Source organism: Halomonas sp. NO4, assembly GCF_010994375.1.
Taxonomy (GTDB): domain Bacteria; phylum Pseudomonadota; class Gammaproteobacteria; order Pseudomonadales; family Halomonadaceae; genus Halomonas.
On sequence record NZ_WHMA01000002.1, the window covers coordinates 1 to 54,787 of the forward strand.

Annotated in this window: 53 protein-coding genes (1 of these 53 cut by a window edge); 24 read left to right on the forward strand and 29 right to left on the reverse strand. The window is 68.1% G+C overall.

Annotated features, from left to right (window positions below; translation table 11 throughout):
• The 3 genes from FEF15_RS01515 to FEF15_RS01525 form a co-directional block, all read left to right on the forward strand.
• On the forward strand, window positions 1–481 hold a 481-nt coding region (locus FEF15_RS01515; RefSeq protein WP_205598453.1), incomplete at its 5' end, for a transposase.
• Between the two features lie 67 nt (window positions 482–548).
• Entirely contained in the window at window positions 549–737 is a 189-nt protein-coding gene (locus FEF15_RS01520; protein ID WP_163557333.1) for a hypothetical protein, read from the forward strand.
• Window positions 738–1,061: 324 nt separating this feature from the next.
• The gene (locus FEF15_RS01525; protein ID WP_163557334.1) at window positions 1,062–1,439 is read left to right on the forward strand and encodes a cupin domain-containing protein; all 378 of its coding nucleotides are present in this window, start codon (window positions 1,062–1,064) and stop codon (window positions 1,437–1,439) included.
• Window positions 1,440–1,528: 89 nt separating this feature from the next.
• Here the strand turns inward: FEF15_RS01525 and FEF15_RS01530 are convergent, their stop codons facing one another.
• The 6 genes from FEF15_RS01530 to FEF15_RS01555 all read right to left on the reverse strand — a co-directional run bounded on the left by FEF15_RS01530 (window position 1,529) and on the right by FEF15_RS01555 (window position 9,552).
• The gene (locus FEF15_RS01530; RefSeq protein ID WP_163557335.1) at window positions 1,529–2,428 is read right to left on the reverse strand and encodes a hydroxymethylglutaryl-CoA lyase; all 900 of its coding nucleotides are present in this window, start codon (window positions 2,426–2,428) and stop codon (window positions 1,529–1,531) included.
• A gap of 10 nt (window positions 2,429–2,438) precedes the next feature.
• Window positions 2,439–4,493, reverse strand: a complete 2,055-nt coding sequence (locus FEF15_RS01535) for an acetyl/propionyl/methylcrotonyl-CoA carboxylase subunit alpha (RefSeq protein ID WP_163557336.1) — start codon at window positions 4,491–4,493, stop codon at window positions 2,439–2,441.
• Complete coding sequence (locus FEF15_RS01540; protein ID WP_163557337.1) at window positions 4,490–5,335, reverse strand: enoyl-CoA hydratase-related protein; 846 nt, start codon at window positions 5,333–5,335, stop codon at window positions 4,490–4,492. The genes FEF15_RS01535 and FEF15_RS01540 overlap by 4 nt, the downstream gene beginning before the upstream one ends.
• A gap of 165 nt (window positions 5,336–5,500) precedes the next feature.
• Window positions 5,501–7,108 carry a carboxyl transferase domain-containing protein gene (locus tag FEF15_RS01545; protein WP_163557338.1) on the reverse strand — a complete coding sequence of 536 codons (1,608 nt, stop codon included), beginning with the start codon at window positions 7,106–7,108 and terminating at the stop codon, window positions 5,501–5,503.
• Between the two features lie 164 nt (window positions 7,109–7,272).
• Window positions 7,273–8,442 (reverse strand): isovaleryl-CoA dehydrogenase, encoded by a 1,170-nt coding sequence (locus FEF15_RS01550; protein ID WP_163557339.1) that lies wholly within the window; start codon window positions 8,440–8,442, stop codon window positions 7,273–7,275.
• 168 nt (window positions 8,443–8,610) lie between these two features.
• Window positions 8,611–9,552 (reverse strand): sodium-dependent bicarbonate transport family permease, encoded by a 942-nt coding sequence (locus FEF15_RS01555; protein ID WP_163557340.1) that lies wholly within the window; start codon window positions 9,550–9,552, stop codon window positions 8,611–8,613.
• Between the two features lie 119 nt (window positions 9,553–9,671).
• On the opposite strand from FEF15_RS01555, the gene FEF15_RS01560 reads away from it, so the two are divergent.
• Entirely contained in the window at window positions 9,672–10,634 is a 963-nt protein-coding gene (locus FEF15_RS01560; protein ID WP_163557341.1) for a LysR family transcriptional regulator, read from the forward strand.
• Window positions 10,635–10,652: 18 nt separating this feature from the next.
• Here FEF15_RS01560 and FEF15_RS01565 read toward each other — a convergent pair whose 3' ends face one another.
• The 3 genes from FEF15_RS01565 to FEF15_RS01575 form a co-directional block, all read right to left on the reverse strand.
• Entirely contained in the window at window positions 10,653–11,456 is an 804-nt protein-coding gene (locus tag FEF15_RS01565) for a substrate-binding domain-containing protein (protein WP_240454050.1), read from the reverse strand.
• Between the two features lie 106 nt (window positions 11,457–11,562).
• Window positions 11,563–12,282 carry an ATP-binding cassette domain-containing protein gene (locus FEF15_RS01570; protein WP_240454042.1) on the reverse strand — a complete coding sequence of 240 codons (720 nt, stop codon included), beginning with the start codon at window positions 12,280–12,282 and terminating at the stop codon, window positions 11,563–11,565.
• A 5-nt stretch (window positions 12,283–12,287) separates the two neighbouring features.
• Window positions 12,288–12,992 (reverse strand): ABC transporter permease, encoded by a 705-nt coding sequence (locus FEF15_RS01575; protein WP_163557344.1) that lies wholly within the window; start codon window positions 12,990–12,992, stop codon window positions 12,288–12,290.
• A 259-nt stretch (window positions 12,993–13,251) separates the two neighbouring features.
• Here FEF15_RS01575 and FEF15_RS01580 point away from each other — a divergent pair, with 259 nt between their 5' ends.
• Both FEF15_RS01580 and FEF15_RS01585 read left to right on the forward strand, forming a co-directional pair.
• Complete coding sequence (locus tag FEF15_RS01580; protein WP_163557345.1) at window positions 13,252–14,145, forward strand: helix-turn-helix transcriptional regulator; 894 nt, start codon at window positions 13,252–13,254, stop codon at window positions 14,143–14,145.
• Between the two features lie 154 nt (window positions 14,146–14,299).
• Window positions 14,300–15,169, forward strand: coding sequence for a class I SAM-dependent methyltransferase (locus FEF15_RS01585; RefSeq protein ID WP_163557346.1), 870 nt, complete (start codon window positions 14,300–14,302; stop codon window positions 15,167–15,169).
• An 87-nt stretch (window positions 15,170–15,256) separates the two neighbouring features.
• Here FEF15_RS01585 and FEF15_RS01590 read toward each other — a convergent pair whose 3' ends face one another.
• Window positions 15,257–16,810, reverse strand: coding sequence for an alpha/beta fold hydrolase (locus tag FEF15_RS01590; protein ID WP_240454043.1), 1,554 nt, complete (start codon window positions 16,808–16,810; stop codon window positions 15,257–15,259).
• Between the two features lie 151 nt (window positions 16,811–16,961).
• Window positions 16,962–17,930 (reverse strand): permease, encoded by a 969-nt coding sequence (locus FEF15_RS01595; RefSeq protein WP_163557347.1) that lies wholly within the window; start codon window positions 17,928–17,930, stop codon window positions 16,962–16,964.
• A gap of 99 nt (window positions 17,931–18,029) precedes the next feature.
• Between FEF15_RS01595 and FEF15_RS01600 the strand changes: the two genes are divergently transcribed.
• Entirely contained in the window at window positions 18,030–18,890 is an 861-nt protein-coding gene (locus FEF15_RS01600; RefSeq protein ID WP_163557348.1) for a LysR family transcriptional regulator, read from the forward strand.
• A 25-nt stretch (window positions 18,891–18,915) separates the two neighbouring features.
• Here the strand turns inward: FEF15_RS01600 and FEF15_RS01605 are convergent, their stop codons facing one another.
• From FEF15_RS01605 to FEF15_RS01620, 4 genes are all read right to left on the reverse strand, one after another.
• The gene (locus FEF15_RS01605) at window positions 18,916–19,476 is read right to left on the reverse strand and encodes a flavin reductase family protein (RefSeq protein ID WP_163557349.1); all 561 of its coding nucleotides are present in this window, start codon (window positions 19,474–19,476) and stop codon (window positions 18,916–18,918) included.
• A gap of 19 nt (window positions 19,477–19,495) precedes the next feature.
• Complete coding sequence (locus FEF15_RS01610) at window positions 19,496–19,777, reverse strand: DUF503 domain-containing protein (RefSeq protein ID WP_163557350.1); 282 nt, start codon at window positions 19,775–19,777, stop codon at window positions 19,496–19,498.
• A gap of 92 nt (window positions 19,778–19,869) precedes the next feature.
• Window positions 19,870–20,481: a DNA-3-methyladenine glycosylase I gene (locus FEF15_RS01615; RefSeq protein ID WP_163557351.1), complete on the reverse strand. Its 612-nt coding sequence runs from the start codon at window positions 20,479–20,481 to the stop codon at window positions 19,870–19,872.
• Between the two features lie 144 nt (window positions 20,482–20,625).
• Window positions 20,626–21,918 carry a glycerophosphodiester phosphodiesterase family protein gene (locus FEF15_RS01620; RefSeq protein WP_163557352.1) on the reverse strand — a complete coding sequence of 431 codons (1,293 nt, stop codon included), beginning with the start codon at window positions 21,916–21,918 and terminating at the stop codon, window positions 20,626–20,628.
• Between the two features lie 240 nt (window positions 21,919–22,158).
• On the opposite strand from FEF15_RS01620, the gene FEF15_RS19575 reads away from it, so the two are divergent.
• Window positions 22,159–23,217, forward strand: coding sequence for an alpha/beta fold hydrolase (locus tag FEF15_RS19575; RefSeq protein WP_163557353.1), 1,059 nt, complete (start codon window positions 22,159–22,161; stop codon window positions 23,215–23,217).
• A 155-nt stretch (window positions 23,218–23,372) separates the two neighbouring features.
• On the forward strand, window positions 23,373–24,206 hold the full coding sequence (locus FEF15_RS01630; protein WP_163557354.1) for an alpha/beta hydrolase: 834 nt from the start codon (window positions 23,373–23,375) through the stop codon (window positions 24,204–24,206).
• A 132-nt stretch (window positions 24,207–24,338) separates the two neighbouring features.
• Here the strand turns inward: FEF15_RS01630 and FEF15_RS01635 are convergent, their stop codons facing one another.
• The gene (locus FEF15_RS01635) at window positions 24,339–25,442 is read right to left on the reverse strand and encodes a class I SAM-dependent methyltransferase (RefSeq protein ID WP_240454044.1); all 1,104 of its coding nucleotides are present in this window, start codon (window positions 25,440–25,442) and stop codon (window positions 24,339–24,341) included.
• A gap of 224 nt (window positions 25,443–25,666) precedes the next feature.
• Here FEF15_RS01635 and FEF15_RS01640 point away from each other — a divergent pair, with 224 nt between their 5' ends.
• The gene (locus tag FEF15_RS01640; protein WP_205598454.1) at window positions 25,667–26,299 is read left to right on the forward strand and encodes a TetR/AcrR family transcriptional regulator; all 633 of its coding nucleotides are present in this window, start codon (window positions 25,667–25,669) and stop codon (window positions 26,297–26,299) included.
• Between the two features lie 343 nt (window positions 26,300–26,642).
• Here the strand turns inward: FEF15_RS01640 and FEF15_RS01645 are convergent, their stop codons facing one another.
• From FEF15_RS01645 to FEF15_RS01670, 6 genes are all read right to left on the reverse strand, one after another.
• The gene (locus FEF15_RS01645; protein WP_163557355.1) at window positions 26,643–28,040 is read right to left on the reverse strand and encodes an FAD-binding oxidoreductase; all 1,398 of its coding nucleotides are present in this window, start codon (window positions 28,038–28,040) and stop codon (window positions 26,643–26,645) included.
• A 96-nt stretch (window positions 28,041–28,136) separates the two neighbouring features.
• The gene (locus tag FEF15_RS01650) at window positions 28,137–31,271 is read right to left on the reverse strand and encodes an AAA family ATPase (protein ID WP_163557356.1); all 3,135 of its coding nucleotides are present in this window, start codon (window positions 31,269–31,271) and stop codon (window positions 28,137–28,139) included.
• A 185-nt stretch (window positions 31,272–31,456) separates the two neighbouring features.
• Window positions 31,457–32,776 (reverse strand): NAD(P)-binding domain-containing protein, encoded by a 1,320-nt coding sequence (locus FEF15_RS01655; protein ID WP_163557357.1) that lies wholly within the window; start codon window positions 32,774–32,776, stop codon window positions 31,457–31,459.
• Window positions 32,773–33,333 (reverse strand): OsmC family protein, encoded by a 561-nt coding sequence (locus tag FEF15_RS01660; protein ID WP_163557358.1) that lies wholly within the window; start codon window positions 33,331–33,333, stop codon window positions 32,773–32,775. Before FEF15_RS01660 ends, FEF15_RS01655 begins: the two co-directional genes overlap by 4 nt.
• A 116-nt stretch (window positions 33,334–33,449) precedes the next feature.
• A complete protein-coding gene (locus tag FEF15_RS01665; RefSeq protein ID WP_163557359.1) occupies window positions 33,450–34,046 on the reverse strand; it encodes a DUF4242 domain-containing protein in 597 nt (198 codons plus the stop codon).
• Window positions 34,043–36,352, reverse strand: coding sequence for a hypothetical protein (locus FEF15_RS01670; protein WP_163557360.1), 2,310 nt, complete (start codon window positions 36,350–36,352; stop codon window positions 34,043–34,045). The genes FEF15_RS01665 and FEF15_RS01670 overlap by 4 nt, the downstream gene beginning before the upstream one ends.
• Before the next feature lie 174 nt (window positions 36,353–36,526).
• Between FEF15_RS01670 and FEF15_RS01675 the strand changes: the two genes are divergently transcribed.
• Both FEF15_RS01675 and FEF15_RS01680 read left to right on the forward strand, forming a co-directional pair.
• Complete coding sequence (locus FEF15_RS01675) at window positions 36,527–38,023, forward strand: pyridoxal-phosphate dependent enzyme (RefSeq protein ID WP_205598455.1); 1,497 nt, start codon at window positions 36,527–36,529, stop codon at window positions 38,021–38,023.
• 35 nt (window positions 38,024–38,058) lie between these two features.
• A complete protein-coding gene (locus tag FEF15_RS01680; RefSeq protein WP_163557361.1) occupies window positions 38,059–38,667 on the forward strand; it encodes a peroxidase-related enzyme in 609 nt (202 codons plus the stop codon).
• Here FEF15_RS01680 and FEF15_RS01685 read toward each other — a convergent pair whose 3' ends face one another.
• The 3 genes from FEF15_RS01685 to FEF15_RS01695 are packed head-to-tail and all read right to left on the reverse strand — an operon-like array spanning window position 38,668 to window position 41,073.
• Window positions 38,668–39,867, reverse strand: a complete 1,200-nt coding sequence (locus FEF15_RS01685; RefSeq protein WP_163557362.1) for an MFS transporter — start codon at window positions 39,865–39,867, stop codon at window positions 38,668–38,670.
• 25 nt (window positions 39,868–39,892) lie between these two features.
• On the reverse strand, window positions 39,893–40,237 hold the full coding sequence (locus tag FEF15_RS01690) for a DsrE family protein (protein WP_163557363.1): 345 nt from the start codon (window positions 40,235–40,237) through the stop codon (window positions 39,893–39,895).
• Entirely contained in the window at window positions 40,234–41,073 is an 840-nt protein-coding gene (locus tag FEF15_RS01695; protein ID WP_163557364.1) for a sterol desaturase family protein, read from the reverse strand. Before FEF15_RS01695 ends, FEF15_RS01690 begins: the two co-directional genes overlap by 4 nt.
• Before the next feature lie 98 nt (window positions 41,074–41,171).
• Between FEF15_RS01695 and FEF15_RS01700 the strand changes: the two genes are divergently transcribed.
• Entirely contained in the window at window positions 41,172–41,834 is a 663-nt protein-coding gene (locus tag FEF15_RS01700; protein WP_163557365.1) for a metalloregulator ArsR/SmtB family transcription factor, read from the forward strand.
• A 4-nt stretch (window positions 41,835–41,838) separates the two neighbouring features.
• Here the strand turns inward: FEF15_RS01700 and FEF15_RS19580 are convergent, their stop codons facing one another.
• Together FEF15_RS19580 and FEF15_RS01705 are read right to left on the reverse strand one after the other, a co-directional pair.
• Entirely contained in the window at window positions 41,839–41,964 is a 126-nt protein-coding gene (locus tag FEF15_RS19580; protein WP_276208181.1) for a hypothetical protein, read from the reverse strand.
• The gene (locus FEF15_RS01705) at window positions 41,961–43,169 is read right to left on the reverse strand and encodes an MFS transporter (protein WP_163557366.1); all 1,209 of its coding nucleotides are present in this window, start codon (window positions 43,167–43,169) and stop codon (window positions 41,961–41,963) included. Before FEF15_RS01705 ends, FEF15_RS19580 begins: the two co-directional genes overlap by 4 nt.
• Before the next feature lie 166 nt (window positions 43,170–43,335).
• On the opposite strand from FEF15_RS01705, the gene FEF15_RS01710 reads away from it, so the two are divergent.
• The 11 genes from FEF15_RS01710 to FEF15_RS01760 all read left to right on the forward strand — a co-directional run bounded on the left by FEF15_RS01710 (window position 43,336) and on the right by FEF15_RS01760 (window position 52,815).
• Window positions 43,336–43,530, forward strand: a complete 195-nt coding sequence (locus FEF15_RS01710; protein WP_163557367.1) for a hypothetical protein — start codon at window positions 43,336–43,338, stop codon at window positions 43,528–43,530.
• Window positions 43,531–43,701: 171 nt separating this feature from the next.
• Entirely contained in the window at window positions 43,702–44,001 is a 300-nt protein-coding gene (locus FEF15_RS01715) for a hypothetical protein (protein ID WP_240454045.1), read from the forward strand.
• Between the two features lie 169 nt (window positions 44,002–44,170).
• Entirely contained in the window at window positions 44,171–45,247 is a 1,077-nt protein-coding gene (gene dctP / locus FEF15_RS01720; RefSeq protein WP_163557368.1) for a TRAP transporter substrate-binding protein DctP, read from the forward strand.
• A gap of 101 nt (window positions 45,248–45,348) precedes the next feature.
• Window positions 45,349–45,909: a TRAP transporter small permease subunit gene (locus FEF15_RS01725; protein ID WP_163557647.1), complete on the forward strand. Its 561-nt coding sequence runs from the start codon at window positions 45,349–45,351 to the stop codon at window positions 45,907–45,909.
• Window positions 45,906–47,183, forward strand: a complete 1,278-nt coding sequence (locus tag FEF15_RS01730; protein WP_163557369.1) for a TRAP transporter large permease — start codon at window positions 45,906–45,908, stop codon at window positions 47,181–47,183. Before FEF15_RS01725 ends, FEF15_RS01730 begins: the two co-directional genes overlap by 4 nt.
• Window positions 47,184–47,210: 27 nt before the next feature.
• A complete protein-coding gene (locus tag FEF15_RS01735; RefSeq protein WP_163557370.1) occupies window positions 47,211–48,245 on the forward strand; it encodes a histone deacetylase family protein in 1,035 nt (344 codons plus the stop codon).
• Between the two features lie 60 nt (window positions 48,246–48,305).
• Entirely contained in the window at window positions 48,306–48,662 is a 357-nt protein-coding gene (locus tag FEF15_RS01740) for a RidA family protein (RefSeq protein WP_163557371.1), read from the forward strand.
• 1 nt (window position 48,663) lies between these two features.
• Complete coding sequence (locus FEF15_RS01745; RefSeq protein ID WP_163557372.1) at window positions 48,664–49,605, forward strand: ornithine cyclodeaminase family protein; 942 nt, start codon at window positions 48,664–48,666, stop codon at window positions 49,603–49,605.
• 20 nt (window positions 49,606–49,625) lie between these two features.
• Window positions 49,626–50,732 (forward strand): class II histone deacetylase, encoded by a 1,107-nt coding sequence (locus tag FEF15_RS01750; RefSeq protein WP_163557649.1) that lies wholly within the window; start codon window positions 49,626–49,628, stop codon window positions 50,730–50,732.
• Window positions 50,729–51,697, forward strand: a complete 969-nt coding sequence (locus tag FEF15_RS01755) for a branched-chain amino acid transaminase (protein ID WP_163557373.1) — start codon at window positions 50,729–50,731, stop codon at window positions 51,695–51,697. Before FEF15_RS01750 ends, FEF15_RS01755 begins: the two co-directional genes overlap by 4 nt.
• Window positions 51,698–51,777: 80 nt before the next feature.
• Window positions 51,778–52,815: a DUF4105 domain-containing protein gene (locus tag FEF15_RS01760; protein ID WP_163557374.1), complete on the forward strand. Its 1,038-nt coding sequence runs from the start codon at window positions 51,778–51,780 to the stop codon at window positions 52,813–52,815.
• 268 nt (window positions 52,816–53,083) lie between these two features.
• Here FEF15_RS01760 and FEF15_RS01765 read toward each other — a convergent pair whose 3' ends face one another.
• Together FEF15_RS01765 and groL are read right to left on the reverse strand one after the other, a co-directional pair.
• Window positions 53,084–53,818, reverse strand: a complete 735-nt coding sequence (locus FEF15_RS01765) for an RNA methyltransferase (protein WP_163557375.1) — start codon at window positions 53,816–53,818, stop codon at window positions 53,084–53,086.
• Window positions 53,819–54,030: 212 nt separating this feature from the next.
• Window positions 54,031–54,787, reverse strand: partial view of a chaperonin GroEL gene (gene groL / locus FEF15_RS01770; RefSeq protein ID WP_163557376.1) — the end only. Its footprint extends 887 nt past the window's final position; 757 of the gene's 1,644 nt are visible here — the last part of the coding sequence; its start codon lies beyond the right edge, outside the window; it ends in the stop codon at window positions 54,031–54,033.

Consider the following 54,787-nt stretch of genomic DNA (forward strand, 5'->3'; position numbering starts at 1 on the left):
AGGGTGGGGAGGACTCCATCCCATTGCTAACGTGCTGAACAAGCTGCCAAAGTCGGTACAACCCAAGGTCAAGGCCGACCTCCATGACATCTGGATGGCCGAGACCCGCTGTGATGCGCACAAGGCCTTTGATCGCACGCTGAAGCGCTTCGAGGCCAAGTACCCCAAGGCGATGGCGTGCCTGGCGAAGGATCGGGACGAGTTGCTGGCGTTCTACGACTACCCGGCAGAGCATTGGGTGCATATCCGCACCACCAATCCGATCGAGTCGACCTTCGCCACGGTCCGGCTACGGAGTAAGCGCAGCCGGAACTGCGGTTCCCGGGCGACGACCCTGGCGATGGTCTTCAAGCTGCTTCAGAGCGCTCAGAAGCGCTGGAGGCGCATCAAGCATTTCCAGAAACTGGAGCTGGTCGTCAGCAACGTCAAGTTCCAGGATGGAGAGCAGGTAACCGATCAGTCAGACAGGAATGCGGCCTGACCGCCATCCACCAGAATTGACAATAACTCAAGCGCAAGGCCGGACTTCTCAACCGACGCCCCCTCAGATGGAGACACAACCCACCGCTGACCACCACGAGGAGACTGCCGAGGCCGGAAAGCTGGTGGTCGCCGCCGACAGGCCGCTCAACTGCGACCAGGCGTACTACGTGGTTAGCGCCGGCGCCAACCTGGAGCGGCCCATTGCCGGACAGTTTCGAGAATGGTTGCTCGACGAGGCCAGCCTGCCGGCCTGAGCTTGGGATCCGGCCTGGCGGCCGTCCGATGGCCTGGGTGATCCAGGTGCCGGTGCTCGGCGAGCTTGCCCCTGGGCATGTCCTTGGCTACGGCCAGCTCGAAAACGCTTGTGGCCAAATCCACCGCAACGGTCATACTGATTTGTGTGGACCCATCCCGTTCTTCGCGGCCTGCCCGCATGGTACCTCGATGCCGAGAGGAGGGCGGGAGGGGCCATCCCACCACTGGAGCCGACCGTCCGAACGTCGCGTGGCGGCTTTCGGCCTGCGGCTTAGCTTCAGCGTTAGGCGTCCTGGCAACAGTCAAAGGAGGAAGCTGAAGTGATGTACTTTCAAAACCTCAATCAGATAGTTGAGTCGCTCGCAACCGATGAGTCGACAAAAAACGATCCGATACAACGGGTTTTCGTTTTTGATGGAAGGCATTTGACGGCGAATGTCGGCATCGTCCGTGACAGTGGCAATGCACTGCATACGCAGACACACCATGATGAGATACTCGTCATCATTGATGGAGATGTTGACTTCAGGGTCGGTGACGAAGTGAAGCGAGTGAGTCAGGGAGATCTGGTGTACATTCCGCAGGATACACTCCACGGTCCGATCCTTGAAGAAGGGCAACGTTTCGCAGCGCTTTCCGTGTTTGCCCCTTATTTCGATAGGTCCAAGAACAATATAGTGTGGGACAGAGATTCGGCTTGATCAGGCTTTGTCTGAAAAGTCGGCGAGCAAACCCACCAAGCCCCCGAGCCAGCTGCCTGGCTCGGGGGCTTGTCGTTTCAGCTGCCTGATTACTTGGCCGCCAGCGCCACGCCCACCTTGGAGCGGTTGGGCCGCCCGATGGCCTGGGTGATCCAGGTGCCGGTGGCGGCGAGCGTGTCGAGGTCGATGCCGGTCTCGATACCCAGGCCGTCGAGCAGGTAGACCACGTCTTCGCTGGCCACGTTGCCGGAGGCGCCCTTGGCGTAGGGGCAGCCGCCCAGGCCGGCCACGGAGCTGTCGACCACCGCGATGCCTTCTTCCAGCACGGCGTAGAGGTTGGCGAGCGCCTGGCCGTAGGTGTCGTGGAAGTGGGCGGCGAGCTTGTCCATGGGGATCTCCCGGCTCACGGCCTCGAGCATGCGCTTGGCCTTGAGCGGGGTGCCCACGCCGATGGTGTCGCCGAGGGACACCTCGTAACAGCCCATCTCATAGAGCGCCTTCGAGACCTCGGCGACCTTGGCGGGGGCGATCTCGCCTTCGTAGGGGCAGCCGAGCACGCAGGAGACGTAGCCGCGCACGCGCACCTTGGCCTCGCGGGCGCGCTCGAGCACCGGGGCGAAGCGCTCGAGCGATTCACTCACCGAGCAGTTGATGTTCTTTTGCGAGAAGGCCTCGCTGGCCGCACCGAACACCGCGACTTCTTCCACGCCGCATTCCAGCGCGCCTTCCAGCCCCTTGAGGTTGGGGGTCAGCGCCGCGTAGGTGACGCCGTCGCGGCGGGTGAGCCCGGTCATCACCTCGCGGTGGTCGGCCATCTGCGGCACCCACTTGGGCGAGACGAAGCTGGCCGCCTCGATGTAGCTGAGGCCAGCCGCGCCCAGGCGGTCGATCAGCTCCAGTTTGGTGGCCGTGTCGATCGGGTTGGGTTCGTTCTGCAGCCCGTCTCGGGGGCCGACCTCGACCAGGCGCACGCGCTTGGGAAATGCCATGTCGGTCTCCTTATTCCTCGGGGACGAATTCGAGCAGCACGTCGCCCTGGCCCACCGTCTCGCCGGCCTGGAAGTGGAAGCTCGCCACGTGGCCGTCGGCGGGGGCGGTCATGGTGTGTTCCATCTTCATGGCTTCCATGACCATCAGCGGCATGCCTTTCTCCACCTTCTGGCCGGTGTCCACCAGCAGGGCGACCACGGTGCCGTGCATGGGCGCGGTGAGGGTCGATTCCGCCTCGTGGTGGCCGTGGTCGATGGCGTCGATGCGGCGCCAGAACAGGCGCGTCTCGCCGCTGGGATCGACCATCACCACCACGTTGCCGTCGCGGCGCGCCTGCAGGCGGCGGCGGTGGCCGTTCAGCGTCACCGCCACGGCGTCGCCGGTCAGGGGCTGGAGGCTGGCGGTGAGCGTCTCGCCACGAATGGTCAGCTGCCAGCCGGTATCGGTACCGCGCTCGCGCCGGCCTTCGACCACCACCACGGCCTCGCTGTCGTCGTCATCCTGGGCATGCGCCGGATCGCACAGGGCGATGCGGATGGTGTGCGGGGCGTTGAGGCGGAAGCCGTCGTGACGGTCCCAGGGCGAGTCGCTCTCGCACTCGCGGGCCAGCTGATTGAGGCCCACCAGCGCCGCGCCGGCGTACTCCTCGATGCGATACTGGCGCGGGGCGAAGAGCGTCGCCTCGTTCTTCTCGATGAAGCGGGTATCGAGCTCCACGGCCTTGAACGCCGGGTGGGTGGCCAGGCGCTGCAGGAAGGCGCGGTTGGTGACCACGCCCTGCACGTCCAGTGCGGCCAGGGCGCGGTTGAGGGTGGCCAGCGCCTGCTCGCGGTCGTCACCGTGGACGATCAGCTTGGCGAGCATGGGGTCGTAGTGCATCGAGACGGCATCATTGGTCGCCACGCCGCTGTCCAGGCGCACCCGCTCAGGGTCGAGCCCGGCACCTTCCAGGTCCATGGCGAAGCGCGTGAGCGTGCCGGTGGCGGGCAGGAAGTCCTGCTCGGGGTCCTCGGCATACAGGCGCGCCTCGAAGCTGTGGCCGGTGATGGTCAGCGCCTCCTGCGCCAGCGGCAGGGCCTCGCCCATGGCCACGCGCAGCTGCCACTCGACCAGGTCCTGGCCGGTGATCATCTCGGTGACGGGGTGCTCCACCTGCAGGCGGGTGTTCATCTCCATGAAGAAGAACGACCCGTCCGCATCCAGCAGGAACTCGACGGTGCCGGCGCCCACGTAGCCGATCTCCTTGGCGGCGCGCACCGCGGCCTCGCCCATGTCGCGGCGCAGCTCTGGCGTCATGCCCGGGGCGGGGGCCTCCTCGAGCACCTTCTGGTGGCGGCGCTGCACGGAGCAGTCGCGCTCGAAGAGGTAGACGCCGTTGCCGTGGCGGTCGCAGAACACCTGCACTTCGACGTGGCGCGGCTGGGTCAGGTACTTCTCGATCAGCATGCGCTGATCGCCGAAGGCGGCCTGGGACTCGCGGCGGCAGCCGTCCAGCGCGGCCTGGAACTGCTCGCCGCTCTCCACCACGCGCATGCCCTTGCCGCCGCCGCCGGCGCTCGCCTTGAGCAGCACCGGGTAGCCAATCGTGTCGGCCTCGCGGCGCAGCAGGGCGTCGTCCTGGTCGTCGCCGTGGTAGCCCGGCACCAGCGGCACGCCGGCGTTGGCCATGCGCGCCTTGGCGGCGGACTTGTCGCCCATGGCGGCGATGGCCGAGGCGGGCGGGCCGACGAAGGTGATGCCGGCGGCGTCCAGCGCCTCGACGAAGGCGCCGTTCTCGGAGAGAAAGCCGTAGCCGGGGTGAATGGCGCCGGCGCCGGTGCGCTTGGCGGCTTCCACCACCGCGGCGACGTTGAGGTAGCTCTCGCGCGCCGCGGCGGGGCCCAGGCGCACGGCCTCGTCGGCCTCGCGCACGTGGCGGGCATTGGCATCGGCGTCGGAGTAGACGGCCACGGTGCGCAGGCCCATGGCGCGCGCGGTGCGCATCACCCGGCAGGCGATCTCGCCGCGGTTGGCGACCAGCAGGGTGTCGAACGGGGTGGTGCGGGTAGCGGGGGAGTGGCTCATGAGCGGCGCTCCGTGGCGGAAGTCGTGTCGTCGTCGGGGGCGGGGGTCCAGGCCGGGCGGCGCTTCTCGAAGAAGCTGGTCAGCCCCTCCTGGCCTTCGGCGCTGACGCGCAGTTCCGCGATCACCCGGCAGGTGTGCTCGCGGGTGGCCTGGCTGTCGGGCGCGCGGGCGACCTCGGCGAGCAGGGCCTTGGTGGCGCGCTGGGCCTGGGGCGAGCCGGCCAGCAGGGTGTGGAGCATGGCGATCACCGCGGCGTCCAGCACCTCGTGCTCGACCACCTGGTGCACCAGCCCCAGGGTCCAGGCGGTGTGGGCGTCCATGACCTCGGCGGTGAGCGCGTAGCGACGCGTCTGGCGCTCGCCCAGGGCGCGCTGCACGTAGGGGCTGATCACCGCCGGGGAGAGGCCGATCTTGACCTCGGAGAGGCAGAACTTGGCCTTCTCGGAGGCGATCACGATGTCGCAGCAGGCGGCCAGGCCCACGGCGCCGCCGAAGGCGGCCCCCTGCACGCGGCACACGGTGGAGCAGGGCAGGGTGTCCAGGCCGTGCATCAGCTGGGCGAGCTTGCGCGAGTCGGCCAGGTTGCCCTCGACATCGTACTCGACCATGCGCTTCATCCAGCCGAGATCGGCCCCGGCGGAGAAGCTCTTGCCCTCCGAGCCCAGCACCACGGCGCGCACCTCGCCGTGGCCGGCGGCGTCGTGGAGCGTGTCGAGATGGGCGTTGAGCTCGGCGATCAGGCTGTCGTCGAAGGCGTTGTGGACCGCCGGGCGATCCAGCGTCAGCCAGGCGATGCCGCGCGCGTCGATCTCGAGTCTTGAGAAGGCGTTGCTAGTTGCCATAACGAAATCTCTTTTTCAGGCGCTGTGGGAGGGAGCTTTAGCTCGCGATAGCGGTAGATGCCAGCGTAGGCGGGGTCCGCCAAGGCGCCTGACGGCGCCATTCGTCGAGGCGTCGAACCGCCGGCAAAGCCGGCCTCCCACAGGCAAACCTTTGGTGGTCCATTCCTACATCCGGAATACGCCGAACTTCGTGTCTTCCACCTCGGCGTTCATGGCCGCGGCAAGCGAGAGGCCGAGCACGTCGCGGGTCTGGGCCGGGTCGATCACGCCGTCGTCCCACAGCCGGGCGCTGGCGTAGTAGGGGTGACCCTGGTGCTCGTACTGCTCGCGGGTCGGCTGCTTGAAGGCCTCTTCCTCCGCGGGTGACCACTCGCGGCCCTCGCGCTCGTACTGCTCGCGCTTGACCTGGGCCAGCACGCCGGCGGCCTGCTCGCCACCCATCACCGAGATGCGCGCGTTGGGCCACATGAACAGCAGGTTGGGGTCGTAGGCGCGGCCGCACATGCCGTAGTTGCCGGCGCCGAAGCTGCCACCGATCAGCACGGTGAACTTGGGCACCTTGGCGCAGGCCACGGCGGTGACGAGCTTGGCGCCGTGCTTGGCGATGCCTTCGTGCTCGTACTTGGAGCCGACCATGAAGCCGGTGATGTTCTGCAGGAAGATCAGCGGGATCTTGCGCTGGGCGCACAGCTCGATGAAGTGCGCGCCCTTTACCGCGGATTCGGAGAACAGCACGCCGTTGTTGGCGACGATGCCCACCGGGTAGCCGTGGATGTGGGCGAAGCCGGTGACCAGGGTGTCGCCGTAGTAGCGCTTGAACTCGTCGAAGTCGGAGTCGTCGACGATGCGCGCGATCACCTCGCGCACCTCGAAGGGCTTCTTCAAGTCGGTGCCGACGATGCCGTAGAGCTCGCTGGGGTCGAGGCGCGGGGGCTTGGGCGCCTGCATGGCGAGCTCGCCGCGCTTCTGCCAGTTGAGCCGTGACACGCAGGCGCGGGCCAGCTGCAGGGCGTGGGCGTCGTTCTCGGCGTAGTGGTCGGCCACGCCGCTCTTCTTGGTATGCACGTCGGCGCCGCCCAGGTCCTCGGCGCTGATGCTCTCGCCGGTGGCGGCCTTCACCAGCGGCGGGCCGCCCAGGAAGATGGTGCCCTGCTCCTTGACGATGATCGACTCGTCGGCCATGGCCGGCACGTAGGCGCCGCCGGCGGTGCACGAGCCCATCACCACGGCGATCTGCGGGATGCCCTCGGCGGAGAGCGTGGCCTGGTTGTAGAAGATGCGCCCGAAGTGGTCGCGGTCGGGGAAGACCTCATCCTGGCGAGGCAGGAAGGCGCCGCCGGAGTCGACGAGATAAATGCACGGCAGGCGGTGCTTGCGGGCGATCTCCTGGGCGCGGAGGTGCTTCTTCACCGTGAGGGGGTAGTAGGTGCCGCCCTTGACGGTGGCGTCGTTGGCGACGATCACGCACTCCACGCCCGACACGCGGCCGATGCCGGTGACCACGCCGGCGGCGGGCACCTCGCTCTCGTAGACCGCGTGGGCGGCCAGCGCCGAGAACTCGAGGAAGGGCGAGCCCTCGTCGATCAGGTGGTCGATGCGGTCGCGCACGAACAGCTTGCCGCGCGACTCGTGGCGCGCACGGGCCTTCTCGCCGCCGCCCTGGCTGATCGCCGCGGTCAGCTCGCGCAGCTTGCCGACCTCGGCGCGCATGGCCGCCTCGTTGGCCTGGAAACCGTCGCTGCGCGGATTGATCTGGGTTTGCAGGATGCTCATGGAAGATCCTTGAAGTCTCGTATACCAACGCTGGAGTAGTGCCGTTGTGGGAGGCCGGCTCTGCCGGGCGAACCGCCGCGTAGCGGCGGCCGGTAATCGGGGCGCCTGACGGCGCCTTCGTCGAGGCGTCGAACCGGCGCTAAATCGCCCTCCCACAGGCGCTGTTAAGCGGATTCGTTAAAAATCTCGCGACCGATCAACATGCGGCGAATTTCGCTCGTCCCGGCGCCGATCTCGTAGAGCTTGGCGTCGCGCAGCAGCCGCCCGGTGGGGTACTCGTTGATGTAGCCGTTACCGCCGAGCAGCTGGATGGCGTCCAGCGCCACCTGGGTGGCCTTCTCGGCGCAGTAGAGGATCACGCCGGCGGCGTCCTTGCGCGAGGTCTGGCCGCGGTCGCAGGCGGCAGCGACGCTGTAGAGGTAGGCGCGGCAGGCGTTCAGCGTGGTGTACATGTCGGCGATCTTGCCCTGCACCAGCTGGAACTCGCCGATGGGCTGATCGAACTGCTTGCGCTCGTGGACGTAGGGCACGACCACGTCAAGGGCGGCCTGCATGATGCCGATGGGGCCGGCGGCGAGCACGGTGCGCTCGTAATCCAGGCCGCTCATCAGCACCTTGACGCCGCGGTTCTCTTCGCCCAGCACGTTCTCGACCGGGACCTCGCAATCTTCGAACACCAGCTCGCAGGTGTTGGAGCCACGCATGCCCAGCTTGTCGAGCTTCTGGGCGGTGGAAAAACCGGCCATGCCCTTCTCGATGATGAAGGCGGTGATGCCCTTTGAGCCGGCGTCGGGGTCGGTCTTGGCGTAGACCACGAGGACATCGGCCTCCGGGCCGTTGGTGATCCACATCTTGTTGCCGTTGAGCACGTAGTGGTCGCCTTCGCGACGCGCGCGCAGCTTCATGGAGACCACGTCGGAGCCGGCGCCCGGCTCCGACATGGCCAGCGCGCCGACGTGCTCGCCGCTGATCAGCTTGGGCAGGTACTTGGCCTTCTGCTCGGCACTGGCGTTGATCTTGAGCTGGTTGACGCAGAGGTTGGAGTGCGCGCCGTAGGAGAGGCCCACCGAGGCGCTGGCCCGGGAGATCTCCTCCATGGCGATGCAGTGCGCCAGATACCCCATGCCGCTGCCACCGTCCTCGTCCGGCACGGTGATGCCGAGCAGGCCCATGTCGCCGAACTTCCGCCACAGGTCGTTGGGAAACTCGTTCTTCTCGTCGATCTCGGCGGCGCGCGGGGCGATCTCGTCGCGGGCGAAGGCGTTCACCTGGTCGCGCAGCATGTCCAGGGTTTCGTCGAGGCCGAAATCGAGGGGCTTGTACGGCGTAAGCATGGCGGGACTCCGTGGGTTGTCACGTCAGTGGTCGATGCCACAAGACTAGGTCAGGTTGACGTTAACGTAAAGTGCAGCCTTGCGGTGTGCGACGAATGTCGAAGCTGGGTGGAATAACGGAAGGGAAACCGCGAGCCAGCGCCGGTGAAGCTGGCTCGCGTCGGGATGTTAGCCGGCCAGCCACTGCACGAGCTGGTGGTAGAGTGGAATGCCCACTATCACGTTGAGGGGGAAGGTGAAACCGAGCGAAGCGAGCATCGCCAGGCCGATGTTGGCCTCGGGAATGGCGGTTCGCATGGCGGCCGGGGCGGCGATATAGGAGGCACTGGCGGCGAGCGCCGTCAGGATCAACAGCGACCCGGTGGGCAGGCCCAGGGCAAGACCCACGGCGAGTCCGGCCAGGGACAGAGCGGGCGGGGCGAGCAGGGCGAAGGCGAGCAGGCGCCAGTGCCGCCAGGGCAGCGGACGCAGGGTTTCGGCGGCTGTCAGGCCCATCTCCAGCAGGAAGAGAGCCAGCACGGCGTGGAAGGCGCCGGTGAGCAGGTCGGTGACGTTGGCGCCCTGGGCCGGGCCGTACATGGCGCCGATCACCACGCCGCCGGCGAGCAGGATGACGCCGCGGTTGGTCAGGGTCTCGTGCCACAGGCCGCTCATGGCCTCGCGGGACTGGGCGCCCCGGTAGCGGCGGTAGAGGGCGATGGCCACCATGATCGCCGGCAGCTCCATCATGACGAGATAGAGGGTGACCTCGGCGCCGATGGGCAGGCCGCGCCCTTCGGCAAACGCCAGGGCCACGGCGAAGGTGCCGGCGCTCACCGAGCCGTAGTGAGCGGCGAGGCTGGCGCTGTCGGCGGCGGAGAGTCGCACCACACGGCGCAGGATCGGCATCAGCGCCAGGGGGATCAGCGCGCCGAGCGCCGCCACGGCGGCGAGTTCCGGCACCAGCGACCAGCCGAGATTGCCGTAGAGTGCCATGCCGCCCTTGAGGCCGATGGTCAGCATCAGCAGCAGGCTCAGGGTGTCATAGGCGGCCTTGGGTATGGTCAGGTCGGACTTCACTATCCCGGCCAGCAGGCCGAGCAGGAAGAACATCACCACGATATCGGGCATTGGGGAATCTCGCGCAGGGGGAACGCCGCGCATTGTGGGGAGATGCTGATATTGATACCAATTAGCTTTATGGTATCTGGTAATAGATGATTCTCTATGTAGTGCCTGGAGCGCCGACCATGAACATTCGCCATCTCACCTTTCGCCTGCTGCAGGTCTACGTGGCCGTGGTGCGCAGCGGCTCCATGAGCGAGGCGGCGCGTCTGCTGCACCTCACCCAGCCCACCGTCTCGCAGCAGTTGAAGCGCCTCGCTGAGGCGGTGGGCGAGCCGCTTCTCGAGAGTCGTCACGGGCGGCTGGTGCCCACCGAGGCGGGCAGCGAGCTCTACCGCGCCAGTCGCGAGGTTCTGGGGCGCTTTGCCGACTTCGACGACTACCTGACGGCGCTGCGCGGCGGTGAACGTGGGCGCTTCTCCATCGCCCTGGTCAACACCGCGCAGTACGTGCTGCCGCGCCTGCTCGGCCCCTTCAGCCAGGCGCATCCGGAGGTGGACGTGACGGTGCATATCGGCAATCGCCGCCAGATGCTGACCCGCTTCGAGCGCCAGGACGACGACCTCTACGTGTTCAGCCACCCGCCCTCGCTGGCCCATGCCGTGGCCGGGCGCTTTCTGCGAAACCCCTTGGTGGCGGTTGCGCCGCACGGGCATGCCCTGGCCGATCGCGAGCGGGTGACGATGCGTGAACTGCTGGGCGAGCGCTTCCTGCTGCGCGAGCCTGGCTCGGCGACGCGCATGCTCTTCGAGAGCTGGCTCCAGGAGCAAGGGTTGTCGCTGGGGGCGACGCTGCAGATGGCCAGCAACGAGGCGATTCGCGTGGGGGTGGCTGCGGGCCTGGGGCTGGCCGTGCTCTCCGAACACGTGCTGCCGCCGGAGCATCCCGATCTGGTGATCCTGCCGGTGGCGGGGCTGCCCATCGAGAGCCATTGGCAGTTCATCGTACGTCGCGACCGACGCTTGTCGCACGCGGCGCTGGGCTTTCTGCGATTTGCCGAAGGGCACCTTGCCGAGTGCGTCGAGCCGCGCTTTCTGTGCAACGAGATCGATGGCCTGCTGGCGGGGCTGGGCGAGGCGGGGGCCTGAACGGCCCCCGCTGACGGGTCACTCGGCGTTGGGCGCGTCGCCGGCTTCGGCGCGTGCATTGGGAAAGAACAGCTGTTGCCCCTTCACCTCGAAATCGGCAATGGCCTGCTGGCCCGCGTCGGAGAGCAGCCAGTCGTGCCACTGCTCGACGAGGTCGTGCTTGAGGTGCGGGTGGCGTTCGGGGTCGATCAGCACGCTGCCGTACTGGTTGAAGAGCGCCTCGTCACCCTCGAAGAGCAGCGCGAGGTTCTGGCGGTTGTCGAAGGCGACCCAGGTGGCGCGGTCGGCCATCACGTAGGCGTCCATGCCGGCGGCGGTGTTGAGCGTGGGGCCCATGCCGCTGCCCAGCTCGCGGTACCACTCGCCGCCGGGCTCCACGCCGGCCGCCTCCCAGAGGCGCAGCTCGGCGCGGTTGGTGCCGCTGTCGTCGCCGCGCGAGGCGAAGGGCGCCTCGGTCTCGGCAATCCGCGAGAAGGCCGCCTCGACCGTCCCGGCGTCTGCGATGCCGGCCGGGTCGTCGCCGGGGCCGATGACCACGAAATCGTTGTACATCACGTTGGCGCGCTCGGTGCCGTAGCCCTCGGCGACGAAGCGCTCCTCGCCGGCCGTGTCGTGCACTAGCAGGCTGTCGGCGTCGCCGCGCCGGGCGATCTCGAAGGCCTGGCCGGTGCCCACGGCGACGACGCGGACCTCGATGTCGGTGGCCTCGGTGAACAGTGGAATGATGGCATCGAAGAGCCCCGAGTTTTCGGTAGAGGTGGTGGAGGCGAGGGTGATGAAGCGCGCCTCGTCCTGGGCCGTGGCGCCAAGCGAGAGTCCCATCAGGCCGAGTGCGGCCAGGGTGAGTCCGGCTTTCTGCATGCTGTCTTCCTTCTGGTGCACTGAGTGGCGGTGGCCTCGCCCCGCCGAAGCGGCAGGGAGGGCCGGCCTACCAGACCAGCTCGCCCGCGAGGAAAGCGCGAGTCGTCGACGAGGCCGGCGCCGTGAAGAAGCGTTCAGCAGTGCTGTGTTCGACCAGGCTTCCCTCGTGGAGCAGCACCACCTCATCGGCCAGGCGGCGGGCCTGATGAAGGTCGTGGGTGGTCATCACGACGCGCGTGCCCAGGGCGTGGAAGTCGCACACCGCTTCCTCCACGGCGCGCATCGAGGCCGGGTCCAGAGCGGCAGTGGGCTCGTCGAGGAAGAGCACCTCCGGTTCGAGCAGCCAGGCGCGAGCCAGCGCCAGACGCTGCTGCTCGCCGCCGGAGAGCACCCGAGCCGGGCGCTTTTCCAGGGGCGCCAGACCAAAGCGTGCCAGTGCCTGGCGCGCCAGTGGCTTGCGCGATCGCCAAGGGATGTCGTTGACGGCCAGGGCGTAGGTGAGGTTGTCCAGGGCCGAGCGGCGTAGCAGCACCGGGCGCTGGAAGACCATGGCCTGGCGCGGCGGTCTGCCCTGCCAGCGCACCCGCCCGCTGCTGGGCGAAAGCAGGCCGTGGGCGAGGCGCAGCAGCAGACTCTTGCCGGCGCCGTTGGGGCCCATAACCAGAATCCGCCGACAGCCGTCGAGCGTTAGCGTCAGCGGGTTCAGCAGGGTCTGGCCACGATGCACGACGCCCGCCGCCTCGAGGGCCAGCGCCGGCGCCGAGACGGTGGGCAGGGTTCGCGGCATGTCGTTCATCCCAGTCGCCTCCGTGCCGTCTCGCCCATCACATAGGCGCCGGCATTGATCAGGGTGACCAGGCCGAGCAGGACGATGCCGAGTCCCAGCGCCAGTGGCAGGTCGCCCTTGCTGGTCTCGAGCACGATGGCGGTGGTCATCACCCGGGTGACGCCATCGATGTTGCCGCCGACGATCATCACCGCGCCCACCTCGGCGCTGGCGCGGCCGAAGCCGGCGAGGATTACCGTGAGCAGGCCGAAGCGCGCGTCCCACAGCAGGGTCGGCATCATGCGCCGTCGCGACAGCCCGAGGGACTGCAGCTGCTCGCGGTACTCGCCGTGCAGTTCCTCCACCTGCTGGCGGGTCAGCGCCGCGATGATCGGCAGGATCAGCAGCACCTGAGCCACCACCATGGCGGATGGCGTGAACAGCAGGCCGAACTGCCCCAGCGGCCCGGCACGCGACAGCAGCAGGTAGACGGTGAGACCGGCCACCACCGGCGGCAGTCCCATGAAGGCGTTGAGCACGACGATGATGGCGCTGCGTCCGGGGAAGCGCCACAGGGCCAGGGCGGCCCCCAGCGGCAGGGCGAGCAGGGCGGCGATCAGCACGGCGGTGAGCGACACCTGCAGGGAGAGGGCGACGATGCTGATCAGGGTATCGTCCAGCCCCAGGATCAGGGCCAGGGCGGTGGTAAAGGGGTTGTCGCTGGCGGTCATGGTCACCCGGTATGTGAAAAGGCTTTGTGGGAGACCTGCTCTCCGGCGGTTCAACGCCTCGACGAAGGCGGCGCCAGGCGCCTGCCGCCTTGGCAGCGCTACGCGCTGCTTCGCGAGCTGAAGCTCCCTCCCACACTATCTGCAATAGCCTTGGTTCTTATTCTGTGCTGACTGGCATCATGTGCAGAAAAAGCGTTGGCTGCACGCTATGCTGAAATTCATGCAGTCATAGACAGGATAGTGCGGAGCCGCGAGCGCCATGACCGTGTCCACGCCACACGCTTACCTGACCACGACGGAAGTGGCCGATTACCTGCGCCTCAAGGAGCGCAAGGTCTACGACCTGGTGCGCCAGGGGCAGATTCCCTGCACCAAGGTGACCGGCAAGCTGCTCTTTCCGCGCCACAGCATCGACCTGTGGCTGATGAACCACCTGGAAGGTGACCAGCCGAGCCAGCGCCCCGTGCCCAGGGTGCTGGCCGGCAGCCAGGACCCGCTGCTCGAATGGGCGGTGCGCGAGAGCGATGCCGGTCTGGCACTGCTCTGCCATGGCAGCGGCGATGGCGTGCAGCGACTGCTGGGTGGCGAGGCGATGCTGGCCGGCCTGCACCTGCTGGACCCGGGAAGCGGCCGCTACAACGCGCCCGAGGCGCTGGGGCTGTCCGGCATGCGTGATCTGGTGGTCGTGCATTGGGCAAGGCGCCGTCAGGGCCTGTTGCTGCCGCCAGGCAATCCCGCCGGGGTGGTCGCGTTGCCCGATCTCGCTAGAGGCGACCTGGTGGTGGCGCGCCGTCAGCCGGGGGCGGGGGCCGAGCGGCTGCTGCATTTCCTGCTGGCCGAAGCGGGGCTGGCGCCGGAGGCGCTGGCCTGGGCTGCACACCCGGCGCTTTCCGAGGACGACCTGGCGCTGGCGATTCGCCAGGGCACGGCAGACGTCGGCCTCGGCGTCGAGGCCGCCGCGCGGCGTCACGGCCTGGCCTTCTTGCCCCTTCACGAGGAGCGTTTCGATCTCGCCTTGCGCCGGCGCAGTTATTTCGAACCGCCGGTTCAGCGCCTGCTGGCGTTCGCCCGCGAGGCGCGCTTCCGTGATCAGGCGGCGGCGCTGGGTGGCTATGACGTCAGCGAGCTGGGCGCCGTCACTTATAACGCCTGAGCGGCTTCCGAATAGCTTCCGCACGACAGTGCCGGAACTGCTAGAACTGATAGTGACATCGTCACCCGGCCTGTGAGCCGGGCCGGGGACCTGTCTGCGGCGTCGTGGGCAGTGCCGGCGGCGCCCCCCTGACATGGCACTTGGAGGCACCGCCATGAGTACAACCGACCAACAAGTCAGTGAATACGTGGCTTTCTGGAATGACACCCTGGCCGAGAAGTTCGACCGCTACCAGGAGATCCTGATGAACGGCCTGAGCTACCACAGCCGGGTCCCCCTGGAGAGGCTCGAGGTGGCGCCTGGCGCGAAAATCCTCGACGTGGGCTGTGGCTGGGGCGATACCGCCATTCAGTTGGCGTACAAGACCGGCCCGCAAGGGCAGGTGCTGGGTCTGGACTGTGTCGAGCAATTTCTCGACGACGCCCGCTACCGCGCCGTGCAGAACGGGCTGGGCAATGTGCGTTTCATCGCTGCCGATGTGGAGCGCTACCCCTTCGAGCCACGCTACGACCTGTGTTTCTCGCGCTTTGGCATGATGTTTTTCGAACATCCCGTCGTCGCCATGCGCAACATCCACAAGGCGCTCAAGCCGGGCGGCGAGCTGATGTTCATCGTTTGGCGCGACATCGAGGACAACCCCTGGCTGGGGCTACCCAAGCAGGTGGTGCTCGACTTCCTGCCGCCTCCCGGAGAGGACGCTCGCACCTGCGGCCCCGGCCCCTTCTCCATGGCCAATCCGGACGTGGTCACCCAGCAGTTGGAGATCGCCGGCTTCACGGACATCGACTTCGAGCGCAACGACGGCCCCGTAGAGGTCGGCGACTCGGTGGAGGACGCCATGGGCTTCCAACTCGCCCTGGGGCCGGCGGGAGAAGTGTTCCGCGAGGCTGGGGACGAGGCGGAGCGGCAGCGCCCGGAGATCGAGGCAGCGCTGCGCGATGTGCTGGCTCCCTATGAGCAGGAGGGCAAGATCGTCATGGGCTCGAGCTCCTGGACCATCACCGCCCGCAAGCCGGAAGGCTGAGTTCGTCCCGCTCGAGCGGACCTTCAGCAGTGGTCAGGAGAGACGGCCCGCCAGCCAACTGGCGGGCCGTGCTATGTCGAGGGTCGATCACTTCGGTGGCTCGATCACCCAAGGCTCGAGGGCGACTTCGTTTTTGCAGCTGTCATCGACCTCGGCGTAGGGGTCGGCCAGGAAGGCGTCGATCATGGTCGAGCGGCACTCGTTGACTGGGCTGTGGCCGAGGGCCTGGTACTCGACGAACTGCAGGTTGGGCATGCCGGGGCGGACGTGCTCGCTCCAGCGCGTGCCGCAGCAGGGGTCCATCTGGCCGTGGATGGCCAGTGCCGGCGTCTCGGTTTGAGGCGGATCGTTATGCTCGGCGGGCACGTCGCCGTCTTCGCCCCACCAGGCGCACAGCCACGGTGGCTCGAAGCCGAGCACCGCGGGTTCGCGCTGGACGGCGGCGGTGGAGTCCGTCGGCGTGGGGCGGTTGCTGCCCATGTCGCCGCACACATGCGACAGGAAGTAGCCCAGCGCATAGTTGGGTGCCGACGGCTCGGGGTTGTAGTCATCGAGCAGGAAGAAGTCGTGCAGGCGTGAGTAGTCGCCCGCTTCGATATCGGCGAGCAGGCTCGGCAGCTCGGCGTAGGCGACGGGCAGCATCAGGTAGAGGGTGTCGAGAAAGGCCGCGCCATCGAAGTAGAGGCGCTCCTCGCTGCCGTCGCTCTCCTCGACGGTGGCCACGTAGGGGTGGCCGTCCAGGGTGCGGCGGGCACGGTCGATGGCCAGGAGCCAGTCGGGCAGGAGCTCCCGGCACGCCGGCTCGTCGGCCACGCAGCGCGCGAGCACGTCGGTAAAGGTCTGCTTGGCGGTGTAGAACTCGTCGACCGGTGGGCGGTTGCGCAGGTGGGCGAACCAGGGCCAGCCGAGAATCGCCGCGCGCACGCTCTCGGGATGGTACTGGATGAAAGAGAGCACCGTGCCGCTGCCGGTGGAGGAGCCAAAGGCGTCGAGGGTGTCGTAGTCGAGCAGGCGGCGGATCTCATCGACATCGCGCGATACGCTGTGCTGGTTGTACTGGGTGACATCGATGCCCTCGTCGGTGAGCTTCTCGTAGCATGCCGTGACCACCGGAGCGATGGCGTCCAGCCGTTCCATGGGATCGAGCGAGGCGGTGATCGCCGGGGTGTGGATGATGTTGTGGTAGGGCGAGACGGCTGCGTAGTCGGGGCACTCCAGTGCCGGCTCGGCATGGATGAAACCGCGGTGATCCATGGTCACCAGGGTGCGCTCGCCGACGTCCTTGAGCAGCTGCTCCAGGTACGCACGGTTGTCGAGCGACGAGTAGCCGGGGCCGCCGGGGAAGAAGAACACCGGCACGTCGCCATTCTCGGCATGTTCGGGCTGGAATACCGCCACGGGCAGGGCGATGCTGTTGCCGCTGGGCGCGTCCCAGTTCTCCTCGCCGTGGAAGGTGTAGCACTCTGCATCCAGTTCGCTGAGCGTCTCGGTGGCGCATTCAGCGGGTTCGAGGCGCGGGAGTTCATCGGCATCCGACGACTGCGCCTGGGCGGAAAGTGACAGGGCGGACAGGATCAGCAGCAGGGCGCCGGGCAGAAGCCACACCCGGGGCATGCCGTTCAGCGAGGGAAGGGAGCGCATGGGGGCACCAATGGGTTGTTGTTGGTGGTGTACCGGTATCGATTCAAGCTAGTGCTGGGGCGTGAGGGCGTCAAACGATGGGTCAACGTCAAGAATCACCTGGTTCACAGCCGTTGTCGGATGATCTCGCCCACCCCGCCGTCGACATTGCTCAGCCGCTTCCCATCAAGCCGGCCAGGTCCGTCATCCAGCCTGCAGCGAGTGCACCGGCGATTCCCAGCACCAGGTAAAGCACGAACATCAGCGGGCGCACGAGGCTCCACACCGCGAGCGCCGAGTAGAGGCTGATGGCCGCGCCGGAAATCAGAAAGGCCATCGCTGCACCGGGTGTCAGGCCCATGTCGATCAAACTGCGCAGCAGGGGCAGGGCGGCATAGCCCTCGATGTAGAGCGGTCCACCGATGGCGACGGCCAGCGGCACCGCCCAGCTACCCTCCACGCTTGCCATGGCGATGAAGCCCGCGTCACCCAGGTGTGATCGCACGAGGGCCTCGAGGGTCAGTGCGAATGCCAGCCAGCGCAGGACCAGCAAAAAAGTGGCAGTGCTCTCGGCCAGGAAGTGCACTCGGCACCCGGTATCGCTGCTGCCTGGCGCATCCTGCTCCAGTGCCTCCTGGCGTACCCAGCGCGTCTGCGGCGACCAGTGGCAGATGCCCTGTACGACCGCGCCGGCACCGATGCCGAGCAGAAAGGCGCCGAGCAACTTGCCGGCGGCGAAGGGCCAGCCGAGGATGCCCGCCGTCAGCAGCAGCATGCCGGGATCGGTGATCGGTGAGGAGAGCCAGAATGCCATGGCCGCCGCCACGGGGACGCCCTGGCGTAACAGCGCGGCCACCAGGGGAACGCTGGCGATGCCGCATACCGGAGTGACCGCACCGATCAGGCTGGCTGTGAGGATGGCCCGGCCGGGCCGGCTGGTCAGCCACCCGCGGAATCGCTGGGCCAATTCGCTGGCGGCCAGCCAGCCTGCCAACACCGCCACGATGAGTATCAGTGGCAGCAGGCGCAGCAATTCAACGATCACGCCCCATGCCAGCTCGAGACGGGGTTCCGGCCACAGCGACCCTGCGACCAGCAGGGTCGCGGTGATCACTCCGAGCATTGCAGCTTTTGTGTTCAAAAGGTGGTTCTCCCTACCGGCCTGACCATGGCCGTAGGGTGCCGCGCCCCCTACAATAAGGAAAACGAGTTAATTTGATCTTCAGTATCAGGATTTCTGATGTCGGTACACCTTCGCGGCGATTGGCTCGTGGCGTTCGTGGCCGTGGTGGAAGCGCGCAGCTTCACCGGTGCCGCCCAGCGGATGCACCGCACCCAGTCCGCGGTCAGCATGCAGATCCAGCAGCTCGAATTCGCCACGGGCGCCACGCTGTTGAGCCGGGAGCGGGGTGGCGTCGTCCCCACCGAGGCAGGCGAGCGACTGCTGCCCCATGCCCGCCGAATGGCGGAAGCGATGCGCGATGCGACCCAACTGTTCGAAACGGCCGAGGCGTCGGCCGGCCCCCTGCGTATTGGCCTTCCCGAGGAGTATTCCGGCACCGAACTGCCCGAACTCCTGAGCCGCTTCCAGCGCAGCCAGCCCCACGTCGAATTGTTCGTGCAGTGTGCCAGCAGCGAGCGGCTCGACACCGCCCTCGATAGCGGTACGCTGGATCTGGGCATCCTGGTGGCCGATGCAGAACACAAAAGCGGGGAAGCGCTGGGTTACGACCCCACCTGGTGGGTGATGTCGGAGACCCTGGACCTGCCCCCGGCAGGCCCGCTGCCGCTGGTGCTTTTCGATCAGGCCTGCTGGTGGCGGCAGTGGGCGCTCGATCAGGTGAATGTCGCCGGGCGTGAATGGCGCATTGCCTACAGCAGTGACAGCATTGCCGGCGTGGCCGCGGCGATCCAGGCCGGCCTGGGCATTGGCGTGCTCGGTCGCAGCACGTTACCAGCCGGCGTGCAGCGTGTACCCGACTGGCTGCACTTGCCGAGCCTGCCGGGCTCGCACCTCATGTTGCGGCAGGTGAATCCCGACGCTCCGGGTGCCAGTGCGATGGTGCGCCTGATTCAGCGACATTTCCGGTTCGGGGAGTGACGCTTGAATTCAGGGTGCCAAGCTGTCACAGCATCTCCGGCAGGAACTGACTGCGCCGGTCGATCGCCTCACCGGCGACCATGAACACGCCGTCGCCGGTGTAGTGCAGGGTCTGAGGATGGGCGGGCGTCTGCGCCACCTGTGCCGATACCACCTCCCAGATGAAGAAGTCGTAGCGCTCCACGAGGCTGTCGTCGACGAGCCGACATTCGAAGTGGGCGTGGCACTCGCGGATCCGGGGAGCGGCCACCTGCTCGGCGGGTTCGGAAGTGAGATCGAAGCGTTCGAACTTGTCGACCTCGGCGCCACTGCTGTTGCCGATGCCGATCACGGTGTCGGTCAGCTCGGTAGTGGGCAGGTTGATCACGCACTCGCCGCTGCGGCGCACCAGCTCATGGCTGTGGTTGCCGGCGGAGATGACACAGCCCAGCAACGAGGGCGAGAACGCCATGACGGTGTGCCAGCCCAGCGTCATGACGTTGCGCTCGCCCTGCCAGCAGGACGACACCAGCACGATGGGGCCCGGCTCCAGGTAGCGACGGGCCTTCTCGACGGGGAATGCCACCTTGTGCGAGGTGTTCGTCATGTCGCTTGCCTCCCTTCGGTCACAGCCGTTGTTGGATGATCTCGCCCACCCGGCCGTCGACGGTTTTCAGCAGCTTCTCTTCGATCTCGCTGCACAGCGAGTCGACCTTCTGCGACTCATGCGCTGCCACCACGAAGGACCACTCGCTGGCATCCAGCCGGTCGTGCTCACCGCTCTCGCACACGGCGACGGCCGGGTTGCGCCCGAAGCGCTCGTGGACGCCGCCCATGCGCTGGCGCTTCTCCTTCAGCGAGCGGCAGCCGGGCAGGGAGATCGATACGGTCAGGATGCCGATATGCATGCGCGCTCCTCTCTCTTCGAGTCACCTTCGTGCAGTCACTGGCTTTTCATCAAGTCGGCCATGCCGTCTAGACCGGCCCCGGGGCTCGCCCCTCAGGGCGCGGGCCGCCGGAAAGACTGGCGAGCGCGTTCGACGTCGGCCCTCATGAAGCAGTCTTCGGCATGGTCGTTGATCAGTCCCATGGCCTGCATGAAAGCATAGAGCGTCGTCGGGCCGACGAATCGCCAGCCGCGCTTCTTCAGTTCCTTTGACAGGGCATGCGATTCCGCGGAGGTGGTAAGCGTCTGCGGTGGCGGCAGCTGCGCAGGGTCGGGTTCGTAGCGCCACAGGAAGGCCGCCAGGGAGCCTTCCCGAGCTACCAGTTCCTGCGCCTGCCGTGCATTGCTGATCACCGCCTCGATCTTGCCGCGATGGCGGATGATGCTGGCATCCGCAAGCAGGCGTTCCACGTCCTCTTCGGTGAAGTCCGTGATCCTGTCGAAGTCGAAGTGGCAGAAGGCGCGGCGGAAATTCTCGCGCTTGTTGAGGATGGTGCGCCAGCTCAGTCCGGCCTGGAACCCCTCCAGGCACAGCTTCTCGAACAGGCGGTGGTCGTCGCTGACCGGAAAGCCCCATTCGCGATCGTGGTAGTCGAGAAACTCCGGCACATCGCCACACCAGAGACAGCGTGACTGGCCGTCGGGGCCGGTGATCGTGGTGGTCATGGCTCTCTGTCCTTGAAAGTCAGGGGGGCACAGCACCTTCACATCAGTAGCATAGATTCCACTCCCTGTCCGTGGCGGGGCGCTGGAATGCCGCAGAAGAAAAGAGAGGGGTACGGGCCGCGCTGGCGCGGCCCGGTGGGTGGCTCAGCCCTTGGCGTTCACGCAGTTGTCGTAGAAGGTGACGGTGGCGGGCCAGTCGCTGAACAGGCCGATGATGCCGACGTCCCGGGCCAGCACGTCGAGGGTCAGCAGCTTGTCGCCGTCGTTGTCGATCACGTCGTCGGTGGTCTGGTGGTACCACTCGCCGTCGTTGGCCAGTGGCCCGGAGCGCTCGAAGGTCCAGGCGATGAGGTCGAGCCCGGCCGCCTTGGCGCGCTCGGCATAGACCGAAGGCACGATGCGGCTCTCGTCGTCAGCCGCTTCGGGGTTGGAGGCCAGCAGCATCCACATCGGCGGGGCGAGAATCTGCACGCCCGCCTCGGCCAGTTCCTCCATGCTCGGCGTCCAGGTGGCCGGGTCGGTGTGGTCGAAGTCGTCCAGGCTGTAGCGGTCGTCGAGGTAGACGGCTTGTTCGCCGAACTCGGGCTCGTTGTCGATCCAGTAGCGCACGTCGTCCAGGTTGAACGACTGGGCGTAGACGTCGCTTGCCGGCACGTCGGCGGCCTTGTACTCGTCGATCATTTTCTGGGCGTAGTCCTCCTGGCTCATGCCGTCGAAGGGCATCTCGACGCTCGGTGCCTTGAGCTCCGGGGTCATCTTCACGCCCAGCGCTTTGAACAGTTCGATGCTCTCGGCGTGGGTCATCAAGGTGCCGCGGGAGTTGTAGAGATCCGTGCGCCAGCCGGGGGTGCCGGCGAGGTATTCTTCGATGCTGGTGGCCTCACTGTTGGCCCCTTCCATCTTGCCCTGCAGCGTGCGGAATTCCGCCAGGCTGATGTCGCTGGTACAGCACTGGATGTCCGCGGCATTGGTCAACTCGCCCGCCTCGTTGAAGGCCGGTGGTACGCTGCACTTCTGCGCCAGGTCGGTCTCGACGATGTTGGTGGTGTAGTGGAGGTCGCACTGGGAGTGGCGACAGACGAGCTCCTGGTCGTCGGTGAAGGTGACGTCGCACTCGAGAATGCCGGCACCCATCTGGGCACCGGCCAGGTAGGACTCGCGGGTGTGCTCGGGGAACTGCATCGCCGCGCCGCGGTGGCCGATGCTGAAGTCGCTGCGCTGCCAGTCGCCCGTGCTGGCCGCGCAGCCCAGTAGTTCGGCCTTGAGCTCGCGTGAGCGCTGGGTCTCTTCGTCCATGTCCTGAACCAGGAATAGCGGCCGCGGCCCGAAGGTAACGTGGCTGGCGGCGGCGATCTCGTCCTGAGCGACGACGGTGGCGGGGGCGAGCAGCAGCACCGCCAACCCGCCGAGCGTGAGCATCGAGGAAGGGGTTTTCATGTAAGCCTCGCTTTTTCTTCTTGAGCGGATGGATAACGCCGGTTCAGCATGCCCGATGGGTGTGACGACACAGTGACGTCTCCGTGTCGGGCAGGCCGGGCCTCTTCCAGCGTAGAAGGTCTGGCGGGCTTTGGTTGGGCGAGGGCGGGTGCCCCCGTCGGTGGTTCAAAGCCGGTGCGGAGCGCATTGCTACACTCTGGAGTGCATGTTCTCGTCACCCACTCTGCGCGGGGCCGCACCATGCGCCAGCGGATCCGTTACCTGACGACTCCGGACGGAGTCCATCTGGCCTGGGCAGAGGCTGGCCGCGGGCCGACGCTCGTCAAACCGGCGAACTGGCTGACACATCTCGAATACGATTGGGAAAGTCCGGTCTGGCGGCACTGGATGCACTTTTTCGCTCAGCATTTCCATTTCATCCGCTATGACGAGCGCGGCAGTGGCATGACGGACTGGCACGTTGGTAACGTCTTGTCCCCGACGTGCTGGCTGGCGGATCTCACGGCTGTGACTGAGGCGGCTGGCATCCGGGAGCCGATGATTCTGCTTGGCATCTCGCAGGGGGCGGCTACCGCCATCCACTACGCCGCTAGCTATCCCGAGCGCGTTTCACGGCTGATCCTGTACGGTGGCTATGCCCGTGGTTGGGCGCAGCGCGAAAGTCCGCAAACAGAGCAGTTCTACCATGCGATGCTGGAGCTCATGCAGTGCGGTTGGGACAGCGACAACCCCACATTTCGTCAAGTCTTTACCTCGCGTTTCATCCCGGGCGCCAGCGAGAAGCAGCTCGGCTGGTTCAACGACCTCTGTCGTCGGACCACCAGTGCGGAACTCGCCGTGAAGTTGCTGGAGGCCCGGGGCCGGCTGTCGGTGACGGAGCTGCTTCCGCAGGTTCGGGCGCCGACGCTGGTGCTCCATGCCCGTGATGATGAAGTGGTGCCGGTGGTAGAAGGCAGGCTGATTGCCTCGGGGATCCCGGGTGCCAGCTTTGTCGAACTCGAGTCCCGCAATCACATCCTGCTCGGGGATGAGCCCGCATGGCAGACCTTCCGAGAGTTGGTGCTCGAGTTCACCGGCCGGGAACAGGGGGCCGCTCCGCTCTTCGCTGACCTGTCGCGACGCGAGCGTGAGATCCTTGCGAGTCTCACTGACGGTCTGACCAACGCCCAGATCGCCGATTGCCTCCATATCAGCGAAAAGACCGTCCGCAACCATGTGTCCCATCTCTTCAGCAAGCTCGGCGTTCGGAGCCGTGCTCAAGCCATCGTCCTCGCGCGGGATCAGGGCTTTTCCAGCTGACCGGGACGAATGCCCCGGATTCTGGTGGAGGCGCGGAGCAAACGGGACACTTTGCCTATTTCCGTAGGGCCTTTCTTGAACGATGGTAGAGGAGGCGAATTCCTTGATGGCGGTGGCAACGACGCTGCTGCCGGCTCATCCGATGGAGGTCCGCAATGTCAACGAAGCACACCATCGCTGGTGGCGGAAATCTCCGCCTGCATGTGCGTGAGTGGGGTAACGCCACCGGTATTCCGATCCTTTTCATTCATGGTTGGTCCGGGAGTCATCTGGCTTGGAGATATCAGTACGAAAGCCCGCTCGCGGATGAGTTTCGGATTGTGGCATTGGATTTGCGCGGTCATGGCATGTCCGAGGCGCCGTTGGAAGCTGGCAACTATACCGAGGCTCAGCTCTGGGCAGAGGACATTGCTGCCATCATCGAGGAGTTGAATCTCGACCGGCCAGTGCTGGTGGGCTGGTCATATGGTGGTTTCGTCATTGGCGATTATGTGCACGCTTATGGCTGCGAGGCCATTTCGGGAGTGAACTATGCCGGTGGTGGTGTGAAGCTCAATGAAGCGGCCTTGAGTACCCTGTACGGACCCGGTTTTCTGGGCCATGTCGAAGGGGCGACACAGCTGGATCTGCCGACCAATATCGAAACCATGCGTCAGTTCGTTCGGGCACTGGTCGCCAGCCCCATGACGCAGGTGGATTTCGATAACACGCTGGCGTACAACATCGTCGTTTCCCCTGAGGTGCGGGGAGCCCTGCTGGCACGGGAGATCGATCATGACGATGTTCTTCAGGCTATGCGGGTACCGGTGCTGGTGACGCAGGGAGAGGCGGACCAGCATGTGCTTCCTGCGATGGCTGAGCATATCCTGCAGGTCTGTCCCACGGCAAAAGCGTCCTGGTACGAAGGGGTCGCTCACATGCCGTTCCTGGAAAACCCCCGGCGGTTCAATTCGGAACTGGCGACATTCGCGCGTGACACACGGGATTGACGTGCTGGAGCCATTCCGGCACCGCTGGCGGTATCAGCCAGGCAGTCGTTGAGCGTCGGCATGTCGGGCCCTTCTGGCAAGAAGACTTGCTGGGAAGGGCCCAGCAGGGGCGGGGCGTCCCCGCCTGGTGGTTCAGGGGCGGCAGACGTACCAGTAGTTCTGGAAGTCGTGGTCGAGCTCGTGGACCGCGATGTCGTTGAAGCCGGCCGCGCGGAAGTACTCCCGTGCCTTTTCCTGGCCCCACATGGCGCCGAGCCCTTCGCCGCCGCGCGCCAGCGACACCGTCATGCAGTGCATGCAGGAGAGGGTGTAGAGCAGGGGCCCGATGGGGTGGTCGCGGTCGTGGTGGTGGTGGCTCGAGCCCTTGATGTCCTGGGCCAGGTAGACGCCGCCGTCGGCCAGGGCGCGGCGGATGCCGCGCAGCAGCGCCGATGGGTCGGCCTGGTCGTGCACGGCGTCGAAGGTGGTGATGAGATCGAAGATGGCCGGTTCGGCGGTGCGGTCGAAGTCGGTCAGGTCGCGCACCTCGAAGACCACGTTGGTATTACCGCGCTCGCGTGCCTCCTGCTGGGCCGCGGCAATGGCTTCCGCGGAGAGGTCGTAGCCGGTGAAGCGACTCTGCGGGAAACGGCGGGCCAGGGTGTTGAGGGCCCGGCCCCGGCCGCAGCCGGCGTCGAGCACGCGGATGCCGCGCTCGAGGCGCTCGACCAGCCCCGGCACCAGCGGCAGGATGTGCGATTCCAGGGCGGGCACCACCGACTGGCCGCTATCCTCGGCCATGATGTCGTGGAAACGGCCGAAGCGCTCGTAGGGTACGCCGCCACCGTTGCGGAAGCAGCGCACGATGTCGTCCTCCACTGTACCGAGCAGCGGGACGTACTGGGCAAACACCGCGATATTGTCCGTGGGCGAGTGCCGGCTGAGGCTGGCGGCGTGTTCCGCCGGCAGGTGGTAGGTACCGGTGGCCGGGTCGTGCTCGACGATATTGCCCACTGTCATGGCGCCGAGCCATTCGCGCACGTAGCGCTCCGTGAGGCCGGCGCGTTCGGCGATCTCGCGGCTGGTGGCCGGGCCCATCTCGGCCAGGGTGTCGAAGAGCCCGGTGCGATGGCCGAGCGAGGTCATCAGGCACAGGGCGCCGTTGTTGAGTATTTCCACGACGCGGTCGGCGAAGGCCTCGGCGTGGCGTTCATCGAAGGCGGCCATGGCAGGGGCTGTATTATTAGGTGCCGTCATGATCCTTCCCCCCTGTTGGTGAATGGCAGCCGGGTGGTCCGGCTGTCACTACCAGCGTGGGAGTGAGCGGGGGGGACGGCTAGTGAACCCGTGGTCGGGTTCTGTCGTGTCACTGGCCTCGACTACAATCAGCCATATACACCCCGCGCCGCCGGCGTGAGTGCCGGGCCGGCCGGTCGCGGGGGCGGTGAACTGGACTTCCGGTACAGTCAACCGGGGTGGTCATGATGAGAGGCAGGGGCGAGGCGACCCGTGAGCGCATCCTGGCGATCGCGGAATCCGCGGTACTGGCCAAGGGCTTCGGGGCGACCTCGATCGAGGAGCTGATCGCCGAGGCGGGCATCACCAAGAGCGGCTTCTTCTACCACTTTCACGACAAGAACGCCCTGGCGCGAGCACTGCTCGAGCGCTACATGGAGCGCGAGGATGTCCTGCTCGACGATGTCTTCGCCCGCGGCCGCGAGCTGGCCGGCGACCCTCTCCATGGCTTCCTGGCCGGCCTGAAGCTGCTGGCGGAGACGATGAGCGACCTGCCGGGCGACTATCCCGGCTGCCTCGTCGCCACCTACTGCTACCAGGAACGTCTCTTCGACCGCGGCGTGCGCGAGCTCAACCGGCGCATCGTGCTCCACTGGCGGGCGCGCTTCAGTGCCATCCTGGCCGAGATCGCCGAACACCATGCGCCGAGGGAGCCGGTCGATACCCAGGCCTTGGCCGACATGGTGTCGACGATCATCGAAGGCGGCCTGGTGCTGGGCCGCGCTACCCGCGACCCGCAGCTGCTGCCCACCCAGTTGATGCTGCTGCGTCACTACGTCCAGCTGCTGTTCGAGCCGCCGGCCGAGACGCTGCACTGAGTGCCGGGCAGAGCCTGGTCAAGGCGTCATTTGATGGCGCGACTGTGGCACCACCTCAGTCAGGCGCACCGGTTGGCGACGGCGGCCCCATTGCCCGGGCGGGCCGGCGAAAACACCTGCACAGCGGGTTCCGCAGCCTTGGCAATGGCCGTCGTCCAGGCGGTGCCGGTAGTGGGTGAGATGCACGCTGCGTTCGATGGTGTTGTCCATGAGACCGTGGTGATGGGTGAGGCGGGAGAGGGCCTGTTCCTGAGGCTGCCCGGCTCCCGCCTCGTTCCGGGTCCCTGCCGTCAATGTGCCCCGCCGATGGGCAGGTCGGGGCAGGGAAGGGATTGCGTCGCGATCACGCCGGGTCGACCGGCGGGATGTTGTGGTTGTGGCGGAACAGGTTGTCCGGGTCATAGCGCGCCTTGATGCGGGTCAGCCGGTCGTAGTTCTCTCCATAGGTCGCCCGTACCCGGTCGTGCCCCTCGTCCATCATGAAGTTCACATAGGCCCCGCCCGCCGAACTGGGATGCAGGGCCTCCCAGTAGCGCACCACCCAGTCGCGAACACGGTCGGCGTTGGCCGGGTCGGGATCGATGCCCAGGATGACCGCGTTCCAGGTGGCATTCCGGTAGCGGAATGCGGTCTCGTCCTGGCCCACCCGCTGGGCGGCCCCGTCGACGGGGTAGAGGTGCATGGTGGAGAGCGGTGTGGGGACCTCGGCGAAACGCTCGTGGACGGCGATGGCCTCGTCGGGGATCTCGGCGAAGAAGTCGCCCCGCCAGTAGGAGTGCAGCCCCGGCGGGTAGAGCGGGTCGAAGACCGACTGCAGGGCCGGGAAGGGTACCTCGTGGATGCCATCGAGCAGCGGTGTGCCGAACTGTCGGGCCGGGGCGAGGGCGGCATCGGCGGCGTCGCGCTCGCCGCTGTAGACCCAGACGATGCCGCAGACGTGTCGGCCGTGCAGGGCCTCCGGGAAGGGCGGGGCCGGCGGTACGGTACCGACCATGAAGAAGCCGTACAGCTCCTCGGGCGCCGAGGGCAGGAAGTCGCGGTACCAGCGCAGCACCTCGGCGGTGTCGGCCACGTCATAGAGGACCGGGCCGGCCATGACGTTGCGCACCGGATGGCAGCGGAACTGGAAGGCGGTGATCACCCCGAAGTTGCCGCCGCCGCCGCGCAGCGCCCAGAAGAGGTCGGAATGCGACTCGGCGCTGGCGGTCACGAAGCTGCCGTCGGCCAGCACCACGTCGGCGGCCAGCAGGTTGTCGATCGACAGGCCGTAGTGGCGGGAGAGGTAGCCGCTGCCGCCCCCCAGGGTGAGACCGCCGATGCCGCTCGTGGAGATGATGCCGAAGGGAGTCGCGAGGCCGAAGCCGTGGGTGGCGTGATCGACATCGCCCAGAGTGCAGCCACCTTCGGCGGTGACCGTGCGGGCCACTGGGTCGACGCGCACGCCACGCATGGTCGACAGGTCGATCACCAGGCCGTCGTCGCACAGGGCCAGGCCGCTGGCGCTGTGGCCACCGCCACGCACGGCCAGGGGAAGGCGGTGCTCGTGTGCCGTGCGTACCGCCGTCATCACGTCGGCGACGTCGGCGCAGCGTGCGATGGCACCGGGATGACGGTCGATCATGCCGTTCCATACGCCCCTGGCCGTCTCGTAGCCGTCCTGGCCGGGGCGGATCAGCTTGCCACGCAGGCCGCCCTGCAGCGTCTCGAGGGCGGACTCTGGAATGTTGTCATTGCGGGTCATGGATGCCTCCTGAGGGTTCGTCTGGAGACTCGAGCATGGACCGAGCGGCGTTCGCTCAGCGTTCGTGAGGCGTTCGCGGGAGGGAGGTGGCGTGTTTCAGGCGCGGGTACGCTCGAGCAGGGCGTCGAGGGCGGCCAGTTCGGCGGGGTTGCAGCCGGCGGCTCTCCCGCGCAAGGGGCCGAGCAGGTCGCGAGCCGCCTCGTGGCGCTCCGCGGTGAGGTGGCGGTGCGCCAGGTCGAGGGCGGCCCGCAGCTGCAACGCCAGAGCGCCCTGCTCGGTGGCGATCGCCAGGGCTCGCCGGAGGCGCTCTTCGGCTTCGCCCGCCGGGCAGGAGGCGGCGTCGAGGCGCCAGAGTTCCGGAAGCCACCAGTAGTCGCCGTGGGCCTCGGCCCAGTCGCGTGCCTCGTCGAGGACCCGGCCCGCCTCGCCGGGGCGGTCGGTCTCGACCAGCACCTCGGCGAGCAGGGCGAGCCAGAATGGCATGCGCGCTCCCGCGTGTTGCTGGCGCAGTCGCTCGATGCCCTGGCGGATGAGGGCCTCGCCGGCCGCGCCGCCGGTCAGGCGGCCGGCCAGGACTCGCCCCCACTCGCCGTAGTAGGCGAAGCCGTAGCGCGTGCAGTGGCGCCGCAGGGTGGCGGCGTGCTCGTCGGTTCGTTCGCGATCGCCGAGCAGATGGTAGGTGATCGCCGCGTAGCCATGGGCGATCGCTACCTCGAAGGGTTGGCCGGAGGCGGCGGCCAGGCGCAGGGCGGAGGCAGCCGTCGCCGTTGCCTTGCCAGCCTGCCCCACCAGCCAGTGCAAGTGCGCCTCGGCGCCGCGAACCAGCACCGTGGCGTGGAAGCCGAAGAGGTGCCGGTCATCGTCTTCCGCCTCCGCCTCGTCACCCTGGAGGCAATCCAGTGCCTCCTGATGCCGGCCGAGGCCGAACAGCGGTAGCGACAGTGCCTGGCGGCGCCAGCCGGAGCGGGTCTGGGGAGCCGCCAGGCACTGCGCCAGGTCCGCGGCCTCCTGCATCCGCCCCTGGACGAAGCGATGCCAGCACAGGGCGGCCCGGCTGCGGGCGGTTTCCGTGGTCTCGCCGAGTCGCTCTCCCAACGCGACGCTGCGCTCGATGGTGTCGCCGACCCGCGGGGCCGCATAGCCATGCAGGGCAGTGAGCGGTGACACCAGCGCCTCGCTCAGAGCCAGCTCGCGCCGGTCGCGCGTCGCACCGGGCGGCCGCTCGGCAAGCAGGGCGAGCGCCCGGTCGTAATGGCGGATAGCGTCGGCGAGGGCAAACACCGCGGTGGCGGCCTCGGCGGCGAGGGCGTGATAGTGGATCGCCCGCTCGGGCTGGCCTCCGGCCTCGAACTGTTCTGCGACCTGGGCCGCCAGCGTGGAGCGTTCATCACCCAGAATGCTTTCCAGGGCGATGGCCAGGCGGCGGTGCAGCAGCCGGCGGTGCGGCGGGGTGAGCCGGCGATAGGCGGCCTCGCGGAGCAGGTCGTGAGCGAAGTCATAGGTGGACGGGGCGTGTTCGCACAGCAGCCGTCGCTGCCACAGCTCGTCGATGGCGCCTCGCAGGCTGGCCTCGTCGAGTTCGCTGGCGGTGGCCAGCAGGTCAAGGGAGAAGTCCCGCCCCAGGGCGGCCGCCAGCCCGATCAGCTCTTCCGCGGCGGGACCGAGTTGCGCGAGCCGCTGGTCCAGGATCGCCTCGATACGCGACGGCCGTGTCCCGCCTTCGCGCAGCGACTCGACCACGAACAAGGGGAAGCCGCCGGTGCGTGCCTGCAATCGACGCGCCTCCGCGGCATCGAGCGGGGCGTCGTGCAGGGTGGCGGCGAGCTCGGCGGTCTGGCGCGCCTCGAGGGGCGCGAGCTCCAGGCGCTGGAGCAGCCCCTGGGCCTGGAGACGTCGGCAGCAGGCCACCAGCTCGAGGTTGTCGTCGAATTCCTCGCTGCGCAGGGTGGTGACCAGCAGCAAGGGCGCGGCCGGTTCCAGGTGGAGCAGCACCTCGAGCCAGGCCAGGGTCTCACCGTCGCACCACTGCAGGTCGTCGAGCACCAGCAGCGTGGGACGTCCGGCGGCGAGGATCGCGCGCGCCAGCCCTTCGAAGAACTGGCGGCGCTGCCAGGCATCGGCGAGGGGTGCCGGGGCCGAGGCCGGGTCGGTGCCCAGCTCGGGGACCAGTCGGCCGACCTCCTGGCGCCAGGTCGGCGCCAGCTGGTCGATGCCCGGTCGCAGCGCCGCGCTGCGCAGCCATTCGACCACCGGGGCGAGCGCCAGGCGGGCCTGGGAGGAGAAGCAGCGTGCCTGGGCTACCGGCGCGCCACGCTGCTGGATGGGGTGGGCGAGCTCCGCGGCCAGGCGCGACTTGCCTACTCCGGCCTCGCCGGCGATCACGATCAGGCGCGGCCCCTGGGCGACCCGGGCCCAGGCGGATTCGAGCACGTCCAGCTCGGTATCGCGGCCGATCAGCGGCGGCGCCTGGCGCAGGGCCGGCGCCACGGCCAGGCGCGGCTCGACGGGATGGGAGAGTTCCTCGTAGAGGGCCAGGGTCTCGGCGGAGGGCTCGACGCCCAGGGTGCGTGCCAGGAGGGTGGCGCAGCGCTGACCGGTGCGCAGCGCCATGGCCCGGTCGCCGGCGAGTGCCTGCAGCCGCATCAGGGCCCGATAGCCGGACTCCTCAAGGGGCTCGAGTTCCACTCGGCGCCGGGCAGGCTCCAGCGCCGCCGGCAGCCGGCCCTGCCCGGCCAGGGTGGCGGCCAGGCGGTCGAGCAGGGCGATGCAGCGCTGGCGCAGGCGTTCGCGTTCCTCGAGTACCCAGTCGTCGTAAAGGCCGGGCAACAGGTCGCCGCCATAGGCATCCAGTGCCTGGCGTGCGGCGCTCAGGAAGGCGTCGTCGTCCGTCGCGGCGTCGGCCTCGGCGGCGGCCCGGCGGAAGGCGAGCAGGTCGAGGTGGCAGGGGGCATCCTCGCGCCAGCAGAGGCTGTGGGCCTCCACGGCGAGGCAGCACCCGGCATCCGGCAGGGCGGTGCGCAGCTGGTGGAGTTCGCGGCGCAGGTTGGTGCGCGCCTGGGCCTCGCTGGAGTCGGGCCAGAAGACACCGGCCAGATGCTGGCGGCCCTGCGGCGTCCCGGCATGGATCACCAGGTAGGCCAGCAGGGCCAGTAGCCGTGGCGAGCGCAGCGCGTCGATCGGGGTTCCGGCGTCCACGATTCTCTGCTCGCCCAGCAGGCGAATGTCCAACATGGTCTGCCTCGTCGCTCGACAACTGGCTCTCCCTGCAGGGATGGGGGAAGGCCGCCGTCCCGGCGCGACTCCCCGAGGGCCCGATGGCTCCTCGCCCAGCCAGTATAGTGGCCGGACGCCGCCGTCGTGCTGGAGACGGTCGAGGACGCGCCGGTCGAAGGGACCGGCGCGTAATAGGGAGAGAGTCAAGCGGTGACTCCGGTGGGCAGGCCCCGGGGCAAGGCGCCGTGGCGCTGGCCCCGGGCCAGCCAGGCGGCCAGGTGGTCGCCGAGTTCCCGGGCGTCGTCATCAGCGCCGTGGATGAAGCTCGAGCCGCGCCGGCGCAGGAAAGGCAGGCCCAGCACGTAGAGGCCCGGCGCCTCGATCACGCCGCCCCGGTGGCGCAGCCGCCCCTTGCGGTCGAACACCGGCACGTGCAGCCAAGCGTAGTCCGGCCGGAAGCCGGTGGCCCAGACGACGCTTTGGAACTCGCCGCGGGCGAGATCGATGCCCAGGCGCGGCGCGGCCGGCAGGTGGGTGGGTTCCGGCCGTTCCGGCGGGCCGACCGCGCTGTCCATGCCGGACTCGCGGGCCCAGGTGTCGAGGCTGTGGAGCAGGCGACCGAGCTTGAGGTCCGCCGCCATGACGTGCGCCGGCAGCGAGCCGGAGAACTGCAGCCGGGTGCCGTTCAAACCCACCAGTCGGCCGACCCGCTCGACGCCTTGCGCGGCCAGCGCGTTGAGATCCAGGGTGCGGTGGTCGTCGCTGCCCACCAGCTGTGGGGAGGGCAGGCGGCGCACGCGCTCCGGGTCGTCGACGGCCTCGGGCCCTTCATCAAGCAGGCCCGAGGCCTCCAGCCACCACTGGATGTCGCGGCCGCGGTAGCGACGCGGCAGGCGCACGTGCTCGCCCACGGCGAGCGTCACCGGCCGGCCGCTGGCGTGGATCTCCTCGGCGAGCTGCACGCCCGTCGCCGAGGCGCCCACCACCAGCACGCCGCCTGGCGGCAGCTGTGCCGGGTGGCGATAATCGAACGCCGTCACCCGGCACAGCGACGCCGGCAGGGCGGCGTCGAGCGAGGGCACCACCGGCCGGTTGCAGGCGCCGCTGGCGAGCACCACCGCCCTGCAGCGCCAGTCGCCGCCATCGGTGCTTACGCGGTAGCCGCCTTCCGTGGCCTGTACCGAGCGCACCGTGATGTGCGTGTGGACGGGGGCGGCCAGCACCCGAGCGTAGTGGCCCAGGTGGTCGGCGAGTGCCTGAGCGTCCATGAAGCCGTCGGGGTCCGGGCCGTTGTAGGCCAGGCCGGGCAGGCGACACTGCCAGTTCGGCGTGAGCAGGCGCAGCGAGTCCCAGCGCTCGTGCCGCCAGCTGTTGGCCACCTCGCCGCGTTCCAGGATGACGTGGTCGATGCCCCGCGCCGCCAGGTGGTGGCTCATGGCGAGCCCGGCGTGGCCCGCGCCGATGACCACGACGGTCACGGTGCGGGCCGCGCGGCGCGTCGGCAGGCTGCAGCCGTCGCTCATTTCACGTGGACCTCGACCTGGGTGGGGTTGGTGAGGGCGTCGTAGACGGCCGAGCGCTTCTGCGACTGGGCGACCAGTGCCTCGATATCCTCGCGGCTGGCGTCGGCGTCGATCGCGTAGGTGACCCGTACCGCATCGAAGCCGTTGCGAACGTCGCTGTCCATGCCGAGGATGCCCTGGATGTCCATCTCGCCCTCGACGGTGGCCTTCACCGCGCGCAGCTGGATGCCGCGGTTCTGCGCCACGGCGGCGATGCCCGCGGTGAGGCAGCCGGCGAGCCCCATCAGCACGTACTCCACCGGGGTGGGGCCGTGGTCCTCGGCGGCGAAGACCTCGGGGTGGTCGATGTCGAAGGCGAAGCGCGAGCGGTGCGCCTGTTCTTCGCCGAGGCCATGGAAGCCTTCGATGACGGTGTGGCTGTGGGTGCCGCGAACCCAGTCGCAGCGGGCGCGCCAGGTGAAGCGGGCAGCCTCGGGGGCCTGAGCCAGGGCCTGGCGGGCGTCGAGCAGGGCGGTGACGTTGACGCCGTTGTCGATGGTGCGCTCTACGGTTTGCATGGTGTCTTTCCTCGTTCTTGCCTCAGGGTTTGTCGTTGTCGGACGGGTGATGCCACCTGTCACAAGCGAGCTTGTGCCCGGTCCGTGGGATCGAGCGTGGGAGAGGCCGTGGTTTTTCAGGAGGTGGCGTGAGAACCGGTGGGGTGGGGCGGGGGCACGGCGTGGAAAGCCCACACGCGGGTCATCGGCATGCCGGCCTGGCGCTGGGCCAGGCGCACCGATTCGGCGTCGGGGGCGCGATAGAGGCAGACCATTCGCTGGCGGTTCCGTGCGAAGAAGGAGCGCACGAAGCGCACCCGATGGTTGTCCAGGCAGGCCGCGCCGGCATCCTCGATCTGCTGGATCGCCTCGACGGTGACCGGTGCCTCGAAGTGGCGCTCCACCAGCACGTTGGCGGCTGGGCCTGTTGATGCATCGAGGTCCGCTGCCTCGTGCACCGTGCCCGGCCAGAGGCCGCGGATTTCGGCGCCGTACGCCGCAATGGCCTGCTGCAGGACGGGGTCTGCGAGCGCCTGGTAGAGGGCGGTGCGTGTCGACTCGGCGTCCGGCGCCTGGAAGTGGCAGAACATCCGCCGGCCGTCCTGGGCCAGGAGGCTGCCCAGCCAGGTCACGCGATGGCGGTCGAGGCAGTCGCCGGCGCGCAGGGAGATGGCCAGCACGGCCTCGGCGGTCAGCGGGGTCGCGAAGCGGCGCTCGAGAAAGACGTGGGTCATCGCTCCTCCGCTTCTTGATCGCTGCGCAGGTCAGCGCGGTCGTGTCGGGCCCAGAGCGCCACCGGTGCTTGCTCGAGGGCCGCCAGGGCCGCGGCGTGCGAGCGGGCGGCGGCGGGCTCGTCCAGCGCCTGATGGGCCTCGGTGAGGAGCCGATGGGCGACCCACTGTTCGGTGGCGCGCTCCAGGGTCTGGGCGCAGGCGAGGGCTTCCCGGGCGTGCATCACCGCGGCGGCCGGACGTGCCCGCTGCAGGTCGAGGCGTGCCGCGCGGTTCAGTAGCCAGGCAAGGCGGTGCTTGGCATCGGCATCGCGCAGCGCGCCGAGTGCGGACTCGAGCGTGGCGGCATCGTCGGTCAGGGCGTAGTGGCACAGGCCCCGAGCGGCATGGGCGAAGGGGGCCTCGCTGCCGTCACGCAGCCGCTCGCCGAGTGCCACCAGAACAGCGCAGCGGGCCTGGGCGTCGTCGAACCGGCCGTGTTCGACCGCCATCATCATCAGAGACTCGTTGGCCTGGAACTCGCCGACCCGGTCGCCACCGGCCTTGCACAGGGTGCGGGCCTCCTTGAAGTGGGTCTCGGCTTCGTCCAGGCGGTCGGCGTGCCAGGCCAGCAGGCCTTCGGCCATGGGTAGGGCTGGATGACTCAGCCGGCGCTGGGCGGCCAGTTTCTGGGCGTCTGCCAGCATGGTGCGGGCCTGGTCCAGGTCGCGCTCCAGCATGGCCAGGCACTTGGCCGTCTCCGCCATGGCGATGATCTGTTCCGTGTCGTCGGCGCTGCGCGTCACGCGCTCCGATTGCAGCGCTTCCTCGCGGGCGTTTGACCACTGGCCGTGGGCCCAGCGCAGATGGCTGGCCAGCTGGTAACCGAGCCGGGCGTGGGCCAGGGCGCCATGTTCCAGCGCCCGTTCAGCCAGCATGACCAGCGTCTCGGCGGTGGCTTCCCAGTCGTCGAGGGGCGCGGCGCTGAGCAGCACCTCGTGCAGTTCAAGCAGCAGGCAGAGGCGTCGGCCGCCGGAGAGCCGTTCCGCCTGAGCGATCCCCTCCTGGGCAAGACGCTGGGCCTGCTCGTTGGCACAGAAGCGCAGGCAGAGACGGCCGGCGGTGACCAGGGCGCGGGTCGCCAACTCCGGGTCGCCGCTGAGCCGGGCGTGGTACGCCAGGTCATCGGCGTGCTCGAGCTCCAGCGCCGGGCCCTGGGCCAGCCGTTCGGCGAGGTGGCGGTGCATGAGCTGGCGCCGTGCCACCGAGATCCCCGCGTAGAGGCGGTGGGCCACCCGCTCGTGGGAGAAACGCAGCCCGCCCTCGGTCGCCTCGAGGAGTTGCAGACGTTCGGCGACTTCCAGCGCCGCCCCGATGTGCGCGTCGTCCAGGCCGCTGACCCGGCCGAGCGTCGCTGCGTCGAGGCGGGGGCTGAGCACGGCGGCCCAGTCCAGAACCTCCCGAGCGTCCGGGGCGAGGTGCTCCAGCGCGGCCTCCAGCCGGTCTTCCCGTTGCGGACCCGGGACCACCTCCGCCGTGGCTGACTGGGTCGCGCTCGGCGGGGCCTCGCTCGAGCGGTACGGTGAGGCGGCGGCGCCTTGGACGGCGGTGCCTCGACGGGCGCGCAGCAGGGCGCCGCTGGAGGCAATACCCGCTTGCTTGAGCAGGCGCAGCCCCTGCTGGAAGTGCTGGTCGGCCGCCCGGGGCCGGCGCAGCGTCAACAGCAACTCGATGAGCTTGGCCCGCGCCTTCTCGTCGAAGGGCGAGAGTCGCACCAGGGCGTGGGCATGGGGCAGGGCCCGCTCGGGCGATGCCGCCAGCCGCTCGACCAGCGCGGCGAGCAGGGTGGTCTGGGCGCGCAGGGCGCGCTCGCGCTCGGCCAGGCACCAGCTGTGAAAGTCGTGCAGGTTCGCCAGCTCGAGCCCTTCCAGGAAGGGGCCGCGGTAACGGGCGGCGATGGCCTCGAGGGTGGCCAGGTCCGGCGGGCTGGCTTCGGCGTGATGGGTGTCGAGCGCCGCGTGCAGGGCGCTCACGTCGATATCCATGGCCCGGGTGTCGAGGCTCACGCTGAGACGGTCGGCAATCAGGCGGGGATGGCCGGGGTCGTCCACCAGGCGGCGCAGTTTGGAGAGGCTCCAGCGCAACGAGCCGCGCGGGTCGTCGGGCAGCTCCCACAGCAGGTCGCAGAGGTGCTCGCGACTGAACGGGCGCGCGTGCAGGGCGAGGTAGGCGAGCAGTGCACGGGTCTTCTTCGAGGGTGGCAGCGGCACGGCCTGGCCGTCTCGAATCACTTCGAGATCGCCCAGCAGGTTGAGGGTCAGCGCGCTCATGGCTCGCGCCTCGGTGACGGACCATTTCTGAGTATAGCCGCCCCATGGGCCTTTCCCGACCGTTGCAGTCACACGCCGGGAACGGCAAAAACCACGCTGATTTCCACGCCCGTTCTCCCGGGGCGAGTCGATGCTGGGACGACCATTCCGGCACGACACCCAGAGGGAGGCATCATGGCCCGTTACGACAGCATCCTGGAGACCATTGGCAACACGCCACTGGTACGCCTCTACGCCCTGGCGCCCGCCGGGGTGAACCTCTACGTCAAGGTCGAGGCGTTCAACCCCATGGGCTCGGTGAAGGACCGCATGGCGCTGGCGGTGATCGAGGCCGCCGAGCGCAGCGGTGAACTCCGTCCCGGGCAGACGGTGATCGAGGCCACCAGCGGCAACACCGGTATCGGGCTCGCCATGGTCTGTGCCCGCAAGGGTTATCCGCTGGTGGTGACCATGGCCGAGAACTTCAGCGTGGAGCGTCGCAAGCTGCTGCGCTACCTGGGCGCTCGGGTGGTGCTGACCCCGGCGGCGGAGAAGGGCACCGGCATGCTCAACAAGGCGATCGAACTCGCCGAGACCCACGGCTACTACCTCTGCCGCCAGTTCGAGAACGAGGCCAACGCCGACGCGCATGTACGCACCACCGCCCGCGAGATCCTGGCGGATTTCGCGGATGAGCCGTTGCACGCCTGGGTCTCGGGGTTCGGTACCGGCGGCACCCTCAAGGGGGTGGCCAGCGCCCTGAAGCTGGCCAGTCCGGCCACGCGCATCGTGGTGGCCGAGCCGGACAATGCGCCGATGCTCGGCAGCGGCCTTGGCCAGCCCCGCGACGCCGCGGGCGCGCTCACGGCCAGCCATCCGCGCTTCCGTCCCCACCTGATGCAGGGGTGGAGCCCCGACTTCCTGTCGCGGCTTACCGAGGACGCCGTGGCCGCCGGCCTGATCGACGAGGTACTGCCGGTGGCGGGGGACGAGGCGCTGCGCCTGACCCGCGAGCTGGCGCGTCGCGAGGGGATCTTCGCCGGTACCACGAGCGGCGCCACCCTGGCCGCCGCCCTGCAGGTGGCGCGTCGTTCGCCGCCCGGCAGCAACATCGTCTGCATGCTGCCGGATACCGGCGAGCGCTACCTCTCCACACCGCTCTTCGAGGGCATCGGCGAGGCGATGGACGACGCCGAACTGGCCCTGTCGCGCTCCACGCCAGGCTACCGGTTCGGCGCCGCCGCGGCCGGCCAGCCTGCGTCGCCAGGCGTACCGCACCTTGCCGAGCAAGATGCCGAGGCCGAACGCCTGGTCGAGACGCTCCTGGCCCGCGAGCCGGTAGTGATGTTCGCGCTGGAGTGGTGCGAGTTCTGCTGGTCGGTGCGCAAGTTCTTCACGCGCCTGGGCATCGCCTACCACAGCGTCGACCTCGACTCGGTCGCCTACCAGGCGGACGACCTGGGTGGCCGGCTGCGCCCGGTGCTGGCCGCGCGCACCGGGAGCGTCACCATTCCGCAGATCTTCATCGGCGGTGAGGCCGTCGGCGGTTGCACGGCGCTCTTCGACGCCTGGCGCGACGGCTCGCTGCGCCGGCGCCTCGAGGCCCAGGGCATCGCCTTCGACCCCGGCGTCGAGATCGACCCCGACGACCTGCTGCCCGGGTGGCTGCATCCCCGGATGCCCACAGCCTGAGCGCCAGCGACGCTAGCCAATAGGAGGAGATGACCATGGCTTTCATCGACACCCTGGACCCCGAACAGGCCTCGGCGGAAGTGCAGGCGATGTATGAGCGCCAGCGCCGCCACTTCGGCTTTCTGCCCAACTACGCACGGGTGTTCAGTCATCGCCCCGAGGTGATGGTGAGCTGGGCGGGCCTGCTGGCGAGCATCCGGCGGCACGTCGAGCCGCGGCGCTTCGAGCTGGTGACCCTGGCTGCGGCCGCAGCGCTGGGCAACAGTTACTGTGCATTGGCCCACGGCCGGGCACTGGCCGAACTGGCCGACGCGACGACGGTGCAGGCCATCGCGGAGGCGCGGGAGGCGACGTCGCTGAGTGCTGCGGAGCGGGCGATGGTCGCCTTCGCGCGCCGGGTAGCCCGCGATGCCGCTAGCGTCACCCAGGCCGACATCGACCGGCTGCGCGCCCACGGCCTCACCGATGCCGAGATCTTCGACATCGTGGCCGTGGCTGCGGCGCGGGCCTTCTTCACCAAGGTGTTGGACGGCCTGGGTGCCGAGCCCGACGCGGCCTTCGCGGCGATGGCGCCGGATCTTCGCCGCGCCCTCACCCCGGGGCGGCCCATCGCGGCCGCCGTCGAGTCTGCGCCCGAGCCGTGATCAGGAGCGCACGGCCGCACGGGCTTCGTGCAGGGACAGCCAGGCGACGGCGGCGGCCACCAGAGCGATGGGCGCGAGCATGGCCAGGTTGAGCGTGACCCAGCCGAGGTGGTGAAGCAGGTTGCCCGAGAGCAGCGAGCCCAGCGCCACCAGCGAGAAGATGATCAGGTCGTTGACGCCCTGCACCTTGCCGCGTTCGGCCTCGTTGTGAACCCCGGTAAGCAAGGCGCTGCCGCCCACGAAGAGGAAGTTCCAGCCCATGCCCAGCAGTACCAGGGCGAGCCAGTAGTGGGCGAGGCCGCTGCCGGACAGGGCCATGAGGCTGGACGTGGCGAGAATCAGGGTGCCGGCGAGCAGGATGCGCATGACGCCGAAGCGGGCGATCAGAGTGCCGGTGATGAAGGAGGGGGCAAACATTCCCAGCACGTGCCACTGCATGATGATCGCCACCTGGCCCATCGCGAAGCCCTGGGCGCGCATGGCGAGCGGCGTGGCGGTCATCACCAGCACCATGACGGCGTAACCCACGGCGGCGGCGAGCACCGCCACGCGAAAGCGCGGCAGGGCCGTGATCTCGGCCATGGGGCGGGCCACATCGCCGGGCTGGGGTTCGCCGCTGGTCGGTACGCGCAGCCAGGCGAGCAGGCCGATGGCCGCGAGCGCCAGGGCGGCAATCATCAGGTAGGGGTCGCCATCCGGCACCGCGGCGATCCAGCCGTTGGTCAGGCTGGCATTCCAGGGGCCCAGGAAGGCGGCCACCACCCCGCCGGCCATCACCCAGGAGATCGCCCGGCTGCGAAAGGCGGGGCTGGCCACGTCGGCGGCGGCGAAGCGGTAGTACATGGCGAAGCTCTGATAGAACCCCAGCAGCAGGTTGCCGGCGCAGAACAGCGGAAATGACTCGATCGCGATGGCGCTGAAGGCGACGAGGCCACCGCCGATGCCGCCGATGCTCGCGCCGGTGATGAATCCGCGCCGCCGCCCCACGCGCTTCATGAAGAGCGAAGCGGGCAGGGTGGAGACCACCGTGCTCAACATCATCATGGCGATGGGCAGCGTGGCCAGGCCCGGGGCGGGACTCAGCCGATGGCCCACCACCCCGCTCAGCGTCATCACGGTGATCGAAGCCACCAGGAACAGCGTCTGACAGCTGACCAGAATGGCGACGTTGCGTCGCTCCAAGGGAATGGCGATTGGCATGGCGCGGTTCCGTTACTGGGTGGGATCAGAAGATCAGGACCTTGTCGGCCTGCTCGGTGGCCTCGGCCAGGGCGTCCATGGTGCGGCGTTCGGCGCCGTCGAGGATGTCGTCGTCACCGAGACCCCGGGCATCCATGCAAGTCCCGCAAAGCCATACCCGCCCTCGGGTGGTTACCCGGCGCACCATGCGTTCCACATTGTAGAAGCCCTCCGGAGTCTTCTGGCCCCGCTTGGCCCCGTTCACGGCATCGGCCATCAGAAAGACGGTGACTTCGTGGTCGCGCTTGATCAGCGCATGGGCCAGCCGCAGGCCGTTGTAAAGGCGCTCGGTGCCGTAGGGCGGGTCGTTGATGATGATCAGGCTCTTCATGGTCGGTTGTCTCTCTGCAGGGCGGTGGCGCGCGGGGTGTGGAGGGGTTGCAGCAGCATGCGGTCGAGGCGCAGCCAGCGGGGATCGCGAAAGTCGTGCAGGCCGAGGGTCATGCCCTCATGGCCATCGCGGGGCTGGGCGACATAGGTGCCCAGCAGGCGATCCCACCAGGGCAGGTTGAAGCCGAAGTTGCTGTTGGTCTCGGCGGGATGCCAGGAGTGGTGCACTCGGTGCATCTCCGGGGTGACGACCACCCAGCGCAAGCGGCGCTCCAGGTGCGGCGGCAGACGGACGTTGCCGTGATTGAACAGCGAGGTGGCGTTGAGCAGGACCTCGAAGAGCAGTACCGCCAGGCCGGGGGCGCCGAGGGCGACCACGGCAGCGGCCTTGATGCCCATGGAGATCAGGATCTCCAGGGGGTGGAAGCGCAGCCCGGTGGTGGCATCGACGTCTAGGTCGGCATGGTGCATGCGGTGCAGCCGCCACAGCGCGGGCACGGCGTGGAACAGTACGTGCTGTGTCCAGATCGTCAGGTCGAGCAGGATGACGCTGAGCAGCAGGGTCAGCCACAGCGGCCAGCCGAGCCACTGGAAGAGCCCCCAGCCGGCGGATTCGACGAACAGCCCCAGCGTCACGGCACCGGCGGGGAGCAGCAGGCGTACCAGCAGGGTGTCGAGGGCAACGATGCCGGCGTTGCTTGGCCAGCGCCGCAAGCGACCCACGGTCAGCGCACGGCGAGGGGCGCGCAACTCCCACAGCACCATGATGAGCAGCACGGCAAGGAAGGTGCCCAGGCGGAAGCCGGCTTCGGAGAAGGGCAGGTCGATGGCGCTCATTCCGTGTATGGCCTAATATTCAATCGATCAATTGAATATTGGTTGTGAGGACCTGGCCTGTCAAGGAAGATGACCCCTGACCCGACGCCGAGGCGCCCATGACGACGAGCAAGCATGATCTCTACGAACAGCTGGCCCAACTGGGTCGGGCGCTGGGCCATGCCAACCGCCTCGAGCTGCTCGAGCTGTTGGCCCAGGCCGAGTACCCGGTGGACGCCCTGGCCGAAGCCGCCGGCATCAGCGTGGCCAATGCGTCGCAGCACCTGCAGCAGCTTCGCCGCGCCGGGCTGGTGACGGCACGACGCGAGGGGCGCCAGATGCGCTATGCGCTGACCGATGAGCGCATCGTTACCCTGCTCGGCCTGCTCGGCGAGGTGGCTCGTGGACACCTCGCCGAGGTGGAGCGCCTGATGGGCCGGCTCTTTGCCGACGAGGACGCCGACGGCGCCCTGGAGCCGATCTCCCGCGAGGCACTGGCCGAGCGCCTGGCGAGCGGGGAGGTGACGCTGCTCGACGTGCGCCCGACTGCCGAATACCGTACCGGCCACCTGCCCGGGGCGCTCAACCTGCCGCTCGAGGACCTGGAGGCGCGGCTGGCGCGGCTGCCCCAGGATCAGGAAGTGGTCGCCTACTGCCGTGGCCCCTACTGCGTGATGTCGCACGAGGCGGTCAAGCTGCTGCGGCGGCACGGCTTTCGCGTGCGTCGCTTCGAGGAGGGCTACCCGGAGTGGAAGGCGGCGGGACTGCCGGTGGAGAGCTGAGGGCTTAGCATAGCCGGCTGCCGAGCAGCAACAGGCTGGCGTCGCCGACCTGCCAGCCCCACCAGGCCAGCGTCAGGACGCCGGCAGCCAGCAGGGCGGCGGCGAGGCGTGCCAGGAAGAGGCGCGTCATGCCTTCACCTCTTCCGGAGCGGGGCGGTGGATGGGGGCTTCATTGATGAACCAGTGCAGTATTGCCGCCATGACCGAGAGCAGGATGGCGATCTGCCATACGAGGTCGTAATGCCCGGTCAGGTCGTAAAGGTAGCCGCCCAGCCAGACGCCCATGAAGGAGCCCACCTGGTGGAAGAGGAAGACGATGCCGCCGAGCATGGAGAGGTGGCGCACCCCGAACACCGCGGCGACGATGCCGTTGGTCAAGGGCACCGTGGAGAGCCACAGCAGACCGATGGCGATGCCGAACAGGTAAGCGCTGGCGGGACTCAGCGGCAGGAAGACGAACAGCGTGATCACCACGCCGCGGGTCAGGTAGAGCCAGGTAAGCAGGCGCGCCTTGGAAACGCGCCCGCCCAGCCAGCCGGCGGTGTAGGTGCCGAGGATGTTGAACAGCCCCACTAGCGCCAGCACCGTGCTGCCGACGTGCACGGCCAGGCCATTGTCGAAGAGATACCCCGGCAGGTGCACGCCGATGAATACTACCTGGAAGCCGCACACGAAAAAGCCCAGGCACAGCAGCCAGAAACCGCGGTGGCCGGTGGCTTCCTGCAGCGCCGCGCCGAGGGTGATATCGCTGGACTGGCGCGGCGAGGGGCGGTCCTTGAGCATGGCGCCGAGCGGCACCATCAGGGCGGCGATGGCGCCCATCACCAGCAGCGCGCTCGACCACCCCAGCCACTCCAGTAGGCCTAGGGTGCCGGGCAGCATGGCGAATTGGCCGAAGGAGCCGGCAGCACTGACGATGCCCATGGCCAGGCTGCGCTTTTCCGGGGCCACGGCGCGCCCCACGGCGCCCAGCACCACCGAGAAGGTGGTACCGGAAAGTCCCAGCCCGATCAGCAGCCCCGCGGAGAGCGACATGCCCAGCGCCGACTCGGAAACTCCCATCAAGGCGAGCCCCAGGGCGTAGAGAGCGCCACCAGCGAGCACCGTGCGCGCCGCGCCGAAGCGGTCCGCCAGGGCGCCCGTGAAGGGCTGCGACAGCCCCCATACCAGATTCTGCACGGCAAGGGCGAAGGCGAAGACCTCGCGCCCCCAGCCCAGGTCGCTGCTCATCGGCTCCAGGAAGAGCCCGAAGCCGTGACGCAGGCCCATGGCCAGCGAGATGACGAGGCTGCCGATCAGGGTCAGCAGCAGGGCGTGGCGGCGGATGGCATCCATGGCGATATGCCTGTTTGCAGACTAATGATTCCGCACTATCGCGCGTCTCGCCGAGTCTTGCCACTGTCGCCGATGGGCGACAGCGGTGTTGCCGCCGTGCCACATGGGTGAGCCCTGTTCGCTCGGCTAGAATGCGTGGCAAGTCTCAAGGCCAAGGAGTTTGTGTATGTCTCGTCGTCTGCTTTTCCTGTGTCTGCTGCTGCTTTCCGCGCTGCTGGTCGCGGGCTGCAGCTATCAGCCTGCGCGCATCAAGTCCGAGCCGCTGGTCATCTTCGAGGAGGATCGCGGCTACCACGATCACGACCGCGGCCCGGGTCGCGGCTTCTGCCCGCCGGGGCTACGCAAGCAGGGTCGCTGCTAACTTGCACCCTCTTTCCTCGCTCCCGACTTGGCGCGCGGTGCGCACTCCCTATACTGAATGGAAACGGTGTTCGAGGCGCCGCCCGGAGAGGCGGCCGCGGTTCCTACCGCGGCCCATGGCGCGCCGGACCGGGAACGCAGGGGCAGCCATTCGACCCGCGAGGAATTCGCCATGAAAACGTCCATGCGCCTGCTGATGCTTGCCGTGGTAGCCACCAGCCTGACCCTGGCCGGGTGCAGCTACTCGCCGGCTCGCGTCCGCTCGGAACCGCTGTTCGAGGTCGAGGGGCCTCGCCACCACGCCGGCCACCGCCGTTATTCCGAAGAGCGCCACTACCGGCGCGATGACCGCCACTACCGCGGCCGCGACTACCGCCGTCATCGCGATGAGCGCTACCGTGATCGTCGCTATCGCGACCGCCGCCATGGCGGCTTCTGTCCGCCGGGGTTGCGCATGCAGGGGCGCTGCTGAGGCGCTGCCGCGGTCGACCGCCTCGTCGCGGGATCGTTGGTCCCGAATAAGCAACTTTGCCGAGCGGCTTCTAGGCTGAAGGCAACGTCGCCGGTCAGGCCTGGCTTCGCCGGGCCGGCCGCGACCGCTTATTGCCGTCCAGACCAACAATCAACAACGAGGTGGACCCATGACCGCAACGTCTCTCACTCGCCTGGTGACGCTCGCCGCGCTGCCGCTGGCCATAGCCAGTACCCAGGCCCAGGCGCAATCCTACGAGATGGTGATCGCCACGCAGCTGCCCGAGGACATGCGCAACAACGCCATCTACCCGGCGCTGGTGCATTTCAAGAGCCTGGTCGAGGCGCGCAGCGACGGTGACCTGGCCGTCAATATCTTCGGCGGTGGCCAACTCGGCTCCGAGGTGGAGAACGGTTCCGAAGTGCAGGCCGGCGGGCGTACCCTGCAGTCGACCATCATGTCCTCCGGGGCCATGTCCTCCTTCTACGAGGACTACCAGATCGTCACGGCGCCATTCCTGTTCACCAACTGGCGACAGGCCTGGGCCTTCTTCGACAGCGAGTGGTTTGCCGATTTCATGGCCGGCACCATCGAGTCGGCCGACATGCGCTATCTGGGCACCTTCGACGATGGCGGCGGCTTCGTGGCCTTCACCAACAACGTGCGCCTGATCGAGACGGTGGAGGACCTGGAGGGGCTCAACATCCGCACCGAGGAGAATCCGGCCCATGTGGCGACCATGCGGGCGCTGGGCGCTTCGGCCACCCCGCTGCCCTGGGGCGAGCTGATCACCGCGCTCGAGACCGGTCTGGCCGACGGCCAGTTCAATGCGCCGGTGCTCAACGTCACCTTCAATTTCGACGAGGTCACCGACTACACCACCCTCACCGGCCACGTCTACAACAGTGCCCCTTGGGTGGTCAGCGAGAGCTGGTATCAGGAACTGCCCGAGGAGTACCAGCAGATCGTCGTCACCAGCGCCCGCGAGGCGATCGAGATGAGCCACGGCATGTCCGGCGCCCTGGCCACCGCCAGCTGGCAGGAGTCCTGTGAACGGTTCGAGGAGTGCTACCTGATGCCCGAGGCCGAGCGGGAACGGATGGCCGAGATTGCTCGCCCGGCCTGGCAGGAGTGGATCGTCGAGGAGTTCGGCATGGAGGCTCAGCGCGTCCAGGGGCTGCTCGACGAAGTGGCGCGCGTGGGCGAGACCGTGGCCGACGAGGATTTCCGCGTCTACGGCCAGTGATGACGCCTCCGACAGCCGTGCCAGCCGGCGCGGACCACTGGGTGATCGGCCGGGCATGAGGCCCGGTCGATCCGCTGGATCAGGGATCCCCGATCATGGCGATGCACTGGCTTTCTCCGCTGCGACGTCTCAGTGATGGTGTTAACCAGGTGGCGATCGGGCTCTGCGTGGCCTGTATTCTGGCCATGCTGGGCATCTCCTTCACCGGGTTCGTCTACAAGCTGACGACCGGCAGCAGCCTGAGCTGGACCTACTCCCTGGCGCGACTTTTCCTGCCGTGGATCGGCTTTCTCTCCATGACCATTTCGCTGCGCTACGGCGAGCACGTGGCCATGACCCTGCTCGTGCGCAGCCTGCCGCGGCCGCTGATCAAGGTGGCTGCCGGGATCTGCCTGGCGGTGATCGCGCTCTTCGCCGGGCTGCTGGTGTGGTACGGCTGGGGCTATTTCCTCAACGCCACCCAGGTCTACATGGTCTCCGATCGCATCCAGGTGCCCGGTCAGTTCACGGCCGTGGTCGTGCCGCTCAGCGGGGCGATCATCCTGCTTCACCTGGTGCAGGGCTTCGCGCTGCTCGAACACTTCATCGACGACGAGGCGATGATCCACGAACTCATCGAGACCGCGGACAGCGAGTCTCCGTCAGAGGAGAAGCGCTCATGACGCCTGCCATCATCGTCTTCGTGGTTCTTCTGCTGCTCGGCGCGCCGGTGGCCGTGGTCATGGCCATGTCGGGGCTCGCTGGCGGCTTCGCCCTGGGTGGCGAGCGCATGCTGGGGATCATCGCCGATCGCATGTTCTCCGGCGTCTCGGGCTTTCTGCTGATCGCCGTACCCTATTTCATCTTCACCGCCGAGCTGATGAACCAGGGCGGTCTGACCCACAAGCTCATCGATTTCAACAACGCCCTGTTCGGACGCATTCGCGGGGCGCTGTCGCACGTCAACGTCTCGGTGTCGGTGTTCTTCGCCGGGCTCACCGGGGCGGCGATCACCGATACCGTGGCCATCGGCAAGATCATGATCCCGGAGATGAAGAAGCAGGGCTACGATGCCGACTACGCGGCGGCGGTCACCGCCTGCTCGTCGATCATCGGCCCCATCATTCCGCCGAGCGTGGTAATGGTCGTCTACGCGACGCTGCTGCGCGACATCTCGGTGATCGATCTCTTCGCCGGCGGTATCGTGCCGGGGCTCCTGATGGCCCTCGCCCTGCTCGGGGTGAGTTTCTTCCTGGCCTGGCGGCGCGGCTACCCCAAGCAGGTGCCCACGCCCTTCCGGATGGCCGTGCGGGCTTTCTTCGTGGCGCTGCCGGCGATGATCGTGCCGCTCATCATCCTCGGCGGTATTCTCTCGGGGCTCACCACTATCACCGAGGCCTCGGGATTTGCCGCGGTCTATGCCATCCTCATCGGCGTGTTCATCTACCGCAACCTGACCTGGCAGAAGATCTGGCAGTCGGTGGTGGTGACGGTGCGCTTCTCGGGCGTGGTGTTCTTCCTGCTTGCTACCTCGGCGGTGCTGGGCTGGTTCGTGACCCGCTCGGGCATTGCCCGCGAGGCGGCGAGCCTGATCACTTCGGTGAGCGATGCTGCCTTCCTGCAGCTGATGATGGTGTGCCTGCTGCTGATTCTGATCGGCACGGTGATGGATGTGCTACCGGCGCTGGTGGTGGTGGCGCCGGTACTGGTGCCGGCGATGATCCAGCTCGGCTTCGACCCGCTGCACTTTGCCATCCTGATGATTGTGGTGCTCAATATCTCCAACGTGACGCCACCGGTAGGCATGACGTTGATGACGGCGGCGCGCATCGCCAACGTGCCCTATGAGCGGGCGATTGTCGCCTCGCTGCCGTTCTACGTCGCCTTTGTGGCGGTGATCCTGCTGCTGGCGGCCTTTCCGGCCCTTTCTACCTGGATTCCTTCGCTGCTCCGCTGAGGGTGGCGCTGCACAAGGACCGAGACGATGAAGCTGTTCTACCACCCCGACCAGGAACGCCATGCGCCGGCCACCTTCCAGTTCCGCGGCCAGGCCATCGACTCGCCCGAGGGGCCGGTGCGTGCCGAGTTGCTCGCTGCGGGTCTGGCGGATGTGGGGCTCTCGCTGACCGCGCCCGCCGAGGTGGACAGCCCCACCTTGCGCCATCGCCTGGCGCAGATCCACACGCCGCGCTACCTGCAGTTCCTGGAGAGCATCCATGCGCGCTGGCGGGAGCTGTCCGGTGCCTCCGAGTTGGTCTCCCCCAATGTCCACCCCTGCGGCGGTGGCCACCACTACCCGCGGCATCCGGTGGGCCAGGCCGGCTGGCACCTGCACGACCTGGCGTGCCCGATCGGCGCCGACAGCTTTGCCGGCATCCTCGCCAGCGCGGCCAGCGCCCAGGCGGCGGCCGAGGCGGTGCTGGGCGGTCATGGCAGTGCTTACGCCCTGTGCCGCCCCCCGGGTCACCACGCCGGACCGGATCGCGCCGGCGGCTTCTGCTTTCTGAACAATTCGGCGCTGGCCGCCACGGTACTGCGCGAGCAGTTCAGCCGCATCGCCACCCTCGATGTGGACCTGCACCACGGCAATGGCACCCAGGATATCTTCTACTATCGCGGCGATGTCTGGACCGGCTCACTGCACGTCGACCCCAGCGACTTCTATCCCTTCTTCTGGGGCGGCGCTGACGAGGAGGGCATGGGCGAGGGCCTGGGCGCCAACGTCAACCGGCCGCTTCCGCTGGGCAGCGATGCCGCGGCCCTGCTCGAGGCGCTGGAGGCGCTGCTCGAGTGCCTGGACGCCTTCCGCCCCCAGGCGGTGGTGATCGCCCTGGGACTCGACACCCACAAGGACGACCCCCTTGCCGGCATGGTACTGGAAACGGCGGACTTCACCGCCTTGGGGCGACGCCTGGCCGGGCTCTCGCTGCCCACGGTGCTGGTGCAGGAGGGCGGCTATCCTACTGACGTACTAGGCGATAACCTGGCTGCGTTCATGCGCGGCTACTACCCCCACTGATTCCCTCCTGGTCCGCGTTACCCGGACCAGGGCCAGAAGGCATATGACCGGAGAGAGACTATGAGTGTCAGCTACCACGACAGCAACACCCGCATGAGCCAGATCACCATCCACAATGGCACCGTCTATCTGGCGGGCCAGGTGCCCAGCGATACTTCCGCCGACATGCGTGGCCAGACCGAGCAGGTGCTGGCGCGCATCGACGACCTGCTGGCCACGGCGGGCACCTCCAAGGAGCACCTCGTGGCGGCGCAGATCTGGGTGACCAGCATGACCGAGTTCGACCAGATGAATGCCGCCTGGGACAATTGGGTGGTGTCGGGACGGCCGCCGGTGCGTGCCGCCGTGGAGGCCAAGCTCGCCAATCCCGAGTGGAAGGTCGAGATCATGGTGACCGCGGCACTGCCGGAGGCCTGAGATGCGCATCATCACCGCCGAGGAAGTGGCAGCGTCGCTGCCCTGGCCGGCGCTGGTCGAGCGCCTGGCGACCACCTTCCGCGAGGGCGTGGAGTCGCCGCCGCGCCACCACCACGCCATGCACCGCCCCGATGGCGAGGCCACCATGCTGTTGATGCCAGCCTGGGAGCCCGCCGGCTACATCGGCGTGAAGATGGTCAATGTCTTTCCCCAGAACGCCGAGCACGGTGTGCCGGCCATTTCCGGCGTCTACCTGCTCAGCGAAGGCCAGCACGGCCAGCCGCTCGCCTGCCTTGACGGCAGCGAACTGACTCGGCGTCGCACCGCGGCGGCCTCGGCGCTGGCCGCACGCGAGCTCGCCCGCCATGACGCCGAGACCCTGCTGGTGGTGGGCACCGGCAAGCTCGCCCCCATGGTGATCGAGGCGCATGCCGCCGTGCGACCGATACGCCGCGTGCGAATCTGGGGCCGCCACCCGGAGAAGGCCGAGCGCCTGGCCGCCGATTACGCCGAGCGCTTCGACGCCGCCGCGGTGACCGACCTCGAGGGGGCCACGGCCGAGGCCGACGTGATCAGCTGTGTCACGCTCGCCACGGATCCGCTGATTCTCGGCGAGTGGCTGCGCCCGGGCACGCACCTCGACCTGATCGGCGCTTTCCGACCCACCATGCGCGAGACCGACGGCGACTGCCTGGCGCGCAGCGAGGTGTTCGTCGACACCTACGCCGGGGCCCGGGGCGAGGCGGGGGACATCCTCCAGGCGATGGAAGAGGGCGCCTTCACCTTCGAGGCGGTCCGCGCCGAGCTGGCCGAGCTTCTGCGCGGCGAGAAACCCGGGCGCTCCTCGGACGAGGCCATCACTCTGTTCAAGTCCGTGGGGGCGTCGCTGGAGGACCTCGCCGCCGCCGTCGAGGTGTGGGAGCAGCTCGAGGCGCGCGGATGAGTGAAGAGCAGGCCACCGGAGTGCCGGCCACCGGCTTCTTTTGGCACGAGCGCTGTTTCTGGCACGACCCGGGCGCCATCGGCGTCTTCTCGGCGCCGGGCGAGTTTCTCCAGCCGCAGCCCGCCTCGGAGAGCCCCGAGAGCAAGCGGCGGCTCAAGAACCTGCTCGAGGTGTCGGGGCTGATCGACGAACTCGCGGTGCGCAAGACGCCGCCGGCCTGCCGCGAGGACCTGGCGCGCTTCCACACCGCGCGCTACCTCGATGCCCTGGCGGCCGGCGACCGGGCGCGCGGCGGTGACGGCGGCGACTGTGCGCCCTACACGCCGGGCAGCTTCGCTGCGGCGCGCCACTCGGCGGGGCTGGCCATCGCGGCCGTGGAGGCGGTGGCCACCGGCGAGCTGACCAACGCCTATGCGCTGTGTCGCCCGCCGGGTCACCACGCCGAGGCCGACCAGGGACGCGGCTTCTGTCTGCTCGGCAACATCCCGGTGGCGGTGATGCGTGCCCGGGCGCTGGGCCAGGTGGGCCGCGTGGCGATCCTCGACTGGGACGTGCACCATGGCAACGGCCAGCAGGCTGCCTTCTACGACGAACCCGAGGTGCTGACCCTCTCGCTTCACCAGGCCGGGAATTTTCCCCTGGAAACCGGCTTCTTCAAGGAGCGCGGCGAGGGGGCAGGCGAGGGCGCCAACCTCAACCTGCCGCTGCCGCCGGGCTGCGGCATCGGCGCCTACGACTACGCCATGGGCGAGCTGGTGTTGCCGGCGCTCGAGGCGTTCGCTCCCGAGCTGATCGTGGTGGCCTGCGGCTTCGATGCCGGCGCCAAGGATTCGCTGGGCAAGATGCTGCTCAACAGCCGCGCCTTCGGCGAGATGACGCGCCAGGTCAAGGCGCTGGCCGAACGGGTCTGCGACGGCCGCCTGGTCATGATCCACGAGGGCGGCTATTCGGAAGGCTACGTACCGCTGTGCGGCCACGCCGTCATCGCTGCCCTGGCGGGCAGCGTGATCGAGGTGCCCGATCCGCAGAACGACGAGATCGCCGCCTGGGCCTACCAGGCGCTCCAGCCCCACCAGCGCGCGCTGATCGACGGCTGGCGCCACGACATCTTCAGGAAGGACGCATGACCCCACTCTACGATCGCGACGGATGGCTGTGGCACGACGGAGAATGGCTGCCGTGGCGCGAGGCCCGCACGCACCTGCTTACCCACACCCTGCACTACGGCATGGGTTGTTTCGAGGGCGTGCGGGCCTACGACGGCCCCCAAGGGACCCATCTCTTCCGGGTGGCCGAGCACACCCGGCGGCTGCTGGATAGCGCCCATGCCCTGGATATACCGTTATCTTTCGGTGCCGACACCCTGATCCAGGCACAGCGGGAGTGTCTGACGCGCAACGGCCTGCGCAACGCCTACCTGAAACCTACGGTGTTTCTGGGTGCCGAAGGACTGGGGTTGAGGGCGAAAGGGCTCACCACCCACGTGATGATCGCCGCCTGGGATCTGGGCGACTATATCTCGCCCGAGGCCGCATCCATCGGCATTCGGGCGCTCACCTCGTCCTGGGCGCGACACCACGTCAACATCAGCCTCTGTCGCGCCAAGACCAACGGCCACTACGTCAACTCCATGCTGGCGCTGAACACGGCGGTCAAGGCGGGCTTCGACGAGGCGCTGATGCTCGACCCCGAGGGCTATGTCGCCGAGGCCTCGGCGGCCAACGTCTTCCTGATGCGTGACGGGGTGCTGCATACCCCCGAGGTAACCTCCTGCCTGCAGGGCATCACCCGCGACAGCGTGATCCGGCTGGCTCGTGAGGTGCTGGGCCTCGAGGTGCAGGAGCGGCGCATCACCCGCGATGAGCTCTACACCGCCGACGAAGCCTTCGTCACCGGGACGGCCGCCGAGATCCTGCCGCTGCGCGAACTCGACGGACGCCATGTCGGTGCCCGGAGCGGTGCGCCGGCTGTGGGTGAGCCCATTGCGACCGACTCCGTGACGGCTCGCCTGCAGCGCCTCTACCGGCGCGTGACCCGCAGCGAGGCAGGCGAGGACCTGGCCGAGTTCCGGCACTGGCTGACGCCGACCTGAGGCGATGCCTGTGGCGGCTGCCAAGGAGTCTCAGCGGGAAACGTGCTAGGGTGCCGGCAGTCGCGGCAGGATGAAAGGAGATGGCACTGGCACTTGCATGGAGCACGCTCTTCACGCTGCTGATTCTGGGCATGGCCTGGGGGGCGGCGGCGCTGTGGTTCCGCCTCTCGCTGCCGACACCCTGGCGACAGGTGGCACTGGGGCTGTGGGGTACGCTGGCGGTGGGTCTGGTGGCACTGGGCGTGCAGGGCTATCGCGGCTCCGCGCTGGTCGGCCAGCTGGGGCTGCTGGGCGTGGTCGCACTGTGGTGGTTTCAGCTGCGCCCCACCCATGACCGCCCCTGGGCCGACGATGTGGCGCACCTGGCCACCGGCCGCATCGAGGGCAACCGGCTGACACTCGACCAGGTGCGCTGCTTCGCTTGGCAGACCCGCGAGCGTGCCAAGGTGTACTGGGAGCCGCGCCAATATGACCTGTCGCGGCTCGACTCGGCGGATCTGGTCGTGTCGAGCTGGGGGCGGCCCGGCATCGCCCACGTCATGGTCTCCTTCGGCTTTGGCGGGGAGGCGTTCGTGGTCTTCTCGGTGGAGGTGCGGCGCCAGAAGGGGGAGCGCTTCTCCGAGCTCGGCGGTTTTTTCCGCCAGTATGAGCTTGCCATCGTTGCCGCCGACGAGCGCGATGCGGTGCGCCTGCGCACCAACGTGCGCGGCGAGACGGTGTGGCTCTACCGGCTCGACATGTCGCGCCATGCCATTCGTTCGCTGCTGGAGGCCTACGTGGAAGAGGCCAACCGGCTGGCCCGCGAGCCCCGCTTCTACAACACCATCACTGCCAACTGCACCACCCTGGTGTATGCCATGGCGCGCCGGTTGGGTGCGGTACTGCCCTTGAACCATCGGCTGCTGTTCACCGGCAAGCTGCCGGAATATGCCTATCGGGTGGGCGGGCTGTGGCCGGGCCACAGCCTCGCTGAGCTGATGCGTCGTGGCCGGATCGTCGATCGGGCGCGGGCCGCGGACGACGATCCGGCGTTCTCGCAACGCATTCGCGACGGCGTGCCGGGCTGGGTTGAACCTCTCGGGGATGCCACCAGGGTGACGGAATCCGCCGGCCGCTAGTCGGGTTGCGAGTGATGGTCGGGGTGCCTCCGGGGAATCGGGGCACATAGAAGAACGCCACGGGGAAGACCCCGTGGCGTACCGCCTCCCTGAGCATCGTCCCGATGCAAAATCCCTGCCGAGCTCCTTGCCCGCCTGCGTCCGTGTCCCGTCGTGCGGCAGTGTCCCTTGCCTGTGTCCCCGAGGGGGACAGAGCCGTTATCCCCTACTGGCATGACAACCGCGTAACGAAACGATGAAGAGGCGGTGACAACGGCCTGCTTTCAGCCTAGTCGTCTTGATCGCCGGGTTCCAGAGACTTGAGCAGCCCGCGCAGCAGCGAGAGCTCCTTGCGGCTGAGCTGGGCGCGGGCGAACAGGGCCTGCAACTGCGCCTCGGTGCGCGCATGGGGCTGGGTGAGAAAGCCGCTGGCCGCCATCACCCGCGACAAATGGGCATGGAAGTGATCGAGTTGCTTGCGGGTCGGGGCGCGCTCACTGGCCGGGCGTGGCGTCCGGAAGTCGCTAGCCGGACGCTGGCGCCACGCCTTGAACGTCTCGTAGGCGAGTACCTGAACGGCCTGGGCGAGGTTGAGGATGCCGTAGTCGGGATTGGCGGGAATGCTCACCTGATGCGTACAGCGGCGGATCTCGTCGTTGGTCAGTCCGAAGCGCTCGCGGCCGAACACCAGCGCCACCGGGTCGTTCTCGGCCTGCTCGACCAGCGTGCGCGCCATGGCGTCGGGCTCGTCGTAGTGGGGCAGGGGGAGGCTTCGCAGCCGGGCGCTGGCCCCCACCACCTGTACGCACTCGGCCACTGCCTGATCCAGGGAAGCCACCACTCGGGCTTGGTCGATGACGTCTTCGGCGCCGGCGGCGAGTCGCGACGCCTCCGGGTCGGGAAACTGGCGCGGATTGACCAGCACCAGGTCGGTTAGGCCCATGGTCTTCATGGCCCGGGCGGCCTGGCCGATATTGCCGGGGTGGTAGGTCTGGACGAGGACGATACGGATATTGGAGAGCATGAGCGGGGGTCGGTGGCGGGGCGTGAGTGTGGCGGTATCTTACCGCGCCGAGCGCCGAGCGCCGAGCGCCGAGCGCCGAGCGCCGAGGAAGGCTTGCTTGCTCCTCGCTCCTTGTACCTCGCCCCTGATAGCAAAAACCCCGCCGGCTGCTCACCGGCGGGGTCTGTCTCAGGCGATGCCTGGGGCTTTTACAGGGCCTCGGGCGGGCTGGCTTACATCATGCCGCCCATGCCACCCATACCGCCCATGCCGCTCATGTCCGGCGCGGCTTCCTTCTCGTCCGGATCCTCGGCAATCATGGCCTCGGTGGTGATCATGAGGCCAGCCACGGAGCCGGCGGCCTGCAGGGCCGTACGGGTCACCTTGGCCGGGTCCAGCACGCCCATCTCGAACAGGTCGCCGAACTCGCCGGTCTGGGCGTTGTAGCCGAAGTTGCCTTCGCCTTCCTTGACGCGGTTGAGGATTACCGAAGCTTCTTCGCCGGCGTTGGTCACGATCTGGCGCAGCGGGGATTCCAGGGCACGCACGGCCAGCGCGATGCCGTGGTTCTGGTCCTCGTTGTCGCCCTTGGTCTCGGCGACCTTGGCTCGGATGCGCACCAGGGCGGTACCGCCACCGGGCACCACGCCTTCCTCGACGGCGGCGCGAGTGGAGTGCAGGGCGTCCTCGACGCGAGCCTTCTTCTCCTTCATCTCGACTTCGGTGGCCGCACCCACGCGGATGACGGCAACACCGCCGGCCAGCTTGGCGACGCGCTCCTGGAGCTTCTCGCGGTCGTAGTCGGAGGAAGTTTCCTCGATCTGGGCGCGGATTTGGTTGACGCGCGCCTCGATGTCGGCCTCGGCGCCGCTGCCGTCGATGATGGTGGTGTTCTCCTTGGACATGGTCACGCGCTTGGCGGTGCCCAGGTGGTCCAGGGTGGCCTGCTCGAGGGTCAGACCGACCTCTTCGGAGATCACGGTGCCGCTG

What these genes read in the sequence shown, in the direction of transcription:
- FEF15_RS01585 (WP_163557346.1), top strand. Translation starts at nt 14,300, where the DNA reads ATGAGTACAACCGACCAACAAGTCAGTGAATACGTGGCTTTCTGGAAT.
- FEF15_RS01670 (WP_163557360.1), bottom strand. Translation starts at nt 36,352, where the DNA reads ATGAGCGCGCTGACCCTCAACCTGCTGGGCGATCTCGAAGTGATTCGA.
- FEF15_RS01685 (WP_163557362.1), bottom strand. Translation starts at nt 39,867, where the DNA reads ATGCCAATCGCCATTCCCTTGGAGCGACGCAACGTCGCCATTCTGGTC.
- FEF15_RS01730 (WP_163557369.1), top strand. Translation starts at nt 45,906, where the DNA reads ATGACGCCTGCCATCATCGTCTTCGTGGTTCTTCTGCTGCTCGGCGCG.
- FEF15_RS01705 (WP_163557366.1), bottom strand. Translation starts at nt 43,169, where the DNA reads ATGGATGCCATCCGCCGCCACGCCCTGCTGCTGACCCTGATCGGCAGC.
- FEF15_RS01680 (WP_163557361.1), top strand. Translation starts at nt 38,059, where the DNA reads ATGGCTTTCATCGACACCCTGGACCCCGAACAGGCCTCGGCGGAAGTG.
- FEF15_RS01590 (WP_240454043.1), bottom strand. Translation starts at nt 16,810, where the DNA reads ATGCGCTCCCTTCCCTCGCTGAACGGCATGCCCCGGGTGTGGCTTCTG.
- FEF15_RS01715 (WP_240454045.1), top strand. Translation starts at nt 43,702, where the DNA reads ATGAAAACGTCCATGCGCCTGCTGATGCTTGCCGTGGTAGCCACCAGC.
- FEF15_RS01760 (WP_163557374.1), top strand. Translation starts at nt 51,778, where the DNA reads ATGGCACTGGCACTTGCATGGAGCACGCTCTTCACGCTGCTGATTCTG.
- FEF15_RS19580 (WP_276208181.1), bottom strand. Translation starts at nt 41,964, where the DNA reads ATGACGCGCCTCTTCCTGGCACGCCTCGCCGCCGCCCTGCTGGCTGCC.
- FEF15_RS01540 (WP_163557337.1), bottom strand. Translation starts at nt 5,335, where the DNA reads ATGGCAACTAGCAACGCCTTCTCAAGACTCGAGATCGACGCGCGCGGC.
- FEF15_RS01605 (WP_163557349.1), bottom strand. Translation starts at nt 19,476, where the DNA reads ATGACGAACACCTCGCACAAGGTGGCATTCCCCGTCGAGAAGGCCCGT.
- FEF15_RS01645 (WP_163557355.1), bottom strand. Translation starts at nt 28,040, where the DNA reads ATGACCCGCAATGACAACATTCCAGAGTCCGCCCTCGAGACGCTGCAG.
- FEF15_RS01620 (WP_163557352.1), bottom strand. Translation starts at nt 21,918, where the DNA reads ATGAAAACCCCTTCCTCGATGCTCACGCTCGGCGGGTTGGCGGTGCTG.
- FEF15_RS01710 (WP_163557367.1), top strand. Translation starts at nt 43,336, where the DNA reads ATGTCTCGTCGTCTGCTTTTCCTGTGTCTGCTGCTGCTTTCCGCGCTG.
- FEF15_RS01695 (WP_163557364.1), bottom strand. Translation starts at nt 41,073, where the DNA reads ATGAGCGCCATCGACCTGCCCTTCTCCGAAGCCGGCTTCCGCCTGGGC.
- dctP (WP_163557368.1), top strand. Translation starts at nt 44,171, where the DNA reads ATGACCGCAACGTCTCTCACTCGCCTGGTGACGCTCGCCGCGCTGCCG.
- FEF15_RS01610 (WP_163557350.1), bottom strand. Translation starts at nt 19,777, where the DNA reads ATGCATATCGGCATCCTGACCGTATCGATCTCCCTGCCCGGCTGCCGC.
- FEF15_RS01560 (WP_163557341.1), top strand. Translation starts at nt 9,672, where the DNA reads ATGAACATTCGCCATCTCACCTTTCGCCTGCTGCAGGTCTACGTGGCC.
- FEF15_RS01600 (WP_163557348.1), top strand. Translation starts at nt 18,030, where the DNA reads ATGTCGGTACACCTTCGCGGCGATTGGCTCGTGGCGTTCGTGGCCGTG.
- FEF15_RS01675 (WP_205598455.1), top strand. Translation starts at nt 36,527, where the DNA reads ATGGCCCGTTACGACAGCATCCTGGAGACCATTGGCAACACGCCACTG.
- FEF15_RS01700 (WP_163557365.1), top strand. Translation starts at nt 41,172, where the DNA reads ATGACGACGAGCAAGCATGATCTCTACGAACAGCTGGCCCAACTGGGT.
- FEF15_RS01545 (WP_163557338.1), bottom strand. Translation starts at nt 7,108, where the DNA reads ATGAGCATCCTGCAAACCCAGATCAATCCGCGCAGCGACGGTTTCCAG.
- FEF15_RS01665 (WP_163557359.1), bottom strand. Translation starts at nt 34,046, where the DNA reads ATGACCCACGTCTTTCTCGAGCGCCGCTTCGCGACCCCGCTGACCGCC.
- FEF15_RS01755 (WP_163557373.1), top strand. Translation starts at nt 50,729, where the DNA reads ATGACCCCACTCTACGATCGCGACGGATGGCTGTGGCACGACGGAGAA.
- FEF15_RS19575 (WP_163557353.1), top strand. Translation starts at nt 22,159, where the DNA reads ATGCGCCAGCGGATCCGTTACCTGACGACTCCGGACGGAGTCCATCTG.
- FEF15_RS01525 (WP_163557334.1), top strand. Translation starts at nt 1,062, where the DNA reads ATGTACTTTCAAAACCTCAATCAGATAGTTGAGTCGCTCGCAACCGAT.
- FEF15_RS01740 (WP_163557371.1), top strand. Translation starts at nt 48,306, where the DNA reads ATGAGTGTCAGCTACCACGACAGCAACACCCGCATGAGCCAGATCACC.
- FEF15_RS01535 (WP_163557336.1), bottom strand. Translation starts at nt 4,493, where the DNA reads ATGAGCCACTCCCCCGCTACCCGCACCACCCCGTTCGACACCCTGCTG.
- FEF15_RS01745 (WP_163557372.1), top strand. Translation starts at nt 48,664, where the DNA reads ATGCGCATCATCACCGCCGAGGAAGTGGCAGCGTCGCTGCCCTGGCCG.
- FEF15_RS01530 (WP_163557335.1), bottom strand. Translation starts at nt 2,428, where the DNA reads ATGGCATTTCCCAAGCGCGTGCGCCTGGTCGAGGTCGGCCCCCGAGAC.
- FEF15_RS01550 (WP_163557339.1), bottom strand. Translation starts at nt 8,442, where the DNA reads ATGCTTACGCCGTACAAGCCCCTCGATTTCGGCCTCGACGAAACCCTG.
- FEF15_RS01520 (WP_163557333.1), top strand. Translation starts at nt 549, where the DNA reads ATGGAGACACAACCCACCGCTGACCACCACGAGGAGACTGCCGAGGCC.
- FEF15_RS01655 (WP_163557357.1), bottom strand. Translation starts at nt 32,776, where the DNA reads ATGAGCGACGGCTGCAGCCTGCCGACGCGCCGCGCGGCCCGCACCGTG.
- FEF15_RS01580 (WP_163557345.1), top strand. Translation starts at nt 13,252, where the DNA reads ATGACCGTGTCCACGCCACACGCTTACCTGACCACGACGGAAGTGGCC.
- FEF15_RS01635 (WP_240454044.1), bottom strand. Translation starts at nt 25,442, where the DNA reads ATGACGGCACCTAATAATACAGCCCCTGCCATGGCCGCCTTCGATGAA.
- FEF15_RS01735 (WP_163557370.1), top strand. Translation starts at nt 47,211, where the DNA reads ATGAAGCTGTTCTACCACCCCGACCAGGAACGCCATGCGCCGGCCACC.
- FEF15_RS01660 (WP_163557358.1), bottom strand. Translation starts at nt 33,333, where the DNA reads ATGCAAACCGTAGAGCGCACCATCGACAACGGCGTCAACGTCACCGCC.
- FEF15_RS01690 (WP_163557363.1), bottom strand. Translation starts at nt 40,237, where the DNA reads ATGAAGAGCCTGATCATCATCAACGACCCGCCCTACGGCACCGAGCGC.
- FEF15_RS01565 (WP_240454050.1), bottom strand. Translation starts at nt 11,456, where the DNA reads ATGGGACTCTCGCTTGGCGCCACGGCCCAGGACGAGGCGCGCTTCATC.
- FEF15_RS01575 (WP_163557344.1), bottom strand. Translation starts at nt 12,992, where the DNA reads ATGACCGCCAGCGACAACCCCTTTACCACCGCCCTGGCCCTGATCCTG.
- FEF15_RS01640 (WP_205598454.1), top strand. Translation starts at nt 25,667, where the DNA reads ATGATGAGAGGCAGGGGCGAGGCGACCCGTGAGCGCATCCTGGCGATC.
- FEF15_RS01725 (WP_163557647.1), top strand. Translation starts at nt 45,349, where the DNA reads ATGCACTGGCTTTCTCCGCTGCGACGTCTCAGTGATGGTGTTAACCAG.
- FEF15_RS01615 (WP_163557351.1), bottom strand. Translation starts at nt 20,481, where the DNA reads ATGACCACCACGATCACCGGCCCCGACGGCCAGTCACGCTGTCTCTGG.
- FEF15_RS01570 (WP_240454042.1), bottom strand. Translation starts at nt 12,282, where the DNA reads ATGCCGCGAACCCTGCCCACCGTCTCGGCGCCGGCGCTGGCCCTCGAG.
- FEF15_RS01765 (WP_163557375.1), bottom strand. Translation starts at nt 53,818, where the DNA reads ATGCTCTCCAATATCCGTATCGTCCTCGTCCAGACCTACCACCCCGGC.
- FEF15_RS01650 (WP_163557356.1), bottom strand. Translation starts at nt 31,271, where the DNA reads ATGTTGGACATTCGCCTGCTGGGCGAGCAGAGAATCGTGGACGCCGGA.
- FEF15_RS01555 (WP_163557340.1), bottom strand. Translation starts at nt 9,552, where the DNA reads ATGCCCGATATCGTGGTGATGTTCTTCCTGCTCGGCCTGCTGGCCGGG.
- FEF15_RS01630 (WP_163557354.1), top strand. Translation starts at nt 23,373, where the DNA reads ATGTCAACGAAGCACACCATCGCTGGTGGCGGAAATCTCCGCCTGCAT.